The sequence below is a fragment of the Streptomyces sp. NPDC004051 genome (genome assembly GCF_053604275.1).
On sequence record NZ_JBSGHG010000038.1, the window covers coordinates 1 to 54780 of the forward strand.

53 protein-coding genes, 1 tRNA gene and 2 pseudogenes (1 of these 56 only partly in view) are annotated in these 54780 nt (G+C 72.4%); 26 read left to right on the plus strand and 30 right to left on the minus strand.

Annotated elements, in window-relative coordinates; all coding sequences use genetic code 11:
• From ACWEQO_RS28610 to ACWEQO_RS28620, 3 genes and pseudogenes are all read left to right on the plus strand, one after another.
• A pseudogene (locus ACWEQO_RS28610) lies at positions 1-322 on the plus strand (slipin family protein); the annotation flags it as partial.
• Between the two features lie 267 nt (positions 323-589).
• A complete protein-coding gene (locus ACWEQO_RS28615; RefSeq protein WP_452985744.1) occupies positions 590-1672 on the plus strand; it encodes a S1 family peptidase in 1083 nt (360 codons plus the stop codon).
• Between the two features lie 342 nt (positions 1673-2014).
• A complete protein-coding gene (locus ACWEQO_RS28620) occupies positions 2015-2884 on the plus strand; it encodes an esterase/lipase family protein (RefSeq protein ID WP_452985745.1) in 870 nt (289 codons plus the stop codon).
• A gap of 98 nt (positions 2885-2982) precedes the next feature.
• Here ACWEQO_RS28620 and ACWEQO_RS28625 read toward each other — a convergent pair whose 3' ends face one another.
• Both ACWEQO_RS28625 and ACWEQO_RS28630 read right to left on the minus strand, forming a co-directional pair.
• Complete coding sequence (locus ACWEQO_RS28625) at positions 2983-4056, minus strand: lytic polysaccharide monooxygenase (RefSeq protein WP_452985746.1); 1074 nt, start codon at positions 4054-4056, stop codon at positions 2983-2985.
• Between the two features lie 207 nt (positions 4057-4263).
• Positions 4264-4398, minus strand: coding sequence for a hypothetical protein (locus tag ACWEQO_RS28630; protein ID WP_361459810.1), 135 nt, complete (start codon positions 4396-4398; stop codon positions 4264-4266).
• A 137-nt stretch (positions 4399-4535) separates the two neighbouring features.
• Between ACWEQO_RS28630 and ACWEQO_RS28635 the strand changes: the two genes are divergently transcribed.
• A complete protein-coding gene (locus ACWEQO_RS28635; RefSeq protein ID WP_452985747.1) occupies positions 4536-5153 on the plus strand; it encodes a class I SAM-dependent methyltransferase in 618 nt (205 codons plus the stop codon).
• Between the two features lie 15 nt (positions 5154-5168).
• Here the strand turns inward: ACWEQO_RS28635 and ACWEQO_RS28640 are convergent, their stop codons facing one another.
• Together ACWEQO_RS28640 and ACWEQO_RS28645 are read right to left on the minus strand one after the other, a co-directional pair.
• A complete protein-coding gene (locus ACWEQO_RS28640; protein ID WP_452985748.1) occupies positions 5169-5669 on the minus strand; it encodes a DUF402 domain-containing protein in 501 nt (166 codons plus the stop codon).
• Entirely contained in the window at positions 5650-6579 is a 930-nt protein-coding gene (locus tag ACWEQO_RS28645; protein ID WP_361459813.1) for a GNAT family N-acetyltransferase, read from the minus strand. The genes ACWEQO_RS28640 and ACWEQO_RS28645 overlap by 20 nt, the downstream gene beginning before the upstream one ends.
• Positions 6580-6650: 71 nt before the next feature.
• Here ACWEQO_RS28645 and ACWEQO_RS28650 point away from each other — a divergent pair, with 71 nt between their 5' ends.
• Entirely contained in the window at positions 6651-7019 is a 369-nt protein-coding gene (locus tag ACWEQO_RS28650) for a GntR family transcriptional regulator (RefSeq protein WP_452985749.1), read from the plus strand.
• A gap of 38 nt (positions 7020-7057) precedes the next feature.
• Here the strand turns inward: ACWEQO_RS28650 and ACWEQO_RS28655 are convergent, their stop codons facing one another.
• From ACWEQO_RS28655 to ACWEQO_RS28670, 4 genes are all read right to left on the minus strand, one after another.
• A complete protein-coding gene (locus tag ACWEQO_RS28655) occupies positions 7058-8152 on the minus strand; it encodes a DUF5925 domain-containing protein (RefSeq protein WP_361459815.1) in 1095 nt (364 codons plus the stop codon).
• Between the two features lie 107 nt (positions 8153-8259).
• On the minus strand, positions 8260-9060 hold the full coding sequence (locus ACWEQO_RS28660) for a polysaccharide deacetylase family protein (protein WP_452985784.1): 801 nt from the start codon (positions 9058-9060) through the stop codon (positions 8260-8262).
• Positions 9053-10093: a glycosyltransferase gene (locus ACWEQO_RS28665; protein ID WP_452985750.1), complete on the minus strand. Its 1041-nt coding sequence runs from the start codon at positions 10091-10093 to the stop codon at positions 9053-9055. Before ACWEQO_RS28665 ends, ACWEQO_RS28660 begins: the two co-directional genes overlap by 8 nt.
• Entirely contained in the window at positions 10090-10911 is an 822-nt protein-coding gene (locus ACWEQO_RS28670) for a glycosyltransferase family 2 protein (protein WP_452985751.1), read from the minus strand. The genes ACWEQO_RS28665 and ACWEQO_RS28670 overlap by 4 nt, the downstream gene beginning before the upstream one ends.
• 740 nt (positions 10912-11651) lie before the next feature.
• On the opposite strand from ACWEQO_RS28670, the gene ACWEQO_RS28675 reads away from it, so the two are divergent.
• Entirely contained in the window at positions 11652-12458 is an 807-nt protein-coding gene (locus tag ACWEQO_RS28675; RefSeq protein ID WP_361459819.1) for an SGNH/GDSL hydrolase family protein, read from the plus strand.
• 30 nt (positions 12459-12488) lie between these two features.
• On the opposite strand, the gene ACWEQO_RS28680 is transcribed toward ACWEQO_RS28675, so the two are convergent.
• Genes ACWEQO_RS28680 through ACWEQO_RS28695 form a run of 4 tightly spaced genes read right to left on the minus strand, consistent with a single transcriptional unit; the run spans position 12489 to position 18839 of the window.
• Positions 12489-14153, minus strand: coding sequence for a serine/threonine-protein kinase (locus ACWEQO_RS28680; RefSeq protein WP_452985752.1), 1665 nt, complete (start codon positions 14151-14153; stop codon positions 12489-12491).
• A gap of 51 nt (positions 14154-14204) precedes the next feature.
• On the minus strand, positions 14205-15731 hold the full coding sequence (locus ACWEQO_RS28685) for a nickel transporter (protein ID WP_452985753.1): 1527 nt from the start codon (positions 15729-15731) through the stop codon (positions 14205-14207).
• Positions 15728-17251, minus strand: coding sequence for a tetratricopeptide repeat protein (locus tag ACWEQO_RS28690; protein ID WP_452985754.1), 1524 nt, complete (start codon positions 17249-17251; stop codon positions 15728-15730). Before ACWEQO_RS28690 ends, ACWEQO_RS28685 begins: the two co-directional genes overlap by 4 nt.
• Positions 17252-17306: 55 nt before the next feature.
• On the minus strand, positions 17307-18839 hold the full coding sequence (locus ACWEQO_RS28695) for a DUF4331 domain-containing protein (protein ID WP_452985755.1): 1533 nt from the start codon (positions 18837-18839) through the stop codon (positions 17307-17309).
• A gap of 221 nt (positions 18840-19060) precedes the next feature.
• Between ACWEQO_RS28695 and ACWEQO_RS28700 the strand changes: the two genes are divergently transcribed.
• The 3 genes from ACWEQO_RS28700 to ACWEQO_RS28710 all read left to right on the plus strand — a co-directional run bounded on the left by ACWEQO_RS28700 (position 19061) and on the right by ACWEQO_RS28710 (position 20825).
• Positions 19061-19606: a sigma-70 family RNA polymerase sigma factor gene (locus ACWEQO_RS28700; protein ID WP_452985756.1), complete on the plus strand. Its 546-nt coding sequence runs from the start codon at positions 19061-19063 to the stop codon at positions 19604-19606.
• On the plus strand, positions 19603-20439 hold the full coding sequence (locus ACWEQO_RS28705) for an anti-sigma factor (protein WP_361459825.1): 837 nt from the start codon (positions 19603-19605) through the stop codon (positions 20437-20439). The genes ACWEQO_RS28700 and ACWEQO_RS28705 overlap by 4 nt, the downstream gene beginning before the upstream one ends.
• A 122-nt stretch (positions 20440-20561) precedes the next feature.
• Positions 20562-20825, plus strand: a complete 264-nt coding sequence (locus ACWEQO_RS28710; RefSeq protein ID WP_452985757.1) for a hypothetical protein — start codon at positions 20562-20564, stop codon at positions 20823-20825.
• A gap of 188 nt (positions 20826-21013) precedes the next feature.
• Here the strand turns inward: ACWEQO_RS28710 and ACWEQO_RS28715 are convergent, their stop codons facing one another.
• From ACWEQO_RS28715 to hmgA, 3 genes are all read right to left on the minus strand, one after another.
• Positions 21014-22279: a type ISP restriction/modification enzyme gene (locus ACWEQO_RS28715; RefSeq protein WP_452985758.1), complete on the minus strand. Its 1266-nt coding sequence runs from the start codon at positions 22277-22279 to the stop codon at positions 21014-21016.
• A gap of 25 nt (positions 22280-22304) precedes the next feature.
• Complete coding sequence (locus tag ACWEQO_RS28720; protein ID WP_361459828.1) at positions 22305-23054, minus strand: GntR family transcriptional regulator; 750 nt, start codon at positions 23052-23054, stop codon at positions 22305-22307.
• 92 nt (positions 23055-23146) lie between these two features.
• Positions 23147-24523, minus strand: coding sequence for a homogentisate 1,2-dioxygenase (gene hmgA / locus ACWEQO_RS28725; protein ID WP_361459829.1), 1377 nt, complete (start codon positions 24521-24523; stop codon positions 23147-23149).
• 395 nt (positions 24524-24918) lie between these two features.
• On the opposite strand from hmgA, the pseudogene ACWEQO_RS28730 reads away from it, so the two are divergent.
• The 4 genes and pseudogenes from ACWEQO_RS28730 (at position 24919) to ACWEQO_RS28745 (ending at position 30651) form a co-directional block, all read left to right on the plus strand.
• Positions 24919-25531, plus strand: a pseudogene (locus ACWEQO_RS28730) (TetR/AcrR family transcriptional regulator).
• Between the two features lie 150 nt (positions 25532-25681).
• Positions 25682-27919 carry a molybdopterin oxidoreductase family protein gene (locus ACWEQO_RS28735; RefSeq protein WP_452985759.1) on the plus strand — a complete coding sequence of 746 codons (2238 nt, stop codon included), beginning with the start codon at positions 25682-25684 and terminating at the stop codon, positions 27917-27919.
• A gap of 233 nt (positions 27920-28152) precedes the next feature.
• Positions 28153-29541, plus strand: coding sequence for an aldehyde dehydrogenase family protein (locus ACWEQO_RS28740; protein ID WP_452985760.1), 1389 nt, complete (start codon positions 28153-28155; stop codon positions 29539-29541).
• Between the two features lie 15 nt (positions 29542-29556).
• Entirely contained in the window at positions 29557-30651 is a 1095-nt protein-coding gene (locus ACWEQO_RS28745; protein WP_361459832.1) for a Zn-dependent alcohol dehydrogenase, read from the plus strand.
• 97 nt (positions 30652-30748) lie between these two features.
• On the opposite strand, the gene ACWEQO_RS28750 is transcribed toward ACWEQO_RS28745, so the two are convergent.
• On the minus strand, positions 30749-31387 hold the full coding sequence (locus tag ACWEQO_RS28750) for a TetR/AcrR family transcriptional regulator (RefSeq protein WP_452985761.1): 639 nt from the start codon (positions 31385-31387) through the stop codon (positions 30749-30751).
• 60 nt (positions 31388-31447) lie between these two features.
• Between ACWEQO_RS28750 and ACWEQO_RS28755 the strand changes: the two genes are divergently transcribed.
• From ACWEQO_RS28755 to ACWEQO_RS28765, 3 genes are all read left to right on the plus strand, one after another.
• Complete coding sequence (locus ACWEQO_RS28755) at positions 31448-32599, plus strand: acyl-CoA dehydrogenase family protein (RefSeq protein ID WP_452985762.1); 1152 nt, start codon at positions 31448-31450, stop codon at positions 32597-32599.
• 59 nt (positions 32600-32658) lie between these two features.
• Positions 32659-32946 (plus strand): YiaA/YiaB family inner membrane protein, encoded by a 288-nt coding sequence (locus tag ACWEQO_RS28760; RefSeq protein WP_279336875.1) that lies wholly within the window; start codon positions 32659-32661, stop codon positions 32944-32946.
• 96 nt (positions 32947-33042) lie between these two features.
• Positions 33043-33687 carry a TetR/AcrR family transcriptional regulator gene (locus ACWEQO_RS28765; RefSeq protein ID WP_361459835.1) on the plus strand — a complete coding sequence of 215 codons (645 nt, stop codon included), beginning with the start codon at positions 33043-33045 and terminating at the stop codon, positions 33685-33687.
• Here ACWEQO_RS28765 and ACWEQO_RS28770 read toward each other — a convergent pair.
• The gene (locus ACWEQO_RS28770) at positions 33678-34139 is read right to left on the minus strand and encodes a MaoC family dehydratase (protein ID WP_361459836.1); all 462 of its coding nucleotides are present in this window, start codon (positions 34137-34139) and stop codon (positions 33678-33680) included. The two genes, ACWEQO_RS28765 and ACWEQO_RS28770, sit on opposite strands and share 10 nt — an antisense overlap.
• A 132-nt stretch (positions 34140-34271) precedes the next feature.
• Here ACWEQO_RS28770 and soxR point away from each other — a divergent pair, with 132 nt between their 5' ends.
• Positions 34272-34868 carry a redox-sensitive transcriptional activator SoxR gene (soxR, locus tag ACWEQO_RS28775; protein ID WP_361459837.1) on the plus strand — a complete coding sequence of 199 codons (597 nt, stop codon included), beginning with the start codon at positions 34272-34274 and terminating at the stop codon, positions 34866-34868.
• A gap of 39 nt (positions 34869-34907) precedes the next feature.
• On the opposite strand, the gene ACWEQO_RS28780 is transcribed toward soxR, so the two are convergent.
• Positions 34908-35510, minus strand: a complete 603-nt coding sequence (locus tag ACWEQO_RS28780) for a hypothetical protein (RefSeq protein ID WP_361459838.1) — start codon at positions 35508-35510, stop codon at positions 34908-34910.
• Between the two features lie 525 nt (positions 35511-36035).
• Positions 36036-37295: an exo-beta-N-acetylmuramidase NamZ family protein gene (locus tag ACWEQO_RS28785; protein ID WP_452985763.1), complete on the minus strand. Its 1260-nt coding sequence runs from the start codon at positions 37293-37295 to the stop codon at positions 36036-36038.
• A 268-nt stretch (positions 37296-37563) separates the two neighbouring features.
• On the opposite strand from ACWEQO_RS28785, the gene ACWEQO_RS28790 reads away from it, so the two are divergent.
• Together ACWEQO_RS28790 and ACWEQO_RS28795 are read left to right on the plus strand one after the other, a co-directional pair.
• Positions 37564-38337: an SDR family oxidoreductase gene (locus tag ACWEQO_RS28790; RefSeq protein ID WP_452985764.1), complete on the plus strand. Its 774-nt coding sequence runs from the start codon at positions 37564-37566 to the stop codon at positions 38335-38337.
• Between the two features lie 205 nt (positions 38338-38542).
• Positions 38543-39136 carry a TetR/AcrR family transcriptional regulator gene (locus tag ACWEQO_RS28795; protein WP_452985765.1) on the plus strand — a complete coding sequence of 198 codons (594 nt, stop codon included), beginning with the start codon at positions 38543-38545 and terminating at the stop codon, positions 39134-39136.
• 18 nt (positions 39137-39154) lie between these two features.
• Here ACWEQO_RS28795 and ACWEQO_RS28800 read toward each other — a convergent pair whose 3' ends face one another.
• Entirely contained in the window at positions 39155-40369 is a 1215-nt protein-coding gene (locus tag ACWEQO_RS28800; RefSeq protein ID WP_452985766.1) for an acyl-CoA dehydrogenase family protein, read from the minus strand.
• Positions 40370-40375: 6 nt separating this feature from the next.
• The gene (locus ACWEQO_RS28805) at positions 40376-41401 is read right to left on the minus strand and encodes a phosphotransferase family protein (RefSeq protein WP_452985767.1); all 1026 of its coding nucleotides are present in this window, start codon (positions 41399-41401) and stop codon (positions 40376-40378) included.
• Between the two features lie 177 nt (positions 41402-41578).
• Here ACWEQO_RS28805 and ACWEQO_RS28810 point away from each other — a divergent pair, with 177 nt between their 5' ends.
• Positions 41579-42523: an NADP-dependent oxidoreductase gene (locus ACWEQO_RS28810; protein WP_452985768.1), complete on the plus strand. Its 945-nt coding sequence runs from the start codon at positions 41579-41581 to the stop codon at positions 42521-42523.
• A 46-nt stretch (positions 42524-42569) separates the two neighbouring features.
• On the opposite strand, the gene ACWEQO_RS28815 is transcribed toward ACWEQO_RS28810, so the two are convergent.
• Genes ACWEQO_RS28815 through ACWEQO_RS28825 form a run of 3 tightly spaced genes read right to left on the minus strand, consistent with a single transcriptional unit; the run spans position 42570 to position 43930 of the window.
• The gene (locus ACWEQO_RS28815) at positions 42570-42911 is read right to left on the minus strand and encodes a DUF202 domain-containing protein (protein ID WP_452985769.1); all 342 of its coding nucleotides are present in this window, start codon (positions 42909-42911) and stop codon (positions 42570-42572) included.
• Complete coding sequence (locus ACWEQO_RS28820) at positions 42908-43300, minus strand: YidH family protein (RefSeq protein ID WP_361459846.1); 393 nt, start codon at positions 43298-43300, stop codon at positions 42908-42910. Before ACWEQO_RS28820 ends, ACWEQO_RS28815 begins: the two co-directional genes overlap by 4 nt.
• Positions 43301-43309: 9 nt before the next feature.
• Positions 43310-43930 (minus strand): NUDIX domain-containing protein, encoded by a 621-nt coding sequence (locus ACWEQO_RS28825; RefSeq protein WP_452985770.1) that lies wholly within the window; start codon positions 43928-43930, stop codon positions 43310-43312.
• A gap of 279 nt (positions 43931-44209) precedes the next feature.
• On the opposite strand from ACWEQO_RS28825, the gene ACWEQO_RS28830 reads away from it, so the two are divergent.
• Positions 44210-45160: a hypothetical protein gene (locus ACWEQO_RS28830; RefSeq protein ID WP_452985771.1), complete on the plus strand. Its 951-nt coding sequence runs from the start codon at positions 44210-44212 to the stop codon at positions 45158-45160.
• 94 nt (positions 45161-45254) lie between these two features.
• Positions 45255-46796 carry an APC family permease gene (locus ACWEQO_RS28835; protein WP_452985772.1) on the plus strand — a complete coding sequence of 514 codons (1542 nt, stop codon included), beginning with the start codon at positions 45255-45257 and terminating at the stop codon, positions 46794-46796.
• A 95-nt stretch (positions 46797-46891) separates the two neighbouring features.
• Here the strand turns inward: ACWEQO_RS28835 and ACWEQO_RS28840 are convergent, their stop codons facing one another.
• From ACWEQO_RS28840 to ACWEQO_RS28855, 4 genes are all read right to left on the minus strand, one after another.
• Positions 46892-47917, minus strand: a complete 1026-nt coding sequence (locus ACWEQO_RS28840; protein ID WP_361459850.1) for an L-idonate 5-dehydrogenase — start codon at positions 47915-47917, stop codon at positions 46892-46894.
• Positions 47918-47931: 14 nt separating this feature from the next.
• A complete protein-coding gene (locus tag ACWEQO_RS28845; protein ID WP_452985773.1) occupies positions 47932-48693 on the minus strand; it encodes an SDR family oxidoreductase in 762 nt (253 codons plus the stop codon).
• A 12-nt stretch (positions 48694-48705) separates the two neighbouring features.
• Positions 48706-50103 carry a GntT/GntP/DsdX family permease gene (locus ACWEQO_RS28850; RefSeq protein WP_361459852.1) on the minus strand — a complete coding sequence of 466 codons (1398 nt, stop codon included), beginning with the start codon at positions 50101-50103 and terminating at the stop codon, positions 48706-48708.
• An 88-nt stretch (positions 50104-50191) separates the two neighbouring features.
• Positions 50192-50710 carry a gluconokinase gene (locus ACWEQO_RS28855; RefSeq protein ID WP_361459853.1) on the minus strand — a complete coding sequence of 173 codons (519 nt, stop codon included), beginning with the start codon at positions 50708-50710 and terminating at the stop codon, positions 50192-50194.
• A 136-nt stretch (positions 50711-50846) separates the two neighbouring features.
• Here ACWEQO_RS28855 and ACWEQO_RS28860 point away from each other — a divergent pair, with 136 nt between their 5' ends.
• On the plus strand, positions 50847-51548 hold the full coding sequence (locus ACWEQO_RS28860; RefSeq protein ID WP_361459854.1) for a FadR/GntR family transcriptional regulator: 702 nt from the start codon (positions 50847-50849) through the stop codon (positions 51546-51548).
• A 6-nt stretch (positions 51549-51554) separates the two neighbouring features.
• Here the strand turns inward: ACWEQO_RS28860 and ACWEQO_RS28865 are convergent, their stop codons facing one another.
• Together ACWEQO_RS28865 and ACWEQO_RS28870 are read right to left on the minus strand one after the other, a co-directional pair.
• Complete coding sequence (locus tag ACWEQO_RS28865) at positions 51555-51929, minus strand: YchJ family protein (protein ID WP_452985774.1); 375 nt, start codon at positions 51927-51929, stop codon at positions 51555-51557.
• Positions 51930-52015: 86 nt separating this feature from the next.
• A tRNA-Leu gene (locus ACWEQO_RS28870) sits at positions 52016-52103 on the minus strand.
• 207 nt (positions 52104-52310) lie between these two features.
• Between ACWEQO_RS28870 and ACWEQO_RS28875 the strand changes: the two genes are divergently transcribed.
• The 3 genes from ACWEQO_RS28875 to ACWEQO_RS28885 all read left to right on the plus strand — a co-directional run.
• Positions 52311-53636, plus strand: a complete 1326-nt coding sequence (locus ACWEQO_RS28875; protein WP_361459856.1) for a M20/M25/M40 family metallo-hydrolase — start codon at positions 52311-52313, stop codon at positions 53634-53636.
• Between the two features lie 150 nt (positions 53637-53786).
• On the plus strand, positions 53787-54020 hold the full coding sequence (chpH, locus tag ACWEQO_RS28880) for a chaplin ChpH (RefSeq protein ID WP_361459857.1): 234 nt from the start codon (positions 53787-53789) through the stop codon (positions 54018-54020).
• 165 nt (positions 54021-54185) lie between these two features.
• Positions 54186-54780 carry the 5' portion of a chaplin gene (locus ACWEQO_RS28885; RefSeq protein ID WP_452985775.1) on the plus strand. 158 nt of this gene lie beyond the right edge of the window, so the window shows 595 of its 753 coding nt (coding positions 1-595); its start codon is at positions 54186-54188; its stop codon lies beyond the right edge, outside the window.

The window sequence follows — 54780 nt, forward strand, 5'->3', positions numbered from 1 at the left end:
GGCGGAGGCCGACCGCGAACGGCGGGCCCGGGTGATCAACGCCGACGCCGAACTGCAGGCGTCGAAGAAACTCGCCGAGGCCGCCCAGCAGATGGAGGAGACTCCCTCCGCACTGCAGCTGCGGCTGCTGCAGACGATCGTGGCGGTGTCCGCGGAGAAGAACTCCACCCTGGTGCTGCCCTTCCCGGTGGAACTGCTGCGCTTCCTGGAACGGTCCGCCCAGCAGCCGGTGCAGGGCTCGGTGGAGCAGCGTCGGTCCGCCCCGTCCCGCTCGGACGTGGACCAGGAGGGGGCGAGTTCACGCCAGGGGCAGGCGTCCTGAATCACTGTGCGGGTCACTCGCTCGTAGCGTTTGCGGTGTGAACCTGCCCGCGTGTCCATGACCTGTCAGGACATAGGGGGCGCACGGATGTTGCCGTACACGCGTCCTGAAGTCGACCTTGTGTGCTCCCTGTGGGCCTCGGAATAGTGGGCGGCGTTCAACCAGCAGGGGTGCGGCCCTTTGGCGCGCCGCCCCCGTAGCCGTAAGCCTTCCGGTCCGTGAGGTCCCCACAACCTCCCGGACCGTCCCCCCACCGGAGGACGTGAGTTGAAGCACCGACGCATGCCCGGGCGGCGCGTTGTCGTGACGGGCGCGGGCATCACCGCGCTGGTCGCCGCGGGAGTCACCTTCCAGACTGCGAACGCCAGCGAGACCCCGGAGGCCCCCACGCCCCGGACCCTCTCGATCACGGCGGCCGGAAACCTCGCCTCGACGCTCACCGAGGACCTCGGCGCCGACGCGGCGGGAACGTACTACGACGCGAAGAGCAAGAGCCTCGTGGTGAACGTGCTCGACGAGGCCGCCGCCGAGACCGTCGAGGCGGCCGGCGCCGAGGCGAGAGTCGTGGCGAACTCCCTCGCCGAGCTGAAGAGCGCGCGCACCACCCTCACGCAGGACGCGACCATCCCGGGTACCTCCTGGGTGACCGACCCGACCACCAACAAGGTCGTCGTCACCGCGGACCGCACGGTCTCCGGGGCCGAATGGGCCACCCTGAAGAAGGTCGTCGACGGGCTCGGGGCCAAGGCCGGACTCCAGCGCACCAAGGGCGAGTTCAAGACCTTCGTCGCGGGCGGCGACGCCATCACCGGAAACGGCGGACGCTGCTCGCTCGGCTTCAACGTGACCAAGGGCGGCGAGCCGTTCTTCCTCACCGCCGGGCACTGCACCGAGGGTATTTCCACGTGGTCGGACTCCTCCGGCGACGTGATCGGCGAGAACGCGGCGTCCAGCTTCCCGGGCGACGACTACGGCCTGGTCAAGTACACCGCCGACGTGGACCACCCGAGCGAGGTGAACCTCTACGACGGCTCCACGCAGTCGATCTCCGGCGCCGCCGAGGCCACCGTCGGCATGCAGGTCACCCGCAGCGGCTCCACGACCCAGGTGCACTCCGGTACGGTCACGGGCCTGGACGCCACCGTGAACTACGGCAACGGCGACATCGTCAACGGCCTGATCCAGACCGACGTCTGCGCCGAGCCGGGCGACAGCGGCGGCTCGCTCTTCTCGGGCAGCAGCGCGGTGGGTCTGACCTCCGGCGGCAGCGGCAACTGCACCTCCGGCGGTACGACCTTCTTCCAGTCGGTGACGGAGGCCCTCTCGGCGACCGGCACCCGGATCGGCTGATCCACCCGCGGTATCCGCAGTACCTGCGGTACGCACACGAAAACGTCCCGCCCCTCGCGCAGAGGGGCGGGACGTTTTCGTGTGCCCGTCCGGCGCGGTAAGAGCGGTGGCTGCGCGGAGGCATGTTACGCATTGCGTCCAATGGGGCTGCTTGTAGCGCTTGGTGACCCATTATCAGGTGACGTCGTGCGTCGTCGGCCGTCGCGGGAAGTTTTTACCGACGCGTAACTTCCCTGTGTGGCTACTCGCCCGTAACTTGACGAGTGAACAACATCCTCGTGATCCGGGTCACAGGGCTCAAGGTCGTCGCATTCTCCCCTCCACGTGCAAGGAGATCACACGATGCTGCCCTGGAAGCGAGTGGCCAGACCGCTGGCCGCACTGCTGCTGGCCGCCGCGGCCCTCACCGTCCCCACCGCCACCGCCACCGGCGCCCATGCCGCGGCCGCACCCAGCTCGGGCTGGAACGACTACACCTGCAAGCCGTCCGTCGCCCATCCCCGCCCCGTCGTCCTGGTCCACGGCACCTTCGGGAACTCCGTCGACAACTGGCTGGGCCTCGCGCCCTATCTGAAGCACCGCGGCTACTGCGTCTTCTCCCTCGACTACGGTCAGCTCGCCGGCGTCCCCCTCTTCCACGGCCTCGGCCCCATCGAGCGGTCCGCGGAACAACTCGACGCCTTCGTCGACAAGGTGCTCGCCGCGACCGGCGCCACCAGGGCCGACATCGTCGGGCACTCGCAGGGAGGCATGATGCCCCGCTACTACCTCAAGTTCCTCGGCGGGGCCGACGAGGTGAACGCCCTCGTCGGGATCGCGCCCAGCAACCACGGCACCACCCTCGGAGGTCTCACCAACCTGCTGCCCTACTTCCCGGGCGCCGGGGACCTGCTGAACGAGACCACCCCCGCCCTCGCCCAGCAGGTCGCCGGATCCGCCTTCCTCACCAAGCTGAACGCGGGCGGCGACACCGTGCCCGGCGTCCGCTACACCGTCCTCGCCACCCGGTACGACGAGGTGGTCACCCCCTACCGCAGCCAGTACCTGAGCGGACCGAACGTACGCAACGTCCTGCTCCAGGACCTGTGCCCGCTCGACCTGTCCGAGCACCTGGCGATCGGGCTGTTCGACCGGATCGCCTTCCACGAAGTCGCCAACGCCCTCGACCCGGCCAACGCCCGACCCACCACCTGCGCTTCGGTGTTCAGCTGACACGTGTAGCCGCTGACACGTGTAGTCGCCGAGACGCATGCCGGGGGCCTGTCCGGCCTGAGCCGCCGGACGGGCCCCCGGGTGCGGGCGGGGTCGGATCAGCGGCCGCTTCGTCCGCTCGCCGCGCGCCGCCGGTTGGAGGCGAACAGCGCCGCCGAACCGAGCGCCAGCGTCGCGGCTCCGCCGATCACCAGGTACGGGGTGTTCCCGTCGCCCCCGGTCTCCGCGAGGTTCTCCGAAGCACCGGCCGCCTTGGGCTGGTTGGGGGCCGCCACGGCGGTGTCGTCGCCGGCGTCGTCGGCCGCCGTGCCGGAGCCGTCGTCCGTGGTGTCGTCGGGGGTCTCGTCGGCCGCCGGGATCGGCTGCGCCGTGGTGTGCGGGTCGTCGTCCCCGTGCCCGTGGTTCTCGATGGTCGACTTCTCGGCGCCCTCCTCGACCTGCCTCTCGGAGGGAGCCGAGGCGGCCGGCGCCGGGGCGGCCGCACTCCTGGGCGTGTCGCCGCCGGACTCGGCACCGCTGCCGGCGGTGCTCCCGCTCGCCCCGCCGAACGTGACGTCCGAGCAGGAGTAGAACGCCTCCGGGCTGTCCGAACGCTGCCACACCGCGTACAGCAGCTGCTTGCCGGAGCGCTCGGGGAGGGTGCCGGTGAACATGTAGAAACCGCCGGAGGCGGCCGGGTCGGTGGACGTCGCCACCGGGTTCGTCAGATCCAGGTCGCCCCAGCCCAGCGGCTTGGACGGGTCGTAACCGGGCTTGGTGATGTACACCTCGAAGGTGCCCTTGTGCGGGGCGGTCACCCGGTACTTGAAGGTGTACGAGCCGCTGCTCACCGCGGTGGTCGGCCAGTCGTCGCGGACCAGGTCGAGCCCCTTGAACGCCTCGTTGTTCGCGCTGCACAGCTTGCCGTCGGGGATGAGCTCCTCGTGGCGTCCGCCCGCGTCGCCGATGCGTACGCCGTTCCAGTCGTAGAGCGCCTGGGTGCCGCCGGCCGCGACCGCCGCCCGGCACGCCGCCGACTTCGGGCTCTCCGGTCCCTCGGCGAAGCACTGCGCGACCCTGCTGACCGGGTCGCCCATCGAACCGTGCGCGGCCGCCGGTGCGGCGGACAGCCCGGTCAGGGCGAGCGGGACGATACCGACGGCGGCGACGGCGGCCTTGCGGCGTGCGGTCATGGGGTAGCAACTCCTCGGAGCGATCACTGGACTCGGGGGGAGGGGGGATCCCGTGGGGGGACGGGTCAGAAACTAGCCCCGGGAAACAGTGAAATCGCCTGGCAGAGGCTGTGCTGGGAGATCCTTATGGCCGCGTTAAGGAAGCGCTCAGGCTGAGATCAGGTAGAAGCCCGAGCGACGTGACGGACGCCGCCGGCCGGACGGGGCTCAGCCGTCCGGCCACCAGGTGCGGGTGATGTCCTCACGGATCTCCGGGCGTGCGGCCGGGCGCTCGTCGGTCTTCTCACGGATCCGGCGGGCTTCCGTCTTCTTCAGGGGCTTCTGTGCGGTGACACGGCGCATGGCTGCCTCCTTCGGGGTCCACGGACACCGCGGTTCCGCGGGGGTGGACCTTTCGGGGGAGAGTTTCTCATCGATCCCGATCTGTCTGTGGCCCCGGTCACGAATCGATTGTCAGTGGCAGCTGCCACTCTTGCCCCATGACCGACGACAGTGACGGCATGGGCACGACGGGTGTCGACTGGGACCTGGCGGCCGCGGCCTTCGACGAGGAACCGGATCACGGGCTGCGCGACCCCCGGGTGCGCGAGGCCTGGGCCGGGCGGCTGCGTTCCTGGCTGCCCGCCCGGGCGAGCGATGTCCTGGACCTCGGCTGCGGCACCGGCAGCCTGTCCCTGCTCGCCGCCGAGCAGGGGCACCGGGTGACCGGAGTCGACCGCTCCCCGGCCATGGTGGCGCTCGCCAGGGAGAAGTCGGCCGGACGCGACACGGTGTTCCTCGTCGGTGACGCCGCGGCGCCCCCGGTGGGGGAGCGGCGTCACGACGTCGTTCTCGTGCGGCATGTGCTGTGGACGCTGCCCGATCCGGCCCGAGTGCTGAGGCGCTGGCGGGGGCTGCTGCGTCCCGGCGGACGGCTGGTGCTGGTCGAAGGGGTGTGGGGCGCCGTGAGCCCCGTGGGCATACCGGCGGACCGGCTCACCTCGCTCCTCGCCCCGTTCGCCGGACGCCTACGGGTCGAGAGGTTGTCGGACGAGGCGGTGCTGTGGGGGAGGGAGGTGGCCGACGAGCGGTACGTGGTGGTCGCGATGCCGGAGTGAGCCGGGCCCGGCTCCTCACTTCAGGAGCTCGACGAAGTCGTCGTCGCGGGCTCGGGCCTCCAGTTCGTCGAGGGCGGCGACGGCGGCGGCCGCCGCCCGGGGGTCCGTCTCCGCGAGGCCGCTCGCCGCGAACTCGTCCTCGTCGAGCCGCCGTACGTCCGTGCCGTCGGCGGAGCGCCACAGGTCCAGGTCGAGGTCCTCGACCACCAGCTCCGTACCGGTGAGCACGGCCGGGCGGGTGATGTCGCAGTAGTGGCCCTTGAGGGCGCCCCCGGCGGTGCGCACCTCCTTCACGGAGTACCACCGGTCGCGCCAGTAGTGCTCGGTGAAGACGTCACCGGGTTCGAAGCGGACGAAGCCGAAGTCGCGGGTGCCGTCGCCCGCCCAGGCGGCGCGCACGGTGACGCGGGTGCCGTCGTCGGAGAGGAGACTGGCGGGGTAGCGGATCTTGGTGCGGCCCGCCTTGACGAGGACGACCTCGACGCGTGCGGGGCTCTCAGACGAGTTCGCGGACATGGCGTACCTCCGTCGCGCAGATCTCGTAGCCGAACCACTTGTTGATCGCGATCATCGGTTCGTTCCCCGTGTCGTTGCCCGTGAATGCCTCCGTGTACCCGGCGGCGCGGGCGCGGTGCAGGGAGGCGTTCTTGGCGAGTTTGGCCAGGCCCCGGCCGCGGTGGGCGCGGGCGGTACCGGTCATGGCGGTGCTGTAGCTGTGGGCGCCGTCGGTGTAGGCCGCGGTGAAGGCGGCGGGGGTGCCGTCGACCACCGCGACCGTGGTCAGGGCGAGGTCGAGCAGCGGATGCCGCCAGGTCTCCTCGAGCCATGCCTCGTAGTCGGCGAACTCGGTGTCGATGTCGCTCGGTTCGTCCGACGAGGTCTCCGCGTCCAGGACGAACAGCGGGCGCGGGTCGTCGGCGAAGTCGGCGCCGGTGCGCAGTTCGACGCCGGGCGGCGGATCCTGGAGCGGCGGCAGGGTGCCGCCGGCCAGGTCCAGCCGCAGGAAGTACGCGGACCGGCTGGCCCGGTAGCCGCGCCGCTCGGCGAACGCGCGGTCGTCCGGCGTGTCCATGACCCAGGTGTAGACCTTGCGGACACCGAGGGCGGCCAGGCGCTCCTCGACGGCGCGCAGCAGCAGCGACCCGGCGCCGCGCCGGGCCCTGTCCGCCCGTACGTAGACGCTGGCGGAGCCCTGACCGGGCTCCGGGCTGTCGTGGGCGAGGCTGAGCTGCACGACGCCGATGATCTCCCCGTCCTCCTCGGCGACGAGCTGCCCGAAGTGGGCGTCGGGGTGGGAGTGCCGCAGATGGTGCAGCACGGACTCGGGGGTGGACAGCATGAAGGGGACGGCGAGCCTGCGGACGTGGGAGAACCCCTCGACGTCGGCTGGGACTTCGGGGCGCAGGTCGCGCACGATGATGGCCATGGGGACGCACGCTACGGGGGGACGCGCTGGGGCTGCCTCTCATTTTCCGCCGGGTGCGGGACAATCGGGCCGTGACCCTGAAGATCCATATCGACGACAGCGCGCCCCCGTACGAGCAGGTGCGGGCGCGGATCTCCGAGCAGGCACGGTCGGGAGCCCTGCCGGTGGGCTACCGGCTGCCGACGGTGCGGGGCCTGGCCGAGACGCTCGGCCTCGCCGCGAACACGGTGGCCAAGGCCTACCGCGCGCTGGAGGCGGACGGGGTGATCGAGACCCGCGGCCGCAACGGCACGTTCGTCGCCGCCGCGGGTTCGGCCGCGGAGCGGGAGACGGCGTCGGCGGCCCAGGCCTACGCGGAGCGCGTGCGGCGGCTCGGGCTGGACGAGGAAGCGGCCCTGGCCGCCGTGCGGGACGCGCTGCGGGCGGCCTACGGGGGATGAGCCGCAGAAGCGGGCACACGGAAGGTGGCCGCGGGCGGCTACAAATACAGCCCCGCCTCCGCCTTCCCGCGCGGCTCCGGCAGTGCCGTCGGAGAGGTGCCCCGGCGCAGGGCGTACAGCTCGGCCAGGGTGGCGCCCTCGCGGCCGACGCCGTCCTCGCGGCCCAGCCAGTCCACCGCCTCCCTCCGGGTCAGCGGCCCCACCTCGATGCGGGCGAGGCAGCGACCCGGGCGGACGACGGCCGGGTGGAGGCGTTCCAGGTCCTCGTTGGTGGTGACCCCGACCAGGACGTTGCGGCCCTGGCCGAGCAGGCCGTCGGTGAGGTTGAGCAGCCGGGACAGGGCCTGCCCCGCGGTGTGCTTGGCCTCGCCGCGGATCAGCTCGTCGCAGTCCTCCAGCAACAGCAGCCGCCAGCGCCCCTTGCCCGCCGCGTCCTCCTCGCCGATGGCGATGTCCATCAGGTAGCCGACGTCGGAGAAGAGCCGCTCGGGGTCCAGGACGCAGTCCACCTGGCACCAGTCCCGCCAGGAGCGGGCCAGGGTGCGCAGCGCGGACGTCTTGCCGGTGCCCGGCGGGCCGTGCAGCAGGAGCAGCCGGCCCGCGATGTCCTCGGGCGTGGTCTTCATCAGGCGGTCCATCGCGTGGGCCACCGGCGCGGTGTAGTTGGGCCGGATCTCGTCCCAGGTGCCCGCGGAGATCTGCCGTGCGGTGCGGTGCGGACCACGGCGCGGGGAGACGTACCAGAAGCCCATGGGCACGTTCTCCGGCTGCGGTTCCGGTTCGTCCGCCGCGCCGTCCGTCGCCTCGTCCAGGATCCTCGCCGCGAGTTCGGCGGTGGTCGCGGTGACGGTGACGTCGGCGCCCCGGTTCCAGCGGGAGACCAGCAGCGTCCAGCCGTCGCCCTCGGCCAGGGTGGCGCTCCGGTCGTCCTCCCGGGCGATCCGCAGCACCTCGGCGCCGGTGGGCAGCAGGGTCGCGGCGGAGCGCACCCGGTCGATGGTGGCCGCGTGCGAGAACGGCTGCTCGCCCGTTGCGAAGCGGCCGAGGAACAGCGCGTCGACGACGTCGGACGGGGAGTCGCTGTCGTCCACGTTGAGCCGGATCGGCAGGGCGTCGCGCGGGTCTGCAGACATGCCGCCATGATCGGGCACACGGACGCCCCGCGCACCCGGTTTCCGTGGGCGCGCCGGGTCGCACGGGTGGCCCGGGGCAGCGGCCGGTCCGGTGGTGCCGGACGGCGTCACCGTCGGCCGGGCGCCGCCAGCCGGCGCGCGTGCCGCGCCCGGCGGACCACCGCGTACCCCTTGGTCAGGGCCCGGTCCCGGACGAACACGCGGCCGAGGGCGCGGCCTTCCACCAGCCGTTCGAACTCCGCGGTGTCCGTCGACCGGCGCACCGTGACGCGCCGCAGCGCGTACGGCCCCTGGGCCCGGCGGGCGAGACCGTTGCCGACGGCGAGCGCCTGCGTGTACCCCGTCTCCCGCACCGCCTCCCGCACCCGGCGGCTGGAGTAGCCGTAGGGATAGGCGAACGAGGCGGGTGTGCGGCCCAGTTGGTCCGAGACGATCTCCTTGCAGAGGATCAGCTCGGAGCGCAGCCGCCGGTCGTCGAGCTGGTCGAGCTGCGGGTGGCTGTGGCTGTGTCCGCCGATCTCCACACCCGCGTCGGCCAGTTCGCGCACCTGGTCCCAGTCCAGCATGGTGTCCAGGCCGCCGCCGGTGTCGTACGGCCCCCGGAGCCATCCCGTGGAGACGAACAGGGTGGCCGGGAAGCCGTGCCGGGCGAGCACGGGCAGGGCGTGCCGGTGCACGCCCTCGTAGCCGTCGTCGAAGGTGACGAGCACCGGCCGCGCGGGCAGCGGGCGTCCCGTGCGCCAGCAGGCGGCCAGTTCCGCCGTGTCCACGGGGGTGAGGCCCCGCTCGGCGATCACCGCCATCTGCTCGGCGAACGCCCGCGGGGTCACGGAGAGCGCGCGGGTGGCGTCGCTTGGCTCGGTGGCCACCGAGTGGTACATGAGGATCGGAACGCGTTCGTCAGTCACCTCGGTCATGGGCACCTCCCTGCTCCCCGTCCGGGTGCTTCCCGGCACGGCGGGCCTCGCCGCCGACGTCCACCACGGAGAACGTGACCCCGCCCTGCCGGGCCCGCACGCTCCCCACCACGTATCCGCCCGCCGCCGTGAGCACCCCGGCGACGATCGCGCCCGCACGTCCCGCGCCGCCCGGCCGGGCCAGCAGGGCGTCGCGCACCCCCCGGACCACCCCGGCCGGCAGGACACGCGTGGTGTACCGGCGTTCCGACTCCAGCCCCTTGCTGGCGCCGACGCTCCGTGCCACCAGCGCCTTGGACAGCCCCTCGGCGTAGGTGCGGGTGCGGAAGTAGCGGAAGTGCTCGCGGACCGGGGGCACCCGGTGGTGGATCACCGCGCGGTCGTCGATCAGCAGGACCGCGTCGGGCCGGGCGCGGCTGAGGCGGATGCACAGCTCCGTCTCCTCCCCGCCCAGCGGGCGCTTGTCGCCGTCCCGCCCGATACCGGTGGCGAAGCCGCCCGCGGCGTCGAAGGCGCTGCGCCGGAAGGAGGCGTTGCCGCCGAGGACGTTGCGCACCCGTACCCGCCCGCGCGGCAGCCCCCGGTAGGTGCAGCCCACCACCCAGTCGAACTCCTCGGGGAACCAGTCGGGACGCCGCCCCGACGCCCAGAGGGGCTCGGTGCGCCCGCCGACCGCCATCACCCGCGGATCGGCGTAGCCCTCGGCGAAGTGCCTGAGCCAGTCGCGTTCGGCCACGGCGTCGTCGTCGAGGAACGCGACGACCTCGCCGCGCGAGGCGGCGATGCCGGTGTTGCGGCCGGCGGACAGACCGCGGGGGCCCGCGTTGGCGAGCACCCGCACGTCGTCGGTGTCCTGGTACTCCTTGCCCAGACGGTCCAGCAGAACCTGGTGGTGGTCCACGACCAGCAGGGTCTCCAGGGCCGGCCGGGACTGCGCCCGCACCGAGGCGACCGCCGCGAGGACGTCCTCCCAGCGGTCCTCGGTGTAGGCGCAGATCACGACCGAGATGCCGGGATCGCTCAAGACACCTTCCCCCGGACCGTTTCGAGCAGCGGCGAGCGGTGCGGACGGCGGCGCAGGGCCCGCCGGTTGGAGCGTTCCCCGAGGATGACCCCGAGGACGCGGAACCCGTCCCGCACGGCCCGCAGATTGCTCGTGCCGTGGATGCGCAGGTACTCGTGGCTGGGTATCTCCTGGACTCTCAGCCCGGCCTTGACGACCCGGATGTTCATCAGGGTCTCGACCTCGAAACCGGTGCAGTCGAGGTCGATCTTGTCCAGGCAGTGCCGCCAGAACGCGTTGTAGCCGTAGCAGAGGTCGGTGTAGCGGGCGCCGAACTTGCGGTTGACGACACCGCACAGGACCCGGTTGCCGAGCTTGCGGACGAAGGTCATGTCGTCGGTGCCGCCGCCGTTGGCGAAGCGGGACCCCTTGGCGAAGTCGGCGCCCGAGACGAGGGCGGAGACGTACGACACGATCTCGTTGCCGTCGGCCGAGCCGTCCGCGTCGACCATCACGATGATGTCGCCGGTGCAGGCCTGGAACCCGGCGTTCAGGGCGTCCCCCTTGCCCTTGCCGAGCTGTTCGACGACCTTGACGTCCGGCCACAGCTCGCGGGCCACTTCGACGGTGCCGTCGGTGGAGTTGCCGTCGACCAGGACCACTTCGTGGACCCAGTCGGGAAGCGTCTTGAAGACGTACGGCAGGTTCTCCGCCTCGTTCATGGCCGGGATCACCACGCTCACCGGCGGTGCGATGGCCAGGTGCGAGGAGACGGGCCGGTACTTCCCGGTGGCCGGCGGATTCTCGTCCGCGGTCGCCGGCTGCAGAACGGAACTCATGAGTCTGATCCCTCTCGTCCGGTGGGCCGCCCGCCCCCGGGCGGCCCGGCTGTTCGTCCGGTTCGAAAGGGGGGTTCTCACCCGCGTTACGACGGAACGGAGTTCCGCGCACGCCGGGTGAGCTGGCAAAACTGGCCGGCCGCAGAAAGCGACGGCCGACCGCGCGGCACGGCTCGGTCACCGGTGCGGTCACCGAGCACGGCACCCCCCTACCGCGCCCCGCCCCGGTTCGTCGCGGTCCTGAGCCCTCCCCTGGGCCGCGTACTGACGAACCGGTGCGAGTGAGATGTAGTGCGATGTGTGACGGTATTGATGGTTGAGCCCGTATGGCAAGACCTGGAGTCAGATCTCACGTTTTGTCGGTTCGGCTGTCACATGCCCTCCTGACCGGAAGGCCCTGGACCGGCGGGTCCCGAAGAGGGCCTCGGCGAAGACGCGTCGACGCCGATGATCTGCTTGATCCGCATCGTCTGCATGGTCTGCAAGGTCTGCATGCCGATTTTGCCCCCCGAAGCGCCGGATGCCGGGCTTCAATGTGGCGCAGCCCGTTGTGGGCGTCAAGGTCCGAACGGCCCTAAGGCCTGAATTCGTCCGGGATTGAACAGGCCTGCCCGTTTGGGGTCCGGGACGGCCAATCCGCCCGGACCTGGGGGAAGTCACAGTTTTGACATGGACACTTCCAGTCAACGCGCGTAGTTGCTATGAAAGTTGAGGCAGAGATCCTGCTAAAGGGAGGTTCCATGAGACGTTCCCGGCTTTCCGTCCTTCTCGGCTCACTCCTCCTCGCCGTCGCAACCGCCCTCACCGGGGCGGCCGCGGCGCAGGCGTCCCCACAGGCCGCCGCCGGCGGCTATGTGGCGCTCGGCGACTCCTACTCCTCCGGCGTCGGAGCCGGCAGCTACATCGGCTCCAGCGGCGACTGCAAGCGCAGCACGAAGGCCCACCCCTACCTCTGGGCCGCCGCCAACTCCCCCTCGTCCTTCGACTTCACCGCCTGCTCGGGCGCACGGACCGACGACGTCCTCTCCGGGCAGCTCGGCCCGCTCAGCGCCACCACCGGGCTCGTCTCGATCAGCGTGGGCGGCAACGACGCCGGTTTCGCCGACGTCATGACGACCTGTGTGCTCCAGTCCGACAGCACCTGCCTCTCGCGGATCGCCACCGCGCGGGCGTACGTCGAGTCGACGCTGCCCGGCCGGCTCGACAGCGTCTACTCGGCCATCCGCACCCGGGCCCCGAACGCCCGTGTCGTCGTCCTCGGCTACCCCCGCTTCTACCAGCTCGGCACGTCCTGCCTCGGCCTCTCCGAGACCAAGCGGAAGGCGATCAACGACGCGGCCGACTTCCTCGACACCACCATCGCCCAGCGCGCCCGCGCACACGCCTTCGCCTTCGGCGACGTACGCACCACCTTCACCGGCCACGAGATCTGCTCCGCCAACTCCTGGCTGCACAGCGTGAACTGGCTCAACATCGGTGAGTCCTACCACCCGAAGGCGGCCGGCCAGTCCGGCGGCTACCTCCCGGTGCTCAACAGCGCGGCCTGATCCGGACGCAGGACCCCGGCGGCCGCCCGCTCACGGGGCGGGCACCGAACCGGAACTGGAGGGGGAGGCCCCGTCCGACGGGGCCTCCCCCTCGCACGTCACCGAGAACGGCACCGAGTCGGACCTCGTGCGCACCGGCTCCCGCACCTCCACACCGATCCAGTTCTCGAACACCCCGGTTGTTGAGTACGTCGTCACGGTCACCGTGGCCCGCTCGGTGTGCCCGCCGTCCCGTGGGAACGACAGCGTCCGCCACCCCCGGTCGGCCACCGAACCGTCCTCCGACACCCAGCGGTAGGACACCTCCGCGGGCAGCCGGCCCACCGTGAACGTCGCCGTGAACGCCGGTGCCCGCTCCTCCGGCGGCGGGCACACCCCGGAGTACTCCGTGTGCGCGCCCTCCACCGACACCCGCACCGACTGCGGCGGCGGGGTGGACTCCTCGCCGTCACCGTCGCCGTCGCCGTCACCGCTCGCGGAGGCGGTCGGGGCCGGACCGTCGGTCCGCCCGGCCGTCTCCCCACCGCCCTTGCCCTGGTGCTCGTCGCCGCCGGTCCGCGCGGACGGGCTCGCGCCGCTTTTCCGGGGGCCGGAGCCGGAAGCCTCCCCGCCGTCCCCGCGGTTCAGCAGCGCGTACGTCAGCCCGGCCAGCGCCAGCACCAGCACGGCCACGCCCGCGACCAGGACGGCGGCGGTACGGCGGCCGCGCCCGGGGCGGGTGGTTCCGGCGGTCCCCGCTGCCGGGGTCGGAGCCGGGGGCAGGGGAGCGGCGGTGGCCTCGTACGGGTGGGGGCGCGTGGTGACGGTGGGGGTGTACGGCGCCGCCCCCGCCGTGCCGGCGCGGGGCGCTTCTCCCCGTGAGGGGGTGCCCCCGGCGGCGACGAGCCGCAGGTCCTGCCGGGCCCGCTCCGCCGGCAGCCGCTCGGCCGGGTCCTTGCGCAACAGCCCCTCCAGGACCGGGGCCAGCGGCCCTGCCCGGCGCGGCGGCGGCAGTTCCTCGTCGACGATCGCACGCAGGGTGCTCAGCGGGGTGTCCTGACGGAACGGGGAGTGGCCCTCCACCGACGCGTACAGCAGTACACCGAGCGACCACAGGTCCGACTCGGGGCCGGGGGTGCGGCCCAGTGCCCGCTCCGGGGCGAGGAACTCGGGCGATCCGACGACCTCCCCGGTCATGGTCAGCGCGGAGCTGCCCTCGACCACGGCGATCCCGAAGTCGGTGAGCACGATCCGCCCGTCGTTCGCGATCAGCACGTTGGCGGGCTTGACGTCCCGGTGCAGCACCCCGGCGCCGTGCGCGGCGTGCAGCGCGGCGAGCACCTCCGCGCCGACGTGCGCGGCGCGCCGGGGGTCCAACGGGCCCTCGGCGTCCAGGACATCGGCCAGGGACAGACCGCGGACCAGCTCCATGACGATCCACGGACGGCCGTCCTCGGTCGCCACGTCGTACACCGTCACCACATTGCGGTCGGTGATCCGGGCGGCCGCCCACGCCTCCCGTTCGAGGCGGGTGTACATCCGTTCCACGTCGGCCGACGGGAGCCCGGCCGGGGCGCGCACCTCCTTGACGGCGACCTCGCGGTGCAGCACCTCGTCGCGGGCCCGCCACACGGTTCCCATACCGCCCTCACCCAGTGGTGACAGCAGCCGGTACCGGCCCGCGACCACCCGCTCACCGCCCGGTTCCTCGGACATGGCGCCCTCCATCGCATCCGGGCGAATTCTCCGTTTCCTCGTGAAAATAGCTCAGCCGAGCGCGGATGCCGCCCCCCTGAACACCAATCCGGCGCCCAGGACCACGACGACGAACGCCGATCCCAGGGGCGCGCTCCGGCGCACGAGCGCGACCGCCGGGCGCGTGGTCCAGCGCGGGCGCCGGGCAAGGAGCCGGGTCACTCCGCTGCCCGCCTTGACGACGGCGTACCCGGCGGCGGTGAGGGTGAGGGCCAGCCCGATGCCGTACGCGACGACGAGCAGCAGCCCGAACCAGGCCTGACCGAGGGCCGCGGCGCCCACCAGCACCACGACGGCGGACGGACTGGGCACCAGCCCGCCGGCGAAGCCGAGCAGGATCGTGCCGCGGAGGGTGGGGGCGACGGGGTGGGTGTGGGTGCGACCGCCGTGGGTGTGCCGGACGGCATGGGGGTGCGGGTGACCGGGTCGGTCGTGCGGGCCGTGGACGTGATCATGGCTGCCGTCGCCGTGGTCGTGAGCATGGTCGTGGCCGTGGTGGTGCGTGTGGTTCCGGTTGCGCAGCGCGCGGCGGAGGAGGTTCGCGCCCGCCAGGGTGACGAGTGCCCCGCTCGCGATGCCGAGCCAGGCGATCACCGAGGGCGCGGCGGCCGAACCGGCCGTGACCAGCAGGCCGAGGGCGACCACACCGAGGGTGTGGGTGACCGTCACCGAGGCGGCCATCGGGAGGACGTCCCGCAGCCGGGCCCTGCCGCCCCGGGCTGCCGCCGTCGCGGCCATGAGCGTCTTGCCGTGGCCCGGCGCGAGCGCGTGCGCCGCGCCGAGGACGAGCGCGATCAGCAGTGCGAGCGCCGCGAAGCCCACCGTGAGGTCGTGCCGCGCGACGAGATCGTCCAGGGCGCGGGTCCACCGGTCGGCGGCGCGGGGCAGCACGGAGGCGGACGGCGCGTCGGGCTCCGTCCCCGCCAGCGCGGGACCGCCCGCCCGCACCCGCAGGGCCGCGGTCGTGGTGTCGGCCGGAGAGGAGAGCAACTCCTCCGGGTAACGGGTCAGTTCGCGTGACTGCGACGTCCTCGGCACGTCCGAGGCGGCCAGTGTCATCCGGTCACCGCGCGCAGTGATCTCCCGCCAGCCGGGACCCGAGGACGCCCCGGCCCCGCGGAAGTCGACGTCCACCGCGTCGCCCTCGGGCAGCGGAGCCGTCAGCCGGCACTCCACGCGCAGCGTGTCGAGCCCGGCCTGACCGGGCTGCACGCGCGCACGGCTGCTTCTCGCGGTGACGGGGACCGTCCGCCCGTCGACGCGGACCTCGCTGTCCCGGGCGGCGGTGGCGCAGCGTCGCCGGGCCCACTCGTCCATGCCCAGCGCGTCGACGTCCGGCTGCGCCTGGGTGGCCGGGATCTCGGCGAGGTCCTCGACGTGACGGATGCGGAGCTCACCGGGCGCGGCGACCAGCCCGTCGTAACGGTTGACGGTGAAGTTGCCGAGCGGGTGCGCGCTCGCCGCCGTCGGCACCAGGGCGAACGCGCAGGCGGCGATGAGGACGGTGAGGCCGGCGGCCGGCGTACGACGGGGGCTCACGGCGTCGCCTCCAGGTCCTTCAGCGCGGCACGGGCCGCGCGGGCGCCGAGAGGGGAGAAACCGGGGTTCAGCTCCAGCGCCGCCGTGAGGGAGCGGCGGGCGTCGCCGTCGTGGCCGGTGGCGTGTTCGATCATGCCGCGGTGGTAGAGGAAGGCGGCGTTGCGGTAGCCCGTGGCCGTGGCCCGGCGGGCGTGGGGGAGCGCCTCCTCGGAGCGTCCGCTCCGGTGCAGGGCCCAGGCGAGGGCGTCCGCGGTGTGGACGCTGTGCCGCCGGTCCCATTCGGCGCGGGCCGCGCTCAGGGCGGTCCGGGTGTCGCCGTGGTCGGCGGCGGCGAGCGCCGTGTCGAGGTCGGCGTTGACCCCGCCGGCGCGGGCGAGGGCGGTCTGCGCGTCGACGAGGGCGTACTGGTCCTGGGCCTTCGCGCGGTCGCCGTCGGCGCCCCGGGTCTCGTACAGCTCGCCGAGGGCGACCAGCGGGCCGGGCAGCGGGGAGCGGGCGACGACCTGCTCCAGGGTCTCGATCCCGCCCGCGCGGTCACCGCTCGCGGCCTGGGCACGGGCCCGGCCCTCCAGGGCGGGGAGGTACTCCTCGTCGGCGCCGAGCGCCCGTGCGTAGTGACGCAGGGCGGCTTCGTGGTCCCCCTGGTTCCAGGCCAGTTGACCGAGCGCGGTCGCCACGTACGCCACATCCGGGGCCGCGGACGCGCTGTCCAGGGCCCGTTCCAGTACCTTGCGGGCGGTCCTCACGTCGCCGCGCAGCTCCTGGACGTACGCGTACCGCGTGAAGACGGGCACCCCCGGACGCCTGCTGTCCGCGGTGTCGGCGGCCTCGGCGGCCTCGTCGTACCGGCCGAGCTCGACGAGGGCGTCGATCCGGGAGGACAGGGCGCGCTCGCTGTAGGGGTTCTGCCGCAGGGCCCGGTCGGCGTACTCCAGGGCCCCGGAGAAGTCGTGCCGGGCCGCGGCGAGGGCGGCCCGGCCGGCCAGGGCCTGCTCGTTGCCGGGCTCGAGTGCGAGGGAGCGGACGAACGCCCGCTCGGCCTGCGGGTAGCGCGAGGGATCCCCCTTGGTCCGCGCCTGCTCGACGTAGGCGAGCCCCAGGACGGCCCACCCGCCGAAGTCCCTCGGCTGGGCGCGGAGATGGGCCTGCAGGGAGCGGATCCCCGCGTCCAGGTCGCCCCGGGCGAGCACACCGGCCGCGAGCGTCCCGGCCACGGGAGCGGCATCGGCCCCGGCCCCGCCCCGGGCGCCCCCGGCCGCGACCGCCCCGGCGGACGCCGCGACGGCCAGCAGTGCGGCGCACACCGCGAGACGCAGCCCGCGAGAGCCCCGCGCGGCGCCGGAGAACCGGCGCAGGGCGGCCGTACGGGCGCCGGAGGAGAAGACGCCGGTGCCGGAGCCGGGGCCGGGGTCGGTCTCGGCGCCCGGCTGTGCGCGCACCGTCCCCGGTGGTGCGGTGGGCTCGGCGGGCCCGGTGTCCCGGCCGCCCTCCGGGGCGTGGTCGTTCGTACGCGGAGGCATGCCTCTCCTCGGTCTGCTGGTGGTCGTCCTCAGTCGTCCGCGGTCGCGGAGCCGGTCAGTACGCCCGGCCGCGCATCCTGCGCCACCACAGCAGGCTCCCGCCGATCAGCAGGATCCCGCCGGCTCCCGCACCGGCGGACGCGGCGATCAGGGTGGTGTCGTCGAAGCCCTCGGCGCCCGCCGGCCGCAGCGCGTCACCGAGCTGGTTGCGTACGTCGTTGCCGCTGTCCACGCCCTCGGCGAGCGGACCGCGCGACCCCTCCGTCGGGTCGGCCAGATACGGGAACGAGCCGCCGAACTCCTTGTCGTTGGCGTCGACCGCGTCGCCCAGGTCGTTCTCCGCGCCGACCAGCTCGCCCTCGACCACCTGGAGCGCCGCGTCGATCACGTCGTCGGTCAGCCGCCGCCCGTTGGGGAAGCCCGCGTTGTCCCCGTCCAGCACACCGAGCCGCTTCGGTTCGGCCGTCGGCTCGATCGACGTGTTGAGGCGCAGCATCTCCGCCGGCGTCACGTGCGGCGGCTGGTTGAGCCCCTCGACGCCCTTGAGGAAGACGTCGACCAGGTCGTTGCGCGGCTCGGCGGGCGCCTCGATCTTGTAGATCGCCTCGATGAGCTTCGGCAGTTCCGGGTGCGTGACGTTCTTCAGGAATTGGGCGTCCTCCCACGGGGCGGACGCGTTGAAGGTGTCCTTGTCCTTCAGGGGGTTGACGACCTCGTTCACCAGCGGGTTCCCCAGCCGCGACACCTGGGTGAACTCCCCCTTGGCGTTCTTGCGCCGAGTCGTGGACCAGATGCCGACGACCGGCTGGTCCGCCGACTCGGTGATCATGTGCGTGGGGACCTGGAGGGCCAGGGAGTTGACGTTGTACCCCTTGAGCGTGTCGTTGCCGACCTCGGAGAGGTTCCCGCCGTACAGCAGGTCGAAGACGCGCAGATCCAGGAAGAACGGGTCGTCGGCCTGGCCGGCGAACGTCGTCGCGCCGCCCGCCAGCTTGTGCACGGCCTGCTCACGGAGCGTGCCGTAGTCCGGCATGGACGCCTTGCCGACGTTCGACGGCGCCACCGGGACGTCGTCCGCGATCTTCGTGCGGGACACCAGGTGCTGGTCCTTCAGCTTCAGCAGCTCGATGTCGTAGGTCTGGGTGATGTTGAGGTCGGGGTCGTCCAGGCTGGTGACCGGCCCCGTGTTGTAGAGGAACGTCTTCTCGTTCTTCGTGTGCGTCCTGAAGGTGTAGCGGAACAGCAGTTCGCCCTGCGCGTCGCCGTTGTTGTCGATGTGGATGTCGTACTGCGCGTCCTCGGCGAACGTGAAGAAGTTCGGTCCGCCGGCCGGCTCCTCGAACGGGATCCAGTTCGCGATGATCGTCGTCGTGTCCGGTTTGTCGGGACTGACGAACGCGTACAGATCGGTGTTGTCGTACTGCGGGGTGCCCGAGATCAGGGGAGCCTCCCGGTGGCTGGAGGCGGAGGCCGCCCCCGGTTCCAGCGCGGTCGCGCCGACGGCGGCGAGGCCGCCGGCGGCCAGCGCGCCGCAGATCAGGGTCGCGAGGCTCCTGCGTCCCGCGCCGGTCATGGGGTTAGGTGTCATGCCATCCGTCCTCAGTGCCAACTTGTCTGACGCACCGTGATTCGGAGCGGAGTCCTGGCCGGATTGGTCGGACGTCGGGACGGGGAGGAACGCCCGTATTATTTCCCGTTGTTCGACCCGCGTTTTCGGTCCGCTGATCCGTAATCCCCTCCGGAGGCATGATCACGGCGAACGCCTCGGTGACCAGGTGGCCCCGCGGGGCCGGGAGAGGGGGGTGCGCGTTGGAGGCGGACGAGCTTCTGGTGCGGGTGGCAGGCGGCGACCAGAAGGCATTCGAGGCGCTGTACGGGCTGGTGTCCGGACCGGTGTACGGGATCGTGCACCGGGTGGTGCGCGATCCCGCCCAGTCGGAGGAGGTCGCGCAGGAGGTGCTGCTCGAACTCTGGCGCTCCGCGACCCGGTTCGACCCCGGACGGGGCAGCGCACTGTCCTGGGTCCTCACGCTCGCCCACCGCCGGGCCGTCGACCGGGTGCGCAGTGTCCGCGCGGCCGGTGAGCGCGAGCGGCGTGAAGCCGCCCGGCACGGCAGCGGGCCCGCTTTCGACCAGGTCGCCGAGGAGGTCGAGGCCGGTCTGGAACGCGAATGGGTGCGCCGCTGCCTGGACCGCCTCACCGCCCTGCAGCGGCAGTCGGTCACCCTCGCCTACTACGACGGCTACACCTACCGTGAGGTGGCCGAGCGGCTCTCCCTGCCGCTGGGCACGGTCAAGACGCGGATGCGTGACGGCCTCACCCGACTGCGTGACTGCCTGGGAAGTGCCGCATGAGCCTCCTGGACCGGTTGTTGCGCCGGGAAGACCTCCACTCCCTGGCCGCCCCCTACGCGCTCGACGCGCTGGAACCCGCCGAGCGCGTTCGCTTCGAGAGGCACCTGGGCAGCTGTCAGCGCTGTGCCGCCGAGGTGCGCGTCCTGGCCGAGGACGCCGTCCGCCTCGCCTGGTCCACCGCCGCCCCGGCGCCGCCCGCCCTGCGCGACCGGGTACTGGCCGCCGTGCGGACCACCCCGCAGGACCCGGCCCCCGAAGCCGTGCCCGGGGCCCCGGGGCAGACCCGCGCACAGGCCCCGCAGCTGCCACCCCACGTATGGGGGGCCGAGCCCGTGCCGCGGGCCCGGGAACGGCACCGGATGCCGCTGTTCGTCCCCTTCGCGACGGTCACCGCCGCCGCGGCCCTCGTCGTCGCCTCGTTGTTCGCCGTCCAGGCGGGCCGGACCCAGGACGAACTGAACGCCGAACGGGACCGTTCACGTGAGATCGCACACGTTCTCGCGGCCCCGGACGCCCGCGCGAGCAGCGGCCGGGGCGCGGCGGGCGGCACGATCGGAGTGATCGCTTCCGCATCGGCGGGGAGCGCGGTCGTCACCCTCGGCGGATACGGCAACCCGCCGAACGGACGTGTGCGCCAGCTGTGGCTGATGCGCCCGGGCGCCGAACCGCGCTCCCTCGGGCTCTTCGAGGCCGACACGCCCCTGGTCGCCTCCGGCCTCGACGGATCCGCGACGTCACTCGCCGTGACCGTCGAGCCTGACGGCGGATCACCGCAGCCCACCACTCAGCCCTTCGTCCAACTCGCCCTGAAAACGGTCGGATTCGGAGAGTAATCGTCGAGTGTTCGTCAACCTCCTTACGGGGAAGGTGAATCCTGGGAGCGCGATACACGAGTGCCCGTACGGGGCGATAGGGTTACCCTGCCCGGGGTGGACTCGTACGGGTGGGGAGTGACATGGAACGGATAACGGTGCACAGCAGGGCCAGGGTCCCTGCGATCACCTGTGGAAGCAGCGCGAGCAGTACGCGCCTGGACCGCCACCTCTCGGTGCTGGCGGGACCCGCCGTCCCGCAGCGGGAGACGGTCGAGGCGACGTCGCTGATGCGCGAGCTGACCGCACGCGACCACCGGGTCAGGGGCGCGCGGGCACGGACGAGCAGTGTCTCGCTCCTCGCTCCGCTGCGCCGACTGCGTCGCTCCCTGTTCGGCAGCCGTTAGACCCGTGCCCGGACGGGCCCACCGTCCTGGCACGGCGCCACGCACGTCACCTGTCACCCCACGGCACACGACGCACGACGCACACCCCGAACAGCCGGCACGTCGTGCCCCCCTTCCGCACCCCTTCCCCGGCCCACGGTTCCGCCGTGCCGCCCCCCGGGGGGTACTCGTCGCCCCCGCCCGGCGCTTCAGAGCAGGGCGAGTTGGCCCTCCGGTCCCTCCTCGTGGGCGTCCAGTACCGAGGCCGGCCGGTGCGCGGATCTCGGCGCCGGGAGCACGCCGGCCCGGTGCAGTTCCGCCGACGTGATCGGATCGGCCGCCGAACGCTCCCTCGACGCGACCTGACGCGGGCGCAGTTCGGCCATGAGCGCGAGGATCGTGATCAGCTCCAGGAGCTCCGAGGTCCAGGTCTGCGGCCAGACGGCCGGACGGATCGCGTCCAGGGTGCCCGGCGCGGCCCCGTCCGTGCGGGCCGCGCACCACCGCTCCAGCACCCGGACCCCGGCCACCTCGAACTCCCAGGCCGCCGACGGCACCGGTGAGATGCGGCCCTCGTCGAGGAAGAGGGCCTCCTCGTCGGGGTCGTAGCGCACGGTCAGCGGTCGGGAGGGGAGCGGGGCCCGGACGTAGGGGCGGCGTCCGCCCGGGAGCCGGGGGCGCTCCCCGTCGCGCCGCATCAGCCACAGCAGCCGGCGCCCCACCTCCACACCCGTGGCCCACACCTCGGCGTCCCCGGTGAGCGGCACCGTGAGCCCGCCGGGCCCGTCGCGCACCACGGCCATCGTCCAGGCGAGCACGTCGACGGCCGGGACCTTCCGGCCGAGCCGTGCCGCGAGGTGCCCGGACAGGGCCGGGGCCAGGTTCGGTTCGGTGCCGCCGGGCCGGCGGTACAGCGGGCGGACACGGCCGGAGCGCAGCACCGGCAGCAGGGACGTGACGAGCAGCGGCGGACCGGCGGGGTCACCGGCGCCGGCCCCACCCGTCCCGGCGCGTCCCCCCGGCGGGCGGTCGCTCCGCGTGCGTTCACCCCGCGGGCGCTCGCTCCGTCCCGCGGCGGCCTCGACGACGAAGATCTGCCGCTCGTCGGCCACCCGCCACAGTTCGGGGCGGGCCGCGTCGATCAGCCGCTGGTCGGGGATCAGCCACTGCTCGTCGAAGGGGGAGTGCAGCACGCGGACCGGCTCGGGGCACGGCCCCGAGGCGCGCGCCAGCCTCTCCGTGCCGCCCGCCCGGCCCGGCAACTGCCCGACCGCCGTGTGCACCGTCCGCGAACGCGTCGGCTGGAACAGCGCCTCCCGGTCGGGCCCCACGGCCCTCAGCAGGGCGTCCCAACGGGCCTTCAGCGCCGCCGGGTCGGGAGCCGCCGGCCACCCCCGGCCGAGTCGCGGCGGTGCGACGGACCACGGCATGAGGTCCGCCAGCAGCGGAGCGTCGTCGTGCGTCACGCTGGGCATCGTAAGGCCTGGAGGGCCGGCCGGATCAGGTGGCTTCCAGGGTCACCGTGAAGGAGAAGCGGTCGCCCCGGTAGTTGATGACGGCCACGTCCAGGACCCGGCCGTCGGTGCCGTACGTGACGCCCGTGTAGTGCAGGATCGGGCTGAGCAACGGGACCCGGAGCAGCCGGGCCGTCTCCGGGTCCGCGAGCCGGGCCTCCACGGTGTCCGTGATGCGGCCGATGTCCGCCCCGACGACGTCCCGCAGCACCTTGGTCATCGGCCAGCGCGCCAGATCCTCCAGGTCGATGCGGGCGGCGATCTCCGGGCGGACGTAGTTGCGGGCGTGGTTGGTCGGCTCGCCGGTCTTCTCGTCGCTGCGCAGCCGGTGGTAGGCCGCCGTCTCCTCCAGATCGGGGAAGTGTTCGGCGAGTTCGGCCGGCACCGGCGCGGTGCCGTGCTCGAGCAACTCGGTCGTCATGCCGGACTGCTGGGCCACGATCGCGTCCACCGAGCCCAGCAGGCGCACCGGGGCGCCCCTTCGGGCATCGGGCTCGATGAACGTGCCGCGCCGGCGGTGCCGCGTGATCAGCCCCTCGTCCTCCAGTTCCTTCAGCGCCTGCCGCATCGTCAGCACGCTCACCCCGTAGTGCCCCGCCAGTTGTTCCTCGGTGGGCAGGCGCAGCGGGTCCCGGGGTGAGCGGCCGAGGATCGAGGCGCGCAGCGACTGCGACACCTGGTACCAGAGCGGCAACTTGCGGTTCAGGACGATCGAATCGGGAGCAAAGGAGGTCACGGGTCATCCGTATCGGTCGCAGGCGCTCGGTGCAATGTGAGCCGTGGAGGTCTCGGCGCCCCGTGTCGCGGCACCCCGGGACGGACCCCGCGTCACCGCACGCGGAAATGCCGTTCCAAGCCCTGCCACACGTCGTCGTAGCCCTCCTGCAGGTGCTCCGCGCGGGCCGCCTGCGGTGTCAGGGACATCGGCCAGCGCGTCTCGAACATGAAGGCGAGGCCGTCGTCGACCCTCTGCGGGCGCAGTTCGGCGGTGCTCGCCCGCTCGAACGTCTCCCGGTCCGGTCCGTGCGCCGACATCATGTTGTGCAGCGAGCCGCCGCCCGGGACGAAGCCCTCCGCCTTCGCGTCATAGGCACCCTCGATCAGGCCCATGTACTCGCTCATCACGTTCCGGTGGAAGTACGGCGGCCGGAACGTGTCCTCGCCCACCAGCCAGCGCGGCGCGAACACCACGAAGTCCACCCCGGCCAGTCCCGGCGTGTCGCTCGGCGATGTCAGCACCGTGAAGATCGACGGGTCCGGATGGTCGTAGGAAATGGTTCCCATCACATTGAAACGGCGCAGGTCATAGGCGTACGGCACATAGTTGCCGTGCCAGGCGACGACATCCAGCGGGGAGTGGTCATAGGTGGCCGACCAGAGGTTGCCGCAGAACTTGTTCACCACCTCCACCGGGCCCTCGACGTCCTCGAACGCGGCGACGGGCGCCCGGAAGTCCCGTGCGTTCGCCAGTCCGTTGGCGCCGATCGGGCCGAGGTCGGGCAGCCGGAACGGGGCGCCGTAGTTCTCGCACACATACCCGCGGGCCACCGGGCGGCCCGCTGCGTCGTCGGACGTGGCGTCCGACAGCTCCACGCGGAAGCGCACCCCGCGCGGGATCAGCGCGATGTGTCCCGGCTCCACGTGCAGCAGCCCGAACTCCGTGTGCAGCAGCAGCCCGCCCAGCTCCGGGACGATCAGCAGCTCCCCGTCGGCGTCGCTGAACACCCGGTCCATCGAGGCGGTCGCGTGGTAGAGGTGCACCGCCATTCCGGTGCGCTGGGTGACGTCGCCGTTGCCGCCCAGCGTCCACAGGCCGGCCAGGAAGTCGGTGCCCTCCGCCGGGGCGGGCAGCGGGCTCCAGCGCAGGCGGTTGGGGTCGGGCACGGTCTGGGTGAAGGGCGCGCTGCGGAGCGCGCCGTTGCCCGTGCGGGTGAACGCCGGGTGCGCGGCCGACGGGCGGATCCGGTACAGCCAGGAGCGGCGGTTGACGGACCGGGGCTCGGTGAACGCCGTACCGCTCAGCTGCTCCGCGTACAGTCCGAGCGGTGCACGCTGAGGTGAGTTGCGTCCCTCGGGCAGGGCGCCCGGGACCGCTTCGGAGCTGTGCTCGTTGCCGAAACCGGAGAGGTGGTCGAGTTCCTCGGCGGCCTTGCGCGCTCCCCCACGCTCGCATGCGCTCGCGCGGGCGGTGCCCCCATCGCTCATCTTCGCTGCTCCCTTGCGTGCGATTCCTATGCAACACCGTAGGATTGCGGTTTCCCCGACGCAAGAGGGCTGCAGGATCCCGTCCCCCCCCGTGTCGCGGCCGCCCCGCCCCGGGCCGCACCCTCCTCTCGGCGGAGGACGGGGAACCCGACTCCAGGGGGATCCGGGGATCCGCACCCGTGTTCTGCGCTCCCCGGCATGGCGTGGACGGGGAAGCCGGTGGAGAGCACGGCCGACATCACGGTCTCAGAACCGGCCCCGACCGGGACCCCGACCACGACTGCCCCCGTGCGCCCGACCGCGGACCCCGCCGTGTCCTCCTCCGCGGCGGAGGGCCGTGACCCTGCCGGGGGGCGGGGTTCACCGGACGGGACCCGAGGGGCATCACGGGGCCCGTGCCCCATGCGACATCGCTCCGCCGCGCACCCGTGCAGCAGCGCAGCGCCGAACGGCTCGCCAGAATCCTGGACGCCTGCGCCGCGCTCCTCGACGAGGTCGGCTACGAGGCCCTGAGCACCCGCGCCGTGGCGCAGCGCGCCGACGTGCCCATCGGCTCCGTCCACCGTTTCTTCGGCAACAAGCGCCAGATGGCTGACGCCCTCGCCCAGCGCAACCTCGAGTCCTTCGAGCTGCGGGTCGCCGAACGGCTGGAAGCAACCGCCGGCGCCCCGGACTGGCGGCAGATCATGGACGTCGTGATCGACACATACCCGGACATGAAGCGCACCGCGGCCGGCTTCTCCCTGGTCGACTTCGGCAACCAGATCCCCGTCGGCGCCCACCGGACCGAACCCAGCCACCGCGTCGTTGACCGGCTCACCGCTCTGCTCTCCGGCCATCTGCGCCGCACACCCGACGAGGATCTGCGCCACGCCTTCCTGGTCGCCGTCGAGACCGCCGACGCCCTCGTCCACCTCGCCTTCCGCATGACGCCCGAGGGCGACGAGAAGGTCATCGCCGAACTGCGGGGAGATGCGGCGGCCCTGTCTGGCGCGGGTACTGGACTGACGGTCCGGGGCGGTCCGGGGAGGTCCGGGGGCGGTTCCGGTGATCGGCCGAGAAGGTTCCCGCAGGAGGCTCCCCCACGTGCATACCGGTCGGTATGCTCAGGAGGTCCGCCCGTCCGAGCGTCACCGCCGCCGTACCCGGGAGGCCTCTGTGCCCCGCACCGCCCTTCGCATCTGCCCGCTGTGCGAGGCCACCTGTGGCCTCACCCTCACCCTCGACGACGGACGCGTCACCGGCGCCCGGGGCGACCGTGACGACGTGTTCAGCAAGGGGTTCATCTGCCCCAAGGGCGCCTCCTTCCCCGCCTTGGACGCGGACCCCGACCGGCTGCGCACCCCTCTCGTCCGGGTCGACGGCGAGCTGCGCGAGGCCACCTGGGAGGAAGCGTTCGACGCGGTCGCCGCCGGTGTCCGGTCCGTCGTCGAGCGGTACGGCCCGCACTCCGTCGGAGTCGTCCTCGGCAACCCCAACGTGCACACCGTGGCCGGGGCCCTGTACCCGCCCGCCCTGATCGCCGGCCTCGGCACCCGCAGCCTCTTCACCGCCTCCACCCTCGACCAGATGCCCAAGCACGTCTCGAGCGGGCTCCTCTTCGGCGACGCCAACGCGATCCCCGTACCCGACCTGGACCGCACCGACCACCTGCTGCTGATCGGCGCCAACCCCCTGGAATCCAACGGGAGTCTGTGTACGGCACCCGACTTCCCCGGCCGCCTCCGAGCGCTCAGGGCCCGCGGCGGCACCCTTACCGTCATCGACCCGCGCCGCACCCGCACCGCCCGCCTCGCCGACCGGCACCTCGCCATCCGGCCCGGCACCGACGCCCTGCTGCTCGCCGCGATGACGTACGTACTCCTCACGGAGGACCTCGTCGACCTCGGGGAGTCGGCGCCCCATGTCCAAGGGGTCGACGAACTCGCCGACGCCGTCAAGGACTTCACCCCCGAGGCAGTGGCCCCCTGCTGCGATGTCGACGCGGACACCATCCGCACCCTCGCCCGCGAGCTCTCCTCCGCCCCCACCGCCGCCGTCTACGGCCGCATCGGCAGCTGCACCGTCCCGCACGGCACCCTGGCCGGCTGGCTCGTCGACGTCCTCAACACCCTCACCGGCAACCTCGACCGGCCCGGCGGCGTCCTCTTCCCGCTGGCCGCCACCGGCAGGGCCCCGCGCCCCGCCGGACCCGGCCGCGGGTTCGCCCTCGGACGCTGGCACTCCCGGGTGAGCCGCCACCCCGAGGCCAAGGGTGAACTGCCGCTGTCCGCCCTCGCCGAGGAGATCGACACCGCCACCGGTGAGGGCGAGCCGGTGCGCGCCCTCATCGCCGTCGCCGCCAACCCGGTCCTGTCCGCGCCCGACGGCGACCGCCTCGACAAGGCCCTCGGCTCACTCGACTTCATGGTCAGCGTCGACCCGTACCTCAACGAGACCTCCCGCCACGCCCACGTCGTCCTCCCGCCGCCCCCGCCCGCGCAGAGCCCGCACCACGACTTCGCCTTCAACGCCCTCGCCGTGCGCAACCAGGTCCGCTACACCCGCCCCGCGCTCCCACTGGAACCCGGCCGCATGGCGGAGACCGAGATCCTGGCCCGGCTCGTCCTCGCCGCCACCGGCGGGCACGGTGCCGATCCGGCGGCCGTCGACCGGCTGGTCGTCGACCGGACCCTCGGCAAGGCGGTGAACGACCCGCACTCCCCGGTGCACGGCCGCGACCCGGAGGAACTCGCGAAACTGCTCACCGGCGACGACGGACCCGAGCGGCGGCTGGACATGATGCTCCGTCTCGGCCCCTACGGCGACGGCTTCGGTGCCGAACCGGACGGCCTCACCCTGAACAGACTGCTCGCCCACCCGCACGGCATCGACCTCGGACCCCTGAGCCCCCGCCTTCCGCAGCCCCTGAGGACCCGCAGCGGCCGGGTGGAGCTGCTGCCGGAACCGATCGCCGCCGACCTGCCCCGGCTGCGCGCCGCCCTCGGCGAACGCCCCGCCGGGTTCGTCCTCGTCGGCCGCCGCCACCTGCGCTCCAACAACAGCTGGATGCACAACCTGCCCGCCCTCACCGGCGGCTCCAACCGGTGCACCCTGCAGATCCACCCCGACGACGCCGAACGCCTCGGCATCCGCGACGGCGGGCCGGTGCGGATCAAGGGTGCCGGGGGAGAGGTGACCGCGCCCGCCGAGGTGACCGACGGGATACGCCGGGGCGTGGTGAGCCTCCCGCACGGCTGGGGTCACGACCGGCCCGGCACCCGGCTGCGGCACGCCGGCACCGACCCCGGCGTCAACGTGAACCAGCTGCTCGACGGCAGCCTCCTCGACCCGCTGTCGGGCAACGCCGTACTCAACGGAGTGCCCGTCGAGGTCGCCCCCGGGACCGACCCGTGACGGGTCCGGTGACCGGCCCGGTGACCGAAGAGCGCGTCACGCCGACCTGGACGAAGCCGTGAACTGGAACTTCGCGCTTTCGGCTGGCGGGGCGAACGCGTCTGCCTCCGGAACGGCCGCCCGGCCCGGACGAGCGACACGGCCCGGACAAGTGACACGGACCCTCTGGCGCCAGGAAATTAGCATCGCTAGTTTATGTGGCGGACGTGGACCCCTGCCCCGAAGGAAGCGCGATGAAGGCATACGACGGCATGTACATCGACGGCGCCTGGCGCCCCGCCGCCGGCCCGGACGTGATCGAGGTCGTGGACCCGGCCGACGGGCAGGTGATCGCCACCGTCCCCGCGGGCACCGCCGAGGACGTGGACGCCGCCGTACGGGCGGCCCGCGCCGCCCTGCCTGCCTGGGCCGCGACGCCGCCCGCCGAGCGCGCCGCCCGCCTCGCCGCCCTCCGGGACGTGCTGGTGGCCCGGCAGGAGGAGATCGCCCGGACGGTGACGGCCGAGCTCGGTGCGCCACTGAAGCTCTCGCAGACCGTGCACGCGGGCGTGCCCGTGGCGGTGGCGGGCTCGTACGCGGAGCTGGCGGCGACGTACCCCTTCGAGGAGAGGACGGGCAACTCGACCGTCCTGCACGAGCCGGTCGGTGTGGTCGGCGCGATCACGCCCTGGAACTACCCCCTCCACCAGATCGTCGCGAAGGCCGCCCCGGCCCTCGCCGCCGGCTGCACGATCGTCGTCAAGCCCGCCGAGGACACCCCGCTGGTCGCCCGGCTCTTCGCGGAGGCGGTGCACGAGGCGGGGGTCCCGGCCGGCGTGTTCAACCTGATCACCGGCCTCGGCCCGGTGGCCGGCCAGGCCCTCGCCGAACACCCGGACGTCGACCTGGTCTCCTTCACCGGCTCCACCGCCGTCGGCCGCCGGATCGGCGCCGTCGCCGCGGGCGCGGTCAAGAAGGTCGCCCTCGAGCTGGGCGGCAAGTCCGCCAACGTGATCCTCCCCGGTGCCGATCTGGCCCGGGCGGTCAACGTCGGGGTCGCCAACGTGATGTCCAACTCCGGCCAGACGTGCAGCGCCTGGACCCGGATGCTGGTCCACCGCGACCAGTACGACGAGGCCGTCGAGCTCGCCGCGGCCGCCGCCGCGAAGTACGGCGACCGCATCGGCCCCCTCGTCAACGCCAAGCAGCAGGAACGCGTGCGCGGATACATCGAGAAGGGCGTCGCCGAGGGCGCGCGCCTGGTCGCCGGGGGCCCCGACGCCCCGCGGGAGAAGGGGTGCTTCGTCAGCCCCACCGTCTTCGCCGACGTCACCCCGGACATGACGATCGCCCAGGAGGAGATCTTCGGGCCCGTCCTGTCCGTCCTGCGCTACGAGGACGAGGAGGACGCCCTGCGCATCGCCAACGGCACCGTCTACGGACTCGCCGGCGCGGTCTGGGCCGGCGACGAGGCCGAAGCGGCGGCGTTCGCCCGGCGCATGGAGGCCGGCCAGGTCGACATCAACGGCGGCCGCTTCAACCCCCTCGCGCCGTTCGGCGGTTACAAGCAGTCGGGCGTGGGGCGCGAACTCGGCGTGCACGGGCTGACCGAGTACCTCCAGACCAAGTCCCTCCAGTTCTAGGGGAGTCGATCCACCATGTCCGTCCGCGCCGCCGTACTGTCCGCCGTCGACACCCCGTTGGAGACCACGGGGATCCACCTGCCCGAGCCCGGCCCCGGTCAGGTCCGGGTCCGGCTCGCCGCCGCCGGTGTCTGCCACTCCGACCTGTCCCTGACCGACGGCACCATGCGCCTCCCGGTCCCGGCCGTGCTCGGCCACGAGGGCGCCGGCACGGTCGTCTCCGTCGGCGAGGGCGTCACCCGGGTCGCCCCCGGCGACGGCGTGGTCCTCAACTGGGCGCCCTCCTGCGGAGCCTGCCCCGCCTGCGCACGCGGCGAGGTGTGGCTGTGCGCCGACGCCCTGAGCGGTGCCGCCCGGGTGCACGCCCACCGCGCCGACGACGGCACCCCGCTCCACCCCGGCCTGAACGTCGCCGCCTTCGCCGAGGAGACGGTGGTGCCCGCGTCCTGCGTCCTGCCCGCTCCGGACGGCGTCCCGCTCGCCGACGCCGCCCTGCTGGGGTGCGCCGTGCTCACCGGCTACGGCGCCGTCCACCACTGCGCGAGGGTCCGGCCGGGCGAGTCGGTCGCGGTGTTCGGCGCCGGGGGAGTGGGCCTGGCCGCCCTCCAGTCGGCCCGGATCGCCGGCGCGACGACGATCGTCGCGGTCGACGTCTCCCCGGCCAAGGAGGAACTGGCGCGCTCCGCCGGGGCGACCGACTACCTCGTCGCCTCGGACACCACGGCCCGCGAGATCCGCGCCCTCACCGGGAGACAGGGCGTGGACGCGGCCGTCGAATGCGTCGGCCGCGCCACCACCATCCGCGCCGCCTGGGACTCCACCCGGCGCGGCGGCCGTACCGCGGTCGTCGGCATCGGAGGCAAGGACCAGCAGGTCGCCTTCAACGCCCTGGAGATCTTCCACTGGGGCAGAACCCTGTCCGGCTGCGTCTACGGCAACTCCGACCCCGCCCGGGACCTCCCCGTCCTCGCCGGACACATCAGGGCGGGCCGTTTCGACCTGGGCGCCCTGGTGACGGAACGGATCACCCTGGACGGCATCCCGGCGGCCTTCGACACCATGTCGGCGGGCAGGGGCGGACGGGCCCTGGTGGTTTTCCCGGAGGCATGAGCAGCACAGGAGGCCCGCACACAAGGGGAGTGCGTGCCGGGCCTCGCGAGCCGGGCGCGCCCCTTGTGTGCGGATGTGTGCGGATGTGTGCGGAGCCCTAGGAGTCCCGTACCTGCTCGTACTGCTGGGCCAGGCCGTCCAGCAGGGCCGTCAGTCCGGTCTCGAAGGCCCGCTCGTCGATCTTCTCCTGTTTCTCGGCGAGCAGATGGGCCTGTCCGAGGTGGGGGTAGTCGGCGGGGTCGTAGGCGCCGGCGTCGTCCACGAAACCGCCGGCGAAGGAGCCGAGCGCCGAGCCCATGATGAAGTACCGCATCAGCGCGCCGATGGACGTGGCCTGCGCCGGCGGCCAGCCGGCCTCGACCATCGCGCCGTAGACCGCGTCGGCGAGCCGCAGTCCGGCCGGACGGCGGCCGGGGCCGCGCGCCATGACCGGCACGATGTTGGGGTGGTCGCGCAGTGCGGCGCGGTAGGAGACGGCCCAGTCGTGCAGCGCGGTCCGCCAGTCCCGGCCGTCCTCGAACATCGACAGGTCGACCAGCGCGCTCACCGAGTCGGCCACCGCCTCGAGGATCTCGTCCTTGGTGCGGAAGTGGTTGTAGAGCGAGGGCCCGCTGACCCCCAGTTGTGCGGCGAGCCGCCGTGTGGAGACGGCCGCGAGGCCCTCCGCGTCCACGAGCGCACGGGCCGTCTCGACGATCCGGTCGGGGCTGAGCAGGGGCTTGCGCGGTCGGGCCATGGCGCACATAGTAGGGCTGCAACGGAAAACTAGCAGTGCTAATCAGTTGGGGTGGCCGTCATGAACCTGGAGCTCAGCGAGGAGCACAGTGCCGTCCGGCGGCTCGCCCGGGACTTCGTCGAACGGGAGGTCGCCCCCCACGCCACGGCCTGGGACCGGGCCGAGGAGGTCGACCGAGGCATCGTGAAGAAGCTCGGCGAGCTCGGGTTCCTCGGGCTGACGATCGACGAGCGGTACGGGGGCTGCGGCGGCGACCACCTCGCGTACTGCCTGGTCACCGAGGAGCTGGGCCGCGGCGACTCCTCCGTGCGCGGGATCGTCTCCGTGTCCCTGGGGCTGGTCGCCAAGACGGTCGCCGCCTGGGGCGACGAGGAGCAGAAGCGGGCCTGGCTCCCGGGGCTCACCTCGGGCGCATACGTCGGCTGTTTCGGTCTCACCGAGCCGGGCACGGGTTCCGACGCCGGCGAGGTCTCCACCCGCGCGGTGCGCGACGGCGACCACTACGTCATCAGCGGCACCAAGATGTTCATCACCAACGGCACCTGGGCCGACGTGGTCCTGCTCTTCGCCCGTTCCACCGACGCCCCCGGCCACAAGGGGATGTCCGCCTTCCTCGTTCCCGCCGACACCCCCGGCCTGACGCGTCGTGCCCTGCACGGCAAGCTTGGTCTGCGCGGTCAGGCCACCGCCGAGCTGGTGCTGGAGGACGTGCGCGTGCCCGCGTCCGCGATGCTGGGCCCCGAGGGCAAGGGCTTCTCGGTCGCCATATCCGCCCTCGCCAAGGGGCGGATGTCGGTCGCGGCGGGCTGTGTCGGCATAGCCCAGGCCGCGCTCGACGCGGCCGTGCGGTACGCGGGCGAGCGCGAGCAGTTCGGGAAGACCATCGCCCACCACCAGCTCGTCCAGGAGCTGATCAGCGACATCGCCGTGGACGTCGACGCCGCACGGCTGCTGACCTGGCGGGTCGCGGACCTGATCGACCGCGGACGGCCGTTCGCCGTGGAGTCCTCCAAGGCCAAGCTCTTCGCCTCGGAGGCGGCCGTCCGCGCCGCGAACAACGCCCTCCAGGTCCACGGCGGTTACGGCTACATCGACGAGTACCCGGCGGGCAAGCTGCTGCGCGACGCCCGCGTCATGACCCTCTACGAGGGCACCAGCCAGATCCAGAAACTGGTCATCGGACGCGCCCTGACCGGGGTCTCGGCGTTCTGAGTACCACCTGAGTATCCGAGCGGATGTGGCCGCTGCCACATCCGCCGATTCTTGTCCCCATGAGCGACACACCGGTCAAGCAGCAGAGCACGGCCGCCTTCTACGGTCAGGCCGTGGCGTCCTTCGGAGTGGCCATGGGCGCCACCGCGGTCGGCATCCTCAACCTCGAGACCGACGTCTGGGTCCGTGCCTTCCTGGGCATCGCGGTCATGTACCTCGTCACCTCGGCCTTCACCCTGGCCAAGGTCATCCGTGACCGCCAGGAGGCCGGACAGATCGTGAACCGCGTCGACCAGGCCCGCCTGGAGAAGCTCCTCGCCGAACACGACCCGCTGCAGAAGCTCTGACACGGGACGTGCCGGGGCCCTTCGGGCAGACCGGCCCTAAGCGCCCGCTCACCCTTGCCGGTATGGTGTTACCCCTGTCGGTGAATGGGGTGAGCGATGAGTGCGGCGCAGGACACGGCCGGCGGTGAGGCGCAGCCGTGGGGCGAGGTCACGCCCGAAGCGGCCCGACGGCTGCTGCTCGCCGCCGTGGAGGCGTTCGCGGAGCGCGGCTACCACGCCACGACGACCCGCGACATCGCGGGCCGCGCCGGCATGAGCCCGGCCGCGCTCTACATCCACTACAAGACCAAGGAAGAGCTGCTCCACCGCATCAGCAGGATCGGCCACGAGAAGGCCGTGGACATCCTGCGCACCGCGGCCCGTGCCGAGGGCAGCCCGGCCGAACGGCTCGCCGAGGCGGTGAGCTCCTTCGTCCGCTGGCACGCCGGCGGGCGCACCACCGCGCGGGTCGTGCAGTACGAACTCGACTCGCTCGGTCCCGACGCCCGTGCCGAGATCACCACCCTGCGCCGGCAGGTCGACGCCGAGGTGCGCGGGATCATCGAGGAGGGCGTGCGCACGGGCGAGTTCGACGTCCCCGACGTGCGGGGCACCACCCGCGCCGTGCTCTCCCTCTGCGTCGACGTGGCACGCTGGTTCAACATCGACGGCGCCCGGACCCCCGAGGAGGTCGGCGCCCTCTACGCCGATCTCGTGCTGCGGATGGTCGGCGCCGACCGGACGGGCGCCGCTCAGAGGTAGTAGCGGGCCACCGACTCGGCCACGCACACCGGCTTCTCGCCGCCCTCGCGCTCCACGGTGAAGGCCGTGGTGACCTGGACGCCGCCCGCCACCTCGTCGACGGCGGTGACCTTCGCGGTGGCGCGCACCCGTGACCCGACGGGGACGGGTGCGGGGAAACGCACCTTGTTCGTGCCGTAGTTGACGCCCATCTTCACGCCCTCGACGGAGAGCAGCTGCGGGCCGAACAGCGGCAGCAGCGACAGCGTCAGGTAGCCGTGCGCGATGGTGGTGCCGAACGGCCCGGCCGCCGCCTTCTCCGGATCGACATGGATCCACTGGTGGTCGCCGGTGGCCTCGGCGAACAGGTCGATCCGCTTCTGGTCGACCTCCAGCCAGTCCGTGTACCCCAGTTGCTCGCCCACCGCCGCCTTCAGCTCGTCGACGGAGGTGAAGATTCTCGGCTCTGCCATGTCCCGGCCCTTCGCGTCACGTGATCGCACGCACCCACCCGCGCACGTCTGCCTAAGCGACTGCTTAGCATGGTCGGCCGTGCGGTCCTTGTCAACGGACCCGGGCCGTGCGGGGCGGGTAGGCTTCGAGGGGTGCCCCAGATTCCGGAGAAGATCCACGAGCTCACGGTCGGCCAGCTCTCCGCGCGCAGCGGCGCCGCCGTGTCGGCCCTGCACTTCTACGAGTCGAAGGGTCTGATCAGCAGCCGTCGCACCACGGGCAACCAGCGCCGCTACAGCCGTGACACCCTCCGCCGGGTGGCGTTCATCCGGGCCGCCCAGCGCGTCGGCATCCCGCTCGCGACGGTCCGCAGGGCGCTCGCCGAGCTCCCCCGGGAACGTACCCCCACCCGGGGCGACTGGGCGCATCTCTCCGAGGCCTGGCGCGCCGAACTGGACGAGCGCATCAAGCAGCTCAACCGGCTGCGCGACCACCTCACCGACTGCATCGGCTGCGGCTGCCTCTCGCTGGACACCTGCGTCCTGTCCAACCCGGACGACGTCTTCGGCGGACGCCTGACGGGCTCCCGACTGCTGCCCGAGAAACCTGAGAGACCCGGGAAACCCGAGAAGCCTGAGGAATCCGAGAGAGCCGGGAAATCCGAGAGACCGGAGAAACCTGAGAACGCAGCCGACGGGCGACCGGGCGGCCAGGCGGGCGGGGGCCGATCCGGGCGGGAGCCCGTATGACAGTGGGGGCGCGGCATCCCCGGCGCGCCCCCACACCCCTCAGGCCGACACCAGCAGCTTCGACCGCCTGGCGTCCGCCAGTGCTTCGGCGGTCAGGACGGGGCGCGGCACCAGGATCCCGCAGTCCGTGCAGACCGGGCCCGTCGACGGCTCGTGGTCCAGGTCGTACCGCCACATGAGCCGTTCCCCCCGGCACACGGGGCAGGCCGAACCCGGCTCTCGTTCCAGCGCGGCGATCAGCCGTCGCAGCACCTCGGCCAGCGGCTCACGCGGATGCACCCGCGGGTCGTCGCACCAGGCCACGCCGAAACCGCCCCAGGTCAGCCGGTGCCAGTCGTCCACGCTGCCCGGCCTGCGCAGGCCGTCGTGCTTCTCCTTCCTGCGGCGCTCGGCGAACCCGACCTCGTAGGACTGCCAGACCGCCCGGGCCTCCTCCAGTTCGTCCAGTGCGGCCACGAGCCGCGCCGGGTCGACGGAGCGGTCCTCGGGATCGAATCCGGCACGTGAGCACAGATGGTCCCAGGTAGCCCTGTGCCCGTACGGAGCGAACCGCTCGAGGCACTTGCGCAGCGAGTAGCGCCGCAGTGCCAGGTCGCACCGTGGATCTCGGACCTGTCTCGCCAGACTTCGGAAACCGGCCATCGTCCTGCACCTCCGTCACACCTGCACCTGTAATCCGGTCACTTCGGCGTCGTCGAACGGACGTCGTCGAATAGACGTATCGACACGCGGATCGGCTCCATCTTTTTTCGACGGCCCCCGGCGGGCGGTCACGGGACGGCCGTCGGTCGGCCGTGGTGAGTCACCGGTCAACTCCCGTGTCCGATGATTCAGTTGTGGTCCCGCGTGGTCATCCCCGGCGCCCCCGCGACGGAAAGTGACGCATGATCACTTTCCGTCGCGGGGGCGCCGGGGGCGGCGTTCCGCCCCGTCCCCGCCGGGAGGAGCCCCGTGCCGCGACGTGCCGCGCGTACCCCTCGACAGTCTGAGAACTCCCCACCGCCTCCACGGGTTCCTGAAGAACGCGGCGTTATGCGCGCCGATCGCCTCCCCGATCGCCCCGCTGTCCCCGGCGGACGCGGCCGAGGCGGCATCGCCGCAGGTGGCAGAGGTGAACGAGAGGCGGGTGGTGGCGTTCGGTCCGCTCGGGAGGCGGACGTCCGCGCGTCAGGGGTACAGCAGGTGCTCCCGGCGCATCCGCCGGAACGCCGCCAGTTCGTCCCGCCAGCCGGCCACGACCTCGTCCGTGTCCGCGCCCGCGTCGATCATCGTGCGCACGCGCGTGGAGCCGGTCAGCTTGTCGATCCAGTGGTCCGGCCGCCAGGCGAATCCGCTCCACGCCCGCTTGGCGGTGACCAGCAGCCCCACTCCGGTGCGTACCGGATCGAACGCGTCACGGTCGTGCACATGGAGCTGCACGCCCCCGACGGTCCTCCCCTGGAACTTGGAGAACGTGGGCGCGAAGTAGGCCTCACGGAACCGCACACCCGCCAGGCCGAGCCCGTTCGCCTCGGCCGCCCAGCGTCCGTCGATCCCCTCCGCGCCCAGCAGCTCGAACGGCCGGGTGGTCCCGCGCCCCTCGGACAGGTTGGTCCCCTCGAAGAGGCACGTCCCCGCGTACACCAGGGCCGTCTCGGGCGTCGGCATGTTGGGGCTGGGCGGTACCCACGGCAGCCCCGAGGCGTCGTAGAAGTCGGACCGCCGCCAGCCCGACATCCGTACCGTCTCCAGCCGCACCGGATCGGCCAGGAACTCCGCGTTGAACAACCGCGCCAGCTCCGCCACCGTCATCCCGTGCGCCTGCGAGATCGGCTGCCGCCCGACGAACGTCGCGAACTCCGGGTGCAGCACGGGCCCCAGCGCCGCCCGTCCGGTCACCGGGTTCGGCCGGTCGAGGACGACGAACCGCTTGTCCGCGAGCCGTGCCGCCTCCATGCAGTCGTAGAGCGTCCAGATGTAGGTGTAGAAGCGGGCGCCCACGTCCTGGATGTCGAAGACGACCGTGTCGACGCCGGACGCGGTGAAGACGTCGGCGAGGGGCCGGCCGCTCTTCAGGTACGTGTCGTAGACGGGCAGGCCGGTCGCCGGGTCGTCGTGGCGGCCCTCGGAGCCGCCCGCCTGCGCGGTGCCCCGGAAGCCGTGCTCGGGTCCGAACACGGCGGTCAGGTCCACACGGCCGTCGGCGTGCATGACGTCGACGATGTGCCGTACGTCCCGGGTGATGCCCGTCGGGTTGGTGACCACGCCGACGCGTCGGCCGTCGAGCAGCGCGTAACCGTCCGCCGCGAGCCGCTCGAAGCCGGTGCGCAGCCTCCGGCCCGCGGCGGGGGCCCGTCCGGGGACCGCGTGCGCCGGGACGGTGGTGGCCGCGGCGGCCGAGAGGGCGGCCGTGGTGGTGGCGAGCAGGCTCCGTCTGGACAGCTTCATACCGTGACCTCCGTGATCGCTGCGGGTGTCATGCTCACGCACGTTAACGCGCGTGAACCGCGCCGGGAACGAGCCGGGCCCGGCCGGTTCGCGTCTTCTTCTTCCGCCCGGCATACCGACCGGTTAGTCTGACGTGATGCGAGCGGCGTGACGGCGGCAACGCGGCGCGTCACCGCCGCGGCCGGGCCGGGAGCGCCGAGATCGCCGGAATCACCGGGAAGCAGAGCCGGCCGGGCAGGCGGTCGGCCGGTCGCGTCGAAGGAGTCCGATGGTGGAAGCCGTGCAGGGTGCGAAGGTGGTCGTCACGGGCGCCGGGGGCGGTATCGGGGCGGCGCTCGCCCGCCGCTTCGCCGACCAGGGAGCCGAGGTCGTCGTCAACGACCTGGACGCCGACCGCGTCAAGGCCGTGGCCGAGGAGATCGGCGGCATCGCGGTCCCGGGCGACGCGTCCCGCGTCGTCCCCGAGGCCTTGGACGCGCTCGGCGGCAGGATCGACGTCTACTGCGCCAACGCGGGCGTCGGCCGTGACGGAGGGGAGCCCGGCGAGCCGCTCGACGAACAGGGCTGGGCGCTCTCCTGGGACGTCAACGTCATGGCCCACGTCCGCGCGGCGCACGCGCTGCTCCCCGACTGGCTGGAACGCGGCAGCGGCCGTTTCGTCTCCACCGTCTCCGCCGCCGGACTGCTCACCATGATCGGCACCGCCCCCTACAGCGTCACCAAGCACGGCGCCTACGCCTTCGCCGAATGGCTCTCCCTGACGTACCGCCACCGTGGTGTGAAGGTCCACGCGATCTGCCCGCAGGGCGTGCGCACCGACATGCTCACCGACAGCGGCAGCGCGGGCGAGCTGGTGCTCAAGCCGACCGCGATCGAGCCCGAGGACGTGGCGGAGGCCCTGTTCCGCGGCATCGAGGAGGACCGCTTCCTGATCCTGCCGCACCCCGAGGTCGCCGAGTACTACCGGGCCCGCGGCGCCGACCCGGAGCGCTGGCTCGGCGGCATGAACCGCATCCAGCGGCACTGGGAGGCCACCCGGTGAGCCGCCGGGCCGGTCACGACCGGCCATGACCGCACACGAGCCCGCGCGGCGGCCGGAGATCCTGCCCGACGCGCCGCGGACGGCAGGTGGGAGGATCCCCGTCGGGGAACCGTTTTCCCCGACGCGGGACGGCCGGCGGCGCCGGCCGGCGACAGCGACCAGCGACGACGAACAGCGACAACGACACGGAAGGCAGGTGGCGGCAGTGCCCAGGACGACGGACGGTGACGGGCCCCCGGTGCCGCAGCGGCTCCTGGCCGCCGCCACCCGGCTCTTCGCCGAGCAGGGTTACGACCGCACCTCCGTACAGGAGATCGTCGAGGCGGCCGGTGTCACCAAGGGCGCGCTCTACCACTACTTCGGCTCCAAGGACGACCTGCTGCACGAGGTCTACGCGCGTGTGCTGCGCGTCCAGCAGGAACGCCTGGACTCCTACGCGAACGCCGACGAGCCGATCGAGAAGCGCCTGCGCGGCGCCGCGGCCGACGTGGTCGTCACGACGATCGAGAACCTGGACGACGCGTCGATCTTCTTCCGCTCCATGCACCACCTGAGCCCGGAGAAGAACAAGCAGGTACGGGCCGAGCGCCGCCGCTACCACGAGCGCTTCCGCGCCCTGATCGAGGAGGGCCAGGCGGCGGGCGTGTTCTCCACCGCGACCCCGGCCGACCTGGTGGTGGACTACCACTTCGGCTCCGTGCACCACCTGTCGACCTGGTACCGCCCCGACGGGCCCCTCACGCCGCAGCAGGTCGCCGATCACCTCGCCGACCTGCTGCTGCGCGCACTCCGCCCCTGAGGTCCCGGAGCTTCCTGCCTACAGGTACTTCTTCAGCTCCCGGCGCGCCAGCGACCGCTGGTGCACCTCGTCCGGGCCGTCGGCGATCATCAGCGTGCGGGCGCCGGCGTACAGCTCGGCCAGCGGGAAGTCCTGGCTGACCCCGCCGGCCCCGTACAGCTGGATGGCCCGGTCGAGGATGCCGACGACCGTGCGCGGGGTGGCGATCTTGATGGCCTGGATCTCGGTGTGGGCACCCCGGTTGCCCACGGTGTCCATCATCCAGGCCGTCTTCAGCACCAGCAGCCGCAGCTGCTCGACCGCGACCCGCGCGTCCGCGATCCAGTTCTGCACCACGCCCTGCTGGGCCAGTGGCTTGCCGAAGGCGTCACGGGACACGGCCCGCCGGCACATCAGCTCGATCGCCCGCTCGGCCATGCCGATCAACCGCATGCAGTGGTGGATCCGGCCGGGACCGAGCCGCGCCTGGGCGATGGCGAAACCGCCGCCCTGCTCACCGATCAGGTTCGCCGCCGGCACGCGCGCGCGGTCGAAGACCACCTCGGCGTGGCCGCCGTGGGAGTGGTCCTCGTAACCGAACACCTGCATGGCGCGCTCGATCGTGACGCCGGGCGTGTCACGGGGCACGAGGATCATCGACTGCTGGCGGCGGATGTCCGCCCCGTCCGGGTCGGTCTTGCCCATCACGATGAAGATCCTGCAGTCCGGGTGCATCGCCCCGGAGATGTACCACTTGCGGCCCGTGACGATGTACGAGTCGCCGTCCCGCTCGATGTGCGTGGTGATGTTGGTGGCGTCCGAGGAGGCCACCTCCGGCTCGGTCATCGCGAACGCCGAGCGGATCTCCCCCGCCAGCAGGGGCTCCAGCCACTGCTTCTTCTGCTGCTCGTCGCCGAACTGGGCCAGCACCTCCATGTTGCCGGTGTCGGGCGCCGCGCAGTTGGTGGCGGTGGGCGCCAGCTGCGGGGAACGGCCCGTGATCTCGGCGAGCGGGGCGTACTGGAGGTTGGTGAGGCCGGCGCCGTACGCGGAGTCGGGCAGGAACAGGTTCCACAGCCCCTGCCGGCGGGCCTCGGCCTTGAGGTCCTCCACCACGGGGACGGGGTCCCAGGGCGAGGCCAGCCCGGCGCGCTGCTCGTGGGCGACCTGCTCGGCCGGGTGGACGTACTCGTCCATGAAGGCGAGCAGCCTGGCGCGCAGCTCCTCGGTGCGCGCGTCGAACGCGAAGTCCATGTCCCGTCAGCCTTCCTGAAGAGTGGTCAGACCGTGCTCGATGAAGACGGGGACCAGATCGCCGATGCGGTCGAAACCGCGGCCGACCGTCTGGCCCAGCGTGTAGCGGTAGTGGATGCCCTCGAGGATCACGGCGAGCTTGAACCAGGCGAACGCCGTGTACCAGGACACCGCGGAGACGTCGCGCCCCGAGCGGGCGGCGTACCGCTCGATCAGTTCGGCGGGTGCCGGATGCCCGGGCGCCTCGGCCGTCGTGGAGACGGGGGAGTCGGGCATGGCCAGCGGCATGCTGTACATCACCAGCAGGCCGAGGTCGGTCAGCGGATCGCCGAGCGTGGACATCTCCCAGTCGAGGATCGCCTTGATCTCGTCGTCGTCCTCGCCGATCAGGACGTTGTCGAGGCGGTAGTCACCGTGCACCACGGCCGGCGCGGGGGAGCGGGGCAGCCTCCGCCCCAGCGCGGCGTGCAGTTCGTCGATCCCGGCCAGCTCCCGGTCGCGGGAGGCGTCCAACTGCTTGCCCCAGCGCCGCAGCTGCCGGTCCAGGAAGCCCTCGGGGCGGCCGAAGTCGGCCAGGCCCACCTCGCCGGGGTCCACCGCGTGCAGGTCGACGAGCGTGTCCACCAGGCCGAGCACGGCCCGGCGGGTGCGCTCCGGCCCCAGCGGCGCCAGCTGGTCCGCCGTCCGGTACGGGACGCCGTCGACGAACTCCATGACGTAGAAGGGCGCCCCGAGCACCTCCTCGTCCTCGCACAGCAGCTCGGTGCGGGGCACCGGCACGGCGGTCGGGTGCAGCGCGCTGATCACCCGGTGCTCACGCCTCATGTCGTGCGCGGTGGCCAGCACGTGCCCGAGCGGTGGGCGCCGCACCACCCACCGCGCGGTGCCGTCGGAGAGCGCGTAGGTGAGGTTCGACCGGCCGCCCTCGATCAGCCGGCCGGAGAGCGGGCCGTTCACCAGCCCGGGGCGCTCCCGCTCGAGCAGGGCACTCAGCCGGTCGAGATCCAGTCCGGGCGGGTGGTCGGGGCTCATTCTCGCTCCTACGGGCAGGTGACGGTACCCGACACATGATGCCGACCGGTCGGTATGTCGTCCAGGGGGTGAGCGAAACGTGACCGGATCCACGCCTCCTCCACCGCACGCGCACACGACGCACCCGTTCGGCCATTCGGCTTGCACGACGGGAGACGACGCCGGAGGGTCTACTCCATGAAAGCGATCACTTATGCGCGATACGGCGGCCCCGAGGTGCTCGAGTACGGGGAGGTCGACGACCCCCGGGTCGGCCCGGACTCGGTCCTCGTGAAGGTGCGGGCGGCGGCCGTCAACCCCGTCGACTGGAAGTGCCGCGAGGGCTATCTCGACCCGGTCCTGGCCCCGGTGTTCCCGGTGATCCCCGGCTGGGACGTCTCGGGTGTGGTCGTACGGCCCGGCGCCGCGGTCCCCGAGTTCGCCGCGGGCGACGAGGTCATCGGCTATGTGCGCGAGGACTTCCTCTCCCGCGGCACCTTCGCCGAGTACGTGGCCGCCCCGGTGCGGGCCCTCGCGCGCAAGCCGCGCAACCTGTCCTTCGAGGAAGCCGCCGGACTGCCCCTCGCCGGACTCACCGCCTACCAGGTGCTGTACAGGGCCCTCGAGGTGAAACGGGCCGAGACCGTCCTGGTGCACGCCGCGGCCGGCGGCGTCGGCTCTTTCGCCGTCCAGCTCGCCGTACACCTCGGCGCCCGGGTCATCGGTACGGCGAGCGAGCACAACCACGACTTCGTCCGCGAGCTGGGCGGGGAACCGGTGTCCTACGGCGACGGCCTCGCCGAGCGGGTGCGGGGGCTCGCCCCCGAAGGCGTGGACGCGGTGTTCGACACGGTCGGCGGCGACGCCCTGAAGGTCTCGGCCAACCTCCTGGCCCCCGAGGGCCGGCTCGCGTCGATCGCCGACAACGAGGTGGTGGGCTACGGAGGCCGTTACTGCTTCGTCCGGCCCGATCCCCGGGATCTCGGCCACCTGTCCGAACTGGCGGAACAGGGCGCGGTGAGCGTGCACGTCTCGGAGACGTTCCCGCTGGAACGCACGGCGGACGCCCACCGGCTGAACCAGGAGGGCCGGACCAGGGGCAAGATCGTGGTCACCGTGGGCGGGGAGCCGGAGGACCGGTGAGGCCGCCTTCCGGAAGCCACGTCACCGACCTCGGGGGACCGCGCGCCTAACTCCGGTCCAGCAGGACGAGGGCCGCCCCGGACGCGGCCAGGGCCCCGGTGCAGAGCACCGCCACGGTGAGCCGCCGGGGGGAGGGCGCGGCCGGGGCGGCCGTGGCCGCGAGGGCGTGGATCCGGCGGTGGGCGACCAGGAGGAACCCCAGCCAGCAGGCGCAGCACAGCGCACACAGGATCACCCCGGCGGCCGACACCCCACCCTGCAGCGCCATGCGCACCGCGAGCACGGACGCGACGGTGCACGCGAGGGTCGTACGCCGCCACGCGAGCCGGGTCCGCTCGGGCTGCAGCCCGGGGTCCCGGGGCGCCGGGGCCCCGGCCGGCCCGCTCACCCCCTCCACCCGACGAGCACCACGACGACCATCGCGACGGCGACGACGGCGACGACGAGACTCAGCAGCACCGGGAACCGGGACACCGGCAGGTCCTCACCGCGCCGCATGGCCCGCTCGCAGCGCACCCAGTGGTCGACCGCGCGCAGTGCGCACAGCACCCCGGCGGCGAGCAGCGTCAGCGCGAGCCCGACCCGCCAGCCCCAGCGCAGGTCCGGCAGGAACTGGTCCACCGCGAAGCCGCCGCCGATCAGCGCGAGGGCGGTGCGCAGCCAGGCCAGGAACGTACGCTCATTGGCCAGCGAGAACCGGTAGTCGGGCGTCTCCCCCTCCTGCCGCACGTCCTCGGGCGCGAACCAGAGCCGGACGTTCCGTACGAAGTCGATCACGCCGCGACCCTACCGGGACGCCCTGCCCGGACAGCCCCCTGCCCGGACGGCCCTGAGCCGTTCGTACGCGGCCAGACTGTCCGGTGTCCACGTCCACTCGGTCCGCTCGGTTCCCTTGTCCCCCTCGCCCTCCTTCTCCCCCTTGTTGCCCTTGTCCCCCTTGCTCAGACGCCGCTCCAGCTCCGCCTCGGTCAGGAAGGCGTGCCAGGCCACCTCCTCGGCCTGAGGACGTACGGGCTGCTCGCAGCGGACCTCGTACACCGCGGACCACCAGGTCCGGCCGGCGCCGTCGTCGTACAGGAACTTGAAGAGGTACTCGGGGCGCGGCAGCCCGGACACGCCCAGTTCCTCCTCGGCCTCACGCAGGGCCGCCTCGTCGTAGCTCTCCCCGGCGCCCACGACCCCGCCGACGAACATGTCGTACAGGGAGGGGAAGACCAGCTTGGTCGCGGTGCGGCGGTGCACGAAGATCCGGCCCTCGGCGTCCCTGACCAGGACGAACGCGCAACGGTGCCGCAGTTTCCGGGCATAGGCCTCCCCGCGCGGGGACCGGCCGGTCACCCGGTCCTCCTCGTCCACGATGTCGAGGATCTCGTCGGCGGCACGTGCGGGCCCGTCAGCGGCACTCATGCACCCCATCCAAGCAGGCCCCACCGTCCGCGGCGGGCGCGGCCGCCGCGGACTCCGCCCCGCCGGAGGGGCATGGGCCCGGCCGCCGGATCCCGAGTGACCTGACCGTGACGCCGGTTGACGCGTGTAACGACCCGGGCGCCCTTGACGTCAACTGTTGGCTGCCGGTTTGCTGTCCGTGATCGACCCATGGCTATCGGCAGCCGACCACTGCCGTACCGACCGACCGTCCGTCCGACATGGGCCGAGCCACGAGAAGAGCGCGTGAGGAAGTCCGCGGTGTCCCCACCCCCGCCTCCCCTCGGCCGTGCCCGCAGACGCGCGGCACAGGCCTTCGACGAGGCCCTCGACGACGAGGAACTCGTCGCCGCGCGGGCCGCGCTGGCGCAAGGCCGGTGGCAGAACGCCCGCTCACTGCTCGTCCGTACGGGGGACGACTGGGACCGCCGCGGCCACCGGATCACCGTGCTCGCCCGGGAGCCCTCCTGCGCCGCCTGGGTCCGCGACTGGCTGCTCGCCGAGCCCGACTCCGGGAACGCGTCGGTCCTGCTCGCCCTGGCCGGGGTGAGGCGCGCCCTGCGCGGCAAGGAGAAGGCGGACCGCGCGCGCGAGGCGTGCCACCAGGCGGCCGCGGCGTTACCCGCCGACCCCACCCCGTGGCTCGGTCTGCTGCTGCTGGAGTGCGCCCGGGGCGCCGAGGGCGAGGTGGTGCGGACCTTCGAACAGGTCCGCACCCGGTACGCGGACCACCACCACGCCCACCACCTGGTGGTCGCCTGGCTCGCCGAACGCCGCGTGGAGACGGGCCCGGACCCGCTGCACGAGGTCTACGACTTCGCCAACTGGTCCGCCGAACAGGCGCCCGCCGACTCCCCCCTGGCGATGCTGCCGGTCATCGCGCACGCCGAGCGCTACCGCGCACTCGCCGCCGCCGGCCACGAGCGCGCCGACCCGGCCACCTCCGGCCACTGGGTGGGCCGCCGTGCCCGGCAGGTGATGAAGGCCGCCTTCGACTGGTGGCTGGAGTGGGAGCACGAAGGCCATCCGCGCCGCCTGATCGACCTGAACTTCCTCGCCCACGCCAAGGTCTGCGAGGGCCGGGGCGCCGAGGCCGCCGCCCTGTTCCACCGCATCGGCGACAAGGCCACCCCGGCCCCCTGGTCGTACCCCGACCGCGACCCGCTCACCGCCTTCCGCGCCGCACGGGCCGCCGCCCTCGGCACCGGATGAACCCGCACGAGCCCGATCCGGCCCGACCACCACGCCCGACAACCGCGCGACCACCACGCCCGACCACCACTTCCGACCCAAGGACGGTCTTCCGATGACCACGGACAGTTCGAGCCCGAGCAGAGCCGCAGCGGACGGCATCAGCACCTTCAAGGGCCAGGAGCGCGCCCTGCGCGCCGACCGCCTCGGCACGGGCGGCCTGCTGCTCTCGGTACTCGCCGCGACCGCCCCGCTCATGGTGGTCGCGGGTGTCATGCCCACCACATTCGCGGTGATGGGCATCGTCGGCCAGCCCCTGCTCTTCGTGGTCCTCGGCACCGTGCTGGTGCTGTTCAGCCTCGGCTACGCCGAGATGAGCCGGCACGTCCACAACGCCGGCGCCTTCTACGCGTACATCTCCCGCGGCCTCGGCGGCACCGCCGGCGCGGGCGCCGCCATGGTCGCGCTGGTCGCCTACAACGCGCTCCAGGTCGGCATCTACGGCATCTTCGGCTTCGAGGTCTCCGGGCTCTTCGCCACCTACGCCGACCTGGAGGTCGCCTGGTGGATACCGGCGCTCGCGGCCGCGGTCGCCGTCGGCGCGCTGGGCTGGTTGAAGATCGACGTCAACGCGCGCGTGCTCGGCGTCCTGCTGGTCATCGAGGTGCTCCTGGTCGTCGTCTTCGACATCGCCGCCATCGCCGACCCCGGCAAGGAAGGGCTGTCCCTGCACGCCTTCGACCCGGACACCCTCACCGGCGCCGGCGTGGGCACCGCCCTGTGCTTCTGCATCGCCGCCTTCCTCGGCTTCGAACAGGCCCCGGTCTACGCGGAGGAGACCAGCCGGCCGCACATCCTGGTGCCCCGGGTGATGTTCCTCGCGGTCACCGGCGTCGCCGTCTTCTTCGCGATCAGCAGCTGGGCGCTCACCGTGGCCACCGGCCCCGCCGACATCGTCGCCACCTCGCAGGAGCAGAGCGCGGGACTGCTCTTCCACCTGACCGAGGCCCGGCTCGGCGGAACCTTCACGGACGTCCTGCACGTCCTCTTCGTGACCGGCATGTTCGCCGCACTGCTCAGCTTCCACAACGTCGTCGCCCGGTACGCCTTCGCCATGGGCCGCGAGGGCCTACTGCCCGGCGCCTTCGGCCGCACCACCGGCACCAGCGGAGCCCCCGGCACCGGTTCGCTGCTCCAGACGGGCATCGCCGTGGTGCTCGTCCTCGTCTTCGCACTCACCGACGACAAACCGACCGGCGACCCGACCGCGCCCGTCCTGCACCTGTTCACCTGGGGCGGCAACATCGGCGCCCTCGGCGTGATCGTGCTGATGGCGATCGCCTCGCTGTCCGTCGTCGTCTTCTTCGTCCGCCGCGGCGCCGCCGGCGCCCAGGCCTGGCGGCTGGTCACCTCGGCGCTGGCGGGTCTCGCCCTGGTCGTGATCGCCGGCTACACCGTCAAGGACTTCGACGTGCTCGTCGGGGCCGGCCCCGGCTCCGCGCTGAGCCGGCTGCTGCCGGGCGTCATCGGGCTGGCCCTCGTCGCCGGCCTGGTCCAGGGCCTGGTCCTGCGCGCCCGCGCCCCCGAGGTCCACGCCCGCATCGGGCTCGGCAACGAGGCCTTCCAACTGGACAAGGAGGCCGAACGCGGCGCATAGGACGGGCGGGCGACGTACGTCCGAGGAAACGCGTCGGCCCCGGCGGGTCCGTGGACCCGCCGGGGCCGTGCCAGGAAGGCGGTGGCCGAAAGGGCTCAGGAGGCGAAGTCCAGCAGCACCTTGCAGGACCGGCTCCGGTCCGCGGCGAGCGTGAACGCCGACTCCGCGTCCCGTACCGGCACGACCGCGCTGACCAGGTCGTCGAACGACGGCTCGGCCGCGAGCAGGTCGAGCGCCGCGTCGAACTCGGTGTCGAAGCGGAACGCCCCGCGCAGCTCGATCTCCCGGCTCACCACCAGGTTGCCCGCGAACGGGCTCTGCCCCGCCGGGAGCATGCCGAGCTGCACGACGACCCCGCTCCGCCGCACGCGCTGCAGACAGGCTTCCAGCCCCGCCGCCACGCCGGACGCCTCGATCGCCACGTCCACCTCCGCCGGCCACCCGGCGTCGTCCGGGTCGTCGGCGCGCACGAGGGTGTCGGCGCCCGCGGCCCGCGCGTACTCCAGCGCCTTCGGCAGCAGATCGGTGACGGTCACCTTCGCCGCCCCGGCCGCCTTCGCCGCCGCCACGACCAGGCAGCCGATGGGCCCGGCCCCGGTGACCAGCACATGGCGGCCGGCCACCTCCCCGGCCCGTCGCACCGCGTGCAGGGCGACGGACAGCGGCTCGGCGAGAGCCGCCCGCCGCAGCTCCAGCCCGGCGGGAAGCGGGCGCAGCTGCTCGGCGGGGACGACGATCCGCGCCGCGAAACCGCCCTGCACGTGCGGGAAGCGCGCCGCGCTGCCCAGGTACCGGGTGTCCCGGCACACGTTGCGCCGCCCGTCCACGCACTCGGGGCACACCCCGCACGGGGTGGCCGGGTGCACGGCGACGGCCGTGCCGGCGGCCGGACCCGAGGCCCCGTCACCGTACGAGACGACGGTGCCGACGACCTCGTGCCCGAGCAGCATCGGCTCCCGGAGCCGGAAGTCGCCCACCCCGCCGTGCCGCCAGTAGTGCAGGTCGGAACCGCACACCCCGCCGTACCGGACGGCGACCAGCGCCTGCCCCGGGCCGGGAGCCGGCACCGCCTGCTCCTCGACCCGCAGGTCGCCCTGACCGTGAATCACACAACCGAGCATCTCCGCCACCTCTTTCACAGCACGCTCGTCATGCCGCCGTCGACGTACAGCACCTGCCCGCCGACGAAGTCGGCCGCGGGAGAGGCGAGGAACAGCAGCCCGCCCACCAGGTCCTCGGTACGCCCCCAGCGCCCGGCGGGCGTCCGCCCCCGCACCCAGGAGCTGAACTCCTCGTTCTGCACCAGCGGTTCGGTCAGCTCGGTCTCGATGTAGCCGGGGCCGAGCCCGTTGACCTGGACCCCGTGCGGGCCCCAGTCCGCGCACATGCCCTTGGTGAGCATCTTCAGCGCGCCCTTGGTGGCCGCGTACGGCGCGATGCCGGGGCGGACCACCTCGCTCTGCAGCGAGCAGATGTTGATGATCTTCCCGTGGCCGCGTTCCGTCATCCCGCGGGCGACCTCCCGGCCGACCAGGAACGCGCTGGTGAGGTTGGTGTCGAGGATGCGGTGCCAGTCGGCGTCGGTGAACTCGAGCAGCGGGGCGCGCACCTGCATGCCCGCGTTGTTGACCAGGATGTCGAGCGGGCCCACCCGCTCCTCCACGTCCGCGATGCCCGAGGCCACCGAGGAGCTGTCGGTCACGTCGAACACGGCCGTGTGGACGTCGCCCGGCAGTTCGGCCGCGACCTCGGCGAGGCGTTCGCCGTCCCGCCCGTTGAGCACGACCCTGCAGCCCGCCTCGAGCAGTCCGCGGGCGAGAGCGAGTCCGATGCCCCGGCTGGATCCGGTCACCAGGGCCGTGCGGCCGCTGATGTCGAACAGGGAATGAGCCGTCATTTCTCCGTACCCCTATATGACGAGCGAGAGCAGCAGGACCAGACCACCGGCGACCACCGAGATGATCGTCTCCATGACCGACCACGTCTTGATGGTCTGGCCGACGCTCAGGCCGAAGTACTCCTTCACCAGCCAGAAGCCGGCGTCGTTGACGTGGCTGAAGAAGATCGAGCCGGCGCCGATGGCGAGGACCAGCAGGGCGGCGTGCGTGGTCGACAGGTCGGCCGCGAGCGGCGCGACGAGGCCGGCCGCCGAGATGGTGGCCACGGTCGCCGAACCGGTCGCCAGCCGGATCGCCACCGCGATCAGCCAGCCCAGCAGCAGCGTCGGGATCGACCAGTCCTTGGAGATGTCCATGATCATCTGGCCCACGCCGGAGTCGATCAGCGTCTGCTTGAAGCCGCCGCCCGCGCCGACGATCAGCAGCATGCCCGCGATCGGGGCGAGCCCCTTCTCGACCAGCTGCGAGATCCGGTCCTTGCTGAACCCGGCGGGCATGCCCAGCGTGAAGATGCCGACGAGCACGGAGAGGAGCAGGGCCATCATCGGGGAGCCGATGACGTTGAAGACGCGCTGGACGCCGTTCTCCGGGTCGTCGATGACGATCTCGACCAGGGCCCTGCCCAGCATCAGCACGACCGGCAGCAGGATGGTGAACAGGGTCGGCCCGAAGCCGGGGCGCTTCTCCAGATCCTCGGAGGCGCGCTGGGGGATCATCCGGTCGGGAACCTGGGCGTCCACCCAGCGGTCGGCGTACTTGGCGAACAGCGGACCGGCGATGACCACCGTCGGGATGGCGATGAGCACACCGAGCGCCAGCGTCACACCGAGGTTGGCGCTGAGCGCGTCGATGGCGACCAGCGGGCCGGGGTGCGGCGGGACCAGACCGTGCATCACGGACAGACCGGCGAGCGCCGGGATACCGATGCGCATCAGGGAGAAGTTGCCGCGCTTGGCGACTATCAGCACGACCGGGATCAGCAGGACGACGCCGACCTCGAAGAACAGCGGCAGACCGATCACCGAGGCGATCAGCACCATGGCCCAGGGCATGGTGCGGCCCTTCGCCTTGGCGAGGATGGTGTCGACGATCTGGTCGGCACCACCGGAGTCGGCGAGCATCTTGCCCAGGATCGCCCCGAGTGCGATGAGCACGCCGACACCGGCGACGGTGGAGCCGAGTCCGGCACTGAAGCTGGAGATGGCCTTGTCCAGCGGCGCCCCTGCGAACGCGCCGAGCGCCAGTGACCCGATGGTCAGTGCCAGGAAGGCGTGCAACTTGTACTTGGTGATGAGCAGGACGATGACGGCGATGCCCGCCAGGACGGCGATGCCCAGCTGAGCGTGGCCGGCCGAGGTGATCGGCTCGGGTACGTCCGCTGCCAGCATCTCGACACTGAGTCTGGTCACGGTGGATCCCTTGTCAGTACGGGGAGTTGGAGAAAAAACCGGGGCGACGGGGGCGCGCCCCGGGGGAATGTGGGGTCCGGGGCGGGACCTACGGAGCCGGCTCGGAGAGGCCCTCGAGGGCGGTGAGCGCCCGCTCGGTGATCTCCTGCGGGCTGCCCGTCACGTCCACGGCGATCCCCACCTCGTCCGGCTCCAGCGGCTGGAGCGTGGCGAACTGGGAGTCGAGCAGGGCCGTGGGCATGAAGTGCCCCTCGCGGTGCGACATCCGGTCCTCGATGAGCGCGCGGTCACCGGTGAGGTGCACGAAGACCACGCCGGGCGCGGCGGCCCGCAGCCGGTCGCGGTACGAGCGCTTCAGCGCCGAGCAGCTGACGACCCCTCCGAGACCGACCCGCCCGCGGGCCCAGCCGCCGATGGCGTCCAGCCAGGGCAGTCGGTCCTCGTCGGTGAGCGGGGTACCGGCCGACATCTTGGCGATGTTTGCTTCCGGGTGGAACTCGTCGGCCTCGGCGTACGGGACGTCGAGCCGGGCCGCGAGCAGGGGACCGATGGTGGTCTTGCCGGTGCCGGCGACGCCCATGACCACGACGACATGGGGGGTGTTCATCGCTGCCTCACTGTCTTATGTCTTCGTTGACACGTGATGTCGGGGCAACTGAAACCTATTGGTAAGACAAATACAAGAGCGTGTGACGCAAACGTCTGACTTTTCGCTTCTGTGATCCGCCCCGTACTCTGTGTCCATGAGCGCAACGGGCCGGGGACTGCACGGCCGTGTACTGGACACCCTCGGCCCCGAGATCACCGCAGGCGAATACCCGCCGGGCAGCGTCCTGCGCACCGACGAGCTCGCACAGCGCTTCGACGTGTCGCGCTCCGTGATGCGCGAGGTGGTCCGCGTGCTGGAGTCCATGCACCTGGTCGAGTCCCGGCGCCGCGTCGGCGTGACGGTCCTCCCGACCTGCGAGTGGAACGTCTACGATCCCCAGGTCATCCGCTGGCGCCTGGCCGGCGCGGACCGCCCCCGGCAACTGCGCTCCCTCACGGTGCTGCGCTCGGCGATCGAACCGGTCGCGGCGGGCCTGGCCGCCCGCCATGCCACCGCCGAGCAGTGCGCCGAGCTCACCGAGTGCGCCATCGGCATGGTCGCCAACTCGCGTGGTCACAAGCTGGATGCGTACCTCGTCCACGACATGGCCTTCCACCGCGTGATCCTCACCGCGTCCGGCAACGAGATGTTCGCCCGCCTCGGCGACGTCGTCGCCGAGGTGCTGGCCGGCCGCACGCACCACGACGTGATGTTCGACGACCCCGACCCGGCCGCCGTCACCCTGCACGTCCAGGTCGCCGAGGCGGTCCGCGAGCGCGACGCCGCCCGCGCGGAGGAGCTGACCCGTCAGATCACGGTCGGCGCACTCGAGGAACTGGACATCCTGGCACCCTGAGTGACGTCAGCTCAGGAAATCCCCGTCGACGTACACCCACGCCCCGCCGACCCGCTCGAACCGGCTGCGCTCGTGCAGTGAGCCACCCCGGTAGGACGCCCGGAAGGTCACCGTCCCGGTGGAGTGGAAGGCGGACCCGCCGTCGGTGTCCAGGATCTCCAGCCCGGTCCACCGCATCCCCGGATCCAGGTCGACCCGCTCCGGCCGCGTCCGCGGATGCCAGGTCCGCAGCAGGTAACCGGCGTCCAGCCGCACGAAGGCGCAGTACCGCGACCGCATGAGCTTCTCGGCGGTCGGCGCGGCGGCTGTCCCCGCGTGGAAGCGGCCGCAGCACGCCTCGTAGGTCTCGGGGAGCCCGCAGGGGCAGGAACGCGTGGTCATGTCGGCCATTCTGTCCTGTCGCCGTCCCGGCCGATCGGGCGACGACGAAGGGCCCTTGAAGATCAAGGGCCCTTCGTCGTTCTCACTGGTGTCCGAGGGGGGACTTGAACCCCCACGCCCGATAAAGGGCACTAGCACCTCAAGCTAGCGCGTCTGCCATTCCGCCACCCGGACAAGGTGTCTGACGCGCGGGTTTCCCCCGCTGCGACGACGTAAACATTACCAGGCTTTCCGGGGTGGCCGATCACCCCGGTGGGTGCGTTGCCGGGTCTGCTCCGTCCCGGCGTGAACGCCGGGACGGGCCGGGTCCGGTCTTGGGGCGGACGCGTCCAGGGGAGAGGATGAGGGGGACCCACCAGCAGTGACAGCGGGAGGAACCACGTGAGCGTGACGGACACGGCCAAGGGCGTCACCGGCGAGGACGAGGTCGTGGACCTCTGCCGCGACCTGATCCGGATCGACACCAGCAACTACGGCGACCACTCGGGCCCCGGTGAGCGCAAGGCGGCCGAGTACGTCGCCGAGAAGCTCGCCGAGGTGGGCCTGGAACCGCAGATCTTCGAGTCCCACAAGGGCCGCGCCTCCACCGTGGCCCGGATCGAGGGGGAGGACCCCTCGCGGCCCGCGCTGCTGATCCACGGCCACACCGACGTCGTACCGGCCAACGCGGCGGACTGGACCCACCACCCCTTCTCCGGCGAGATCGCCGACGGCTGCGTGTGGGGGCGCGGCGCCGTCGACATGAAGGACATGGACGCGATGACGCTGGCGGTCGTCCGCGAGCGCATGCGCAGCGGACGCAAGCCCCCGCGCGACGTCGTCCTCGCCTTCCTCGCCGACGAGGAGGCCGGCGGCACCTACGGCGCCAAACACCTGGTCCACAAGCACCCCGAGCTGTTCGAGGGCGTCACCGAGGCGATCGGCGAGGTCGGCGGGTTCTCCTTCACCGTCAACGAGAAGCTGCGCCTCTACCTCGTCGAGACCGCCGAGAAGGGCATGCACTGGATGCGGCTCACCGTCGACGGCACGGCGGGCCACGGCTCGATGACCAACGACGACAACGCGATCACCGAACTCAGCGAGGCGGTGGCCCGGCTCGGCCGGCACCAGTGGCCGGTACGGGTCACCAAGACCGTACGGGCCTTCCTGGACGAGCTCTCCGACGCCCTCGGCACCGAGCTCGACCCGGAGAACATGGAGGAGACCCTCCCCAAGCTCGGCGGCATCGCCCGCATGATCGGCACCACGCTGCGCAACTCGGCGGCGCCCACCATGCTCGGCGCCGGCTACAAGGTCAACGTCATCCCCGGCCAGGCCACCGCCCACGTCGACGGCCGCTTCCTGCCCGGGTACGAGGAGGAGTTCCTGGCCGACCTGGACCGCATCCTCGGCCCGCGGGTGCGGCGGGAGGACGTGCACGCCGACAAGGCGCTGGAGACCGACTTCGACGGCCGGCTCGTCGACGCCATGCAGCTGGCGCTCGGCGCCGAGGACCCGATCGCGCGGGCGGTGCCGTACATGCTCTCCGGCGGCACCGACGCGAAGTCCTTCGACGACCTCGGGATCCGCTGCTTCGGCTTCGCCCCGCTGAAGCTGCCGCCGGAGCTGGACTTCGCCGGCATGTTCCACGGGGTCGACGAGCGGGTGCCGGTGGACGGCCTGAAATTCGGCGTGCGGGTGCTCGACCGGTTCCTGGACGCCTCCTGAGGTGTTCCGGACGATTCCAACAATCGTGCAGACGTGCGGAGTTGACCGGGAAGAGTGAATGCGACGATAAGCTCGTAGCCTCATTACTCCTTCCTCGTTACCCGTGATGTGATCCGCGACTTGGGATCGCATTGCCAACGAGGAGGAACAATGATCAAGAAGGTCGTCGCCGTCGCCGCCGCCACCGGTGGACTGGTTCTCGCGGGTGCGGGCATGGCCGCCGCCGACTCCGGTGCCCAGGGTGCCGCCGTGAACTCCCCGGGTGTCCTCTCGGGCAACGTCGTCCAGGCCCCGGTGCACGTCCCGGTGAACGTCTGCGGCAACACCGTCTCCGTGATCGGGCTGCTGAACCCCGCCGTCGGCAACGTCTGCGTCAACCAGTGACGTTGTGCCTGGCCCCTTAGGGCAAGCATTTTCCCGTGTCTGAGCTCGTCGGCCCCGGGGCGCGCGCCATGCGCTCCGGGGCCGACCGGTCTCGCAGAACGTCGCAACACCGGGAATCCGACGGACGGAATTCCCGGCACGAGGTCGAAGGCAGGAATTTCAGCTATGCGACAGGTCACCCGCAAGGGCCTGATGACCGTGGCCGCCGCCACCGGCGTGATCGCCGCCACCGGCGTGATCGCCGCCGCGGGCGGGATCGCCCACGCCGACTCCGGCGCGCAGGGCGCCGCCGCGGGTTCGCCCGGCGTGCTCTCCGGCAACACGGTGCAGGTGCCGGTGCACGCGCCGGTCAACGTCTGCGGCAACACCGTCGACGTCGTCGGCGTCCTCAACCCGGCCGTGGGCAACTCCTGCGTCCATCAGGGCGGCACCACCGCGGCCGACCAGGGAGAGTCCGGCCACCAGGACGAGTCCGGCAAGCACCGTGACTCCGGCGGCCACGACGGTGCGCACGCCGACGGACGCGCCACCGGCTCGCCCGGTGTGCTCTCCGGCAACCAGATCCAGGTCCCGGTGCACATCCCGGTGAACGTCTGCGGCAACAGCGTCGACGTCATCGGCGCCGGCAACGTCGCCACGGGCAACGACTGCGCCGATGATGCCCCGGGCACCCCGGCGGAGCCGGAGCCGCAGGAGGCCGGTGACGAACCGAGCACGCCGCCCGCCCCGCACGACGAGACCCCGGCCGACGCCCCGCCCG

What these genes read in the sequence shown, in the direction of transcription:
- ACWEQO_RS28620 (WP_452985745.1), top strand. Translation starts at nt 2,015, where the DNA reads ATGCTGCCCTGGAAGCGAGTGGCCAGACCGCTGGCCGCACTGCTGCTG.
- ACWEQO_RS28625 (WP_452985746.1), bottom strand. Translation starts at nt 4,056, where the DNA reads ATGACCGCACGCCGCAAGGCCGCCGTCGCCGCCGTCGGTATCGTCCCG.
- ACWEQO_RS28630 (WP_361459810.1), bottom strand. Translation starts at nt 4,398, where the DNA reads ATGCGCCGTGTCACCGCACAGAAGCCCCTGAAGAAGACGGAAGCCCGC.
- ACWEQO_RS28635 (WP_452985747.1), top strand. Translation starts at nt 4,536, where the DNA reads ATGACCGACGACAGTGACGGCATGGGCACGACGGGTGTCGACTGGGAC.
- ACWEQO_RS28640 (WP_452985748.1), bottom strand. Translation starts at nt 5,669, where the DNA reads ATGTCCGCGAACTCGTCTGAGAGCCCCGCACGCGTCGAGGTCGTCCTC.
- ACWEQO_RS28645 (WP_361459813.1), bottom strand. Translation starts at nt 6,579, where the DNA reads ATGGCCATCATCGTGCGCGACCTGCGCCCCGAAGTCCCAGCCGACGTC.
- ACWEQO_RS28655 (WP_361459815.1), bottom strand. Translation starts at nt 8,152, where the DNA reads ATGTCTGCAGACCCGCGCGACGCCCTGCCGATCCGGCTCAACGTGGAC.
- ACWEQO_RS28670 (WP_452985751.1), bottom strand. Translation starts at nt 10,911, where the DNA reads ATGAGTTCCGTTCTGCAGCCGGCGACCGCGGACGAGAATCCGCCGGCC.
- ACWEQO_RS28675 (WP_361459819.1), top strand. Translation starts at nt 11,652, where the DNA reads ATGAGACGTTCCCGGCTTTCCGTCCTTCTCGGCTCACTCCTCCTCGCC.
- ACWEQO_RS28680 (WP_452985752.1), bottom strand. Translation starts at nt 14,153, where the DNA reads ATGTCCGAGGAACCGGGCGGTGAGCGGGTGGTCGCGGGCCGGTACCGG.
- ACWEQO_RS28690 (WP_452985754.1), bottom strand. Translation starts at nt 17,251, where the DNA reads ATGCCTCCGCGTACGAACGACCACGCCCCGGAGGGCGGCCGGGACACC.
- ACWEQO_RS28695 (WP_452985755.1), bottom strand. Translation starts at nt 18,839, where the DNA reads ATGACACCTAACCCCATGACCGGCGCGGGACGCAGGAGCCTCGCGACC.
- ACWEQO_RS28705 (WP_361459825.1), top strand. Translation starts at nt 19,603, where the DNA reads ATGAGCCTCCTGGACCGGTTGTTGCGCCGGGAAGACCTCCACTCCCTG.
- ACWEQO_RS28710 (WP_452985757.1), top strand. Translation starts at nt 20,562, where the DNA reads ATGGAACGGATAACGGTGCACAGCAGGGCCAGGGTCCCTGCGATCACC.
- ACWEQO_RS28715 (WP_452985758.1), bottom strand. Translation starts at nt 22,279, where the DNA reads ATGCCCAGCGTGACGCACGACGACGCTCCGCTGCTGGCGGACCTCATG.
- hmgA (WP_361459829.1), bottom strand. Translation starts at nt 24,523, where the DNA reads ATGAGCGATGGGGGCACCGCCCGCGCGAGCGCATGCGAGCGTGGGGGA.
- ACWEQO_RS28740 (WP_452985760.1), top strand. Translation starts at nt 28,153, where the DNA reads ATGAAGGCATACGACGGCATGTACATCGACGGCGCCTGGCGCCCCGCC.
- ACWEQO_RS28745 (WP_361459832.1), top strand. Translation starts at nt 29,557, where the DNA reads ATGTCCGTCCGCGCCGCCGTACTGTCCGCCGTCGACACCCCGTTGGAG.
- ACWEQO_RS28750 (WP_452985761.1), bottom strand. Translation starts at nt 31,387, where the DNA reads ATGGCCCGACCGCGCAAGCCCCTGCTCAGCCCCGACCGGATCGTCGAG.
- ACWEQO_RS28755 (WP_452985762.1), top strand. Translation starts at nt 31,448, where the DNA reads ATGAACCTGGAGCTCAGCGAGGAGCACAGTGCCGTCCGGCGGCTCGCC.
- ACWEQO_RS28760 (WP_279336875.1), top strand. Translation starts at nt 32,659, where the DNA reads ATGAGCGACACACCGGTCAAGCAGCAGAGCACGGCCGCCTTCTACGGT.
- ACWEQO_RS28765 (WP_361459835.1), top strand. Translation starts at nt 33,043, where the DNA reads ATGAGTGCGGCGCAGGACACGGCCGGCGGTGAGGCGCAGCCGTGGGGC.
- ACWEQO_RS28770 (WP_361459836.1), bottom strand. Translation starts at nt 34,139, where the DNA reads ATGGCAGAGCCGAGAATCTTCACCTCCGTCGACGAGCTGAAGGCGGCG.
- ACWEQO_RS28780 (WP_361459838.1), bottom strand. Translation starts at nt 35,510, where the DNA reads ATGGCCGGTTTCCGAAGTCTGGCGAGACAGGTCCGAGATCCACGGTGC.
- ACWEQO_RS28785 (WP_452985763.1), bottom strand. Translation starts at nt 37,295, where the DNA reads ATGAAGCTGTCCAGACGGAGCCTGCTCGCCACCACCACGGCCGCCCTC.
- ACWEQO_RS28790 (WP_452985764.1), top strand. Translation starts at nt 37,564, where the DNA reads ATGGTGGAAGCCGTGCAGGGTGCGAAGGTGGTCGTCACGGGCGCCGGG.
- ACWEQO_RS28800 (WP_452985766.1), bottom strand. Translation starts at nt 40,369, where the DNA reads ATGGACTTCGCGTTCGACGCGCGCACCGAGGAGCTGCGCGCCAGGCTG.
- ACWEQO_RS28805 (WP_452985767.1), bottom strand. Translation starts at nt 41,401, where the DNA reads ATGAGCCCCGACCACCCGCCCGGACTGGATCTCGACCGGCTGAGTGCC.
- ACWEQO_RS28810 (WP_452985768.1), top strand. Translation starts at nt 41,579, where the DNA reads ATGAAAGCGATCACTTATGCGCGATACGGCGGCCCCGAGGTGCTCGAG.
- ACWEQO_RS28825 (WP_452985770.1), bottom strand. Translation starts at nt 43,930, where the DNA reads ATGAGTGCCGCTGACGGGCCCGCACGTGCCGCCGACGAGATCCTCGAC.
- ACWEQO_RS28835 (WP_452985772.1), top strand. Translation starts at nt 45,255, where the DNA reads ATGACCACGGACAGTTCGAGCCCGAGCAGAGCCGCAGCGGACGGCATC.
- ACWEQO_RS28840 (WP_361459850.1), bottom strand. Translation starts at nt 47,917, where the DNA reads ATGCTCGGTTGTGTGATTCACGGTCAGGGCGACCTGCGGGTCGAGGAG.
- ACWEQO_RS28845 (WP_452985773.1), bottom strand. Translation starts at nt 48,693, where the DNA reads ATGACGGCTCATTCCCTGTTCGACATCAGCGGCCGCACGGCCCTGGTG.
- ACWEQO_RS28855 (WP_361459853.1), bottom strand. Translation starts at nt 50,710, where the DNA reads ATGAACACCCCCCATGTCGTCGTGGTCATGGGCGTCGCCGGCACCGGC.
- ACWEQO_RS28860 (WP_361459854.1), top strand. Translation starts at nt 50,847, where the DNA reads ATGAGCGCAACGGGCCGGGGACTGCACGGCCGTGTACTGGACACCCTC.
- ACWEQO_RS28865 (WP_452985774.1), bottom strand. Translation starts at nt 51,929, where the DNA reads ATGACCACGCGTTCCTGCCCCTGCGGGCTCCCCGAGACCTACGAGGCG.
- chpH (WP_361459857.1), top strand. Translation starts at nt 53,787, where the DNA reads ATGATCAAGAAGGTCGTCGCCGTCGCCGCCGCCACCGGTGGACTGGTT.